At 69.8% G+C, this 56,241-nt stretch carries 57 protein-coding genes; 28 read left to right on the top strand and 29 right to left on the bottom strand.

Annotated elements, in window-relative coordinates:
- The first annotated feature begins 130 nt into the window (after positions 1-130).
- Together AB0H49_RS31710 and AB0H49_RS31705 are read left to right on the top strand one after the other, a co-directional pair.
- Positions 131-796, top strand: a complete 666-nt coding sequence (locus AB0H49_RS31710; RefSeq protein ID WP_354999603.1) for a TrkA family potassium uptake protein — start codon at positions 131-133, stop codon at positions 794-796.
- Positions 797-798: 2 nt separating this feature from the next.
- Positions 799-1,470 carry a TrkA family potassium uptake protein gene (locus AB0H49_RS31705; protein ID WP_354999602.1) on the top strand — a complete coding sequence of 224 codons (672 nt, stop codon included), beginning with the start codon at positions 799-801 and terminating at the stop codon, positions 1,468-1,470.
- A gap of 33 nt (positions 1,471-1,503) precedes the next feature.
- On the opposite strand, the gene AB0H49_RS31700 is transcribed toward AB0H49_RS31705, so the two are convergent.
- From AB0H49_RS31700 to AB0H49_RS31690, 3 genes are all read right to left on the bottom strand, one after another.
- Positions 1,504-2,136 (bottom strand): sigma-70 family RNA polymerase sigma factor, encoded by a 633-nt coding sequence (locus AB0H49_RS31700; protein ID WP_357256424.1) that lies wholly within the window; start codon positions 2,134-2,136, stop codon positions 1,504-1,506.
- 139 nt (positions 2,137-2,275) lie between these two features.
- Positions 2,276-3,016, bottom strand: coding sequence for a DUF3159 domain-containing protein (locus AB0H49_RS31695; RefSeq protein WP_354999600.1), 741 nt, complete (start codon positions 3,014-3,016; stop codon positions 2,276-2,278).
- A gap of 5 nt (positions 3,017-3,021) precedes the next feature.
- Positions 3,022-3,399 carry an OB-fold nucleic acid binding domain-containing protein gene (locus AB0H49_RS31690; RefSeq protein WP_354999863.1) on the bottom strand — a complete coding sequence of 126 codons (378 nt, stop codon included), beginning with the start codon at positions 3,397-3,399 and terminating at the stop codon, positions 3,022-3,024.
- A gap of 126 nt (positions 3,400-3,525) precedes the next feature.
- On the opposite strand from AB0H49_RS31690, the gene AB0H49_RS31685 reads away from it, so the two are divergent.
- Positions 3,526-4,245: an alpha/beta fold hydrolase gene (locus AB0H49_RS31685; protein ID WP_357256423.1), complete on the top strand. Its 720-nt coding sequence runs from the start codon at positions 3,526-3,528 to the stop codon at positions 4,243-4,245.
- A 150-nt stretch (positions 4,246-4,395) separates the two neighbouring features.
- Here the strand turns inward: AB0H49_RS31685 and AB0H49_RS31680 are convergent, their stop codons facing one another.
- Both AB0H49_RS31680 and dut read right to left on the bottom strand, forming a co-directional pair.
- Positions 4,396-5,250 carry a DUF3710 domain-containing protein gene (locus AB0H49_RS31680; protein ID WP_357256422.1) on the bottom strand — a complete coding sequence of 285 codons (855 nt, stop codon included), beginning with the start codon at positions 5,248-5,250 and terminating at the stop codon, positions 4,396-4,398.
- A 7-nt stretch (positions 5,251-5,257) separates the two neighbouring features.
- Positions 5,258-5,758, bottom strand: coding sequence for a dUTP diphosphatase (gene dut / locus AB0H49_RS31675; protein WP_357256421.1), 501 nt, complete (start codon positions 5,756-5,758; stop codon positions 5,258-5,260).
- A 62-nt stretch (positions 5,759-5,820) separates the two neighbouring features.
- On the opposite strand from dut, the gene AB0H49_RS31670 reads away from it, so the two are divergent.
- Entirely contained in the window at positions 5,821-6,333 is a 513-nt protein-coding gene (locus tag AB0H49_RS31670; protein WP_354999596.1) for a DUF3093 domain-containing protein, read from the top strand.
- Between the two features lie 54 nt (positions 6,334-6,387).
- On the opposite strand, the gene AB0H49_RS31665 is transcribed toward AB0H49_RS31670, so the two are convergent.
- Complete coding sequence (locus tag AB0H49_RS31665; protein ID WP_067779587.1) at positions 6,388-6,690, bottom strand: DUF4193 domain-containing protein; 303 nt, start codon at positions 6,688-6,690, stop codon at positions 6,388-6,390.
- Positions 6,691-7,067: 377 nt separating this feature from the next.
- Between AB0H49_RS31665 and cei the strand changes: the two genes are divergently transcribed.
- Positions 7,068-7,745: an envelope integrity protein Cei gene (gene cei, locus AB0H49_RS31660; protein WP_354999595.1), complete on the top strand. Its 678-nt coding sequence runs from the start codon at positions 7,068-7,070 to the stop codon at positions 7,743-7,745.
- Positions 7,746-7,810: 65 nt separating this feature from the next.
- Here cei and AB0H49_RS31655 read toward each other — a convergent pair whose 3' ends face one another.
- Positions 7,811-8,725 carry an inositol monophosphatase family protein gene (locus tag AB0H49_RS31655; protein ID WP_357256420.1) on the bottom strand — a complete coding sequence of 305 codons (915 nt, stop codon included), beginning with the start codon at positions 8,723-8,725 and terminating at the stop codon, positions 7,811-7,813.
- 172 nt (positions 8,726-8,897) lie between these two features.
- Here AB0H49_RS31655 and ppgK point away from each other — a divergent pair, with 172 nt between their 5' ends.
- From ppgK to AB0H49_RS31640, 3 genes are all read left to right on the top strand, one after another.
- Positions 8,898-9,656, top strand: coding sequence for a polyphosphate--glucose phosphotransferase (gene ppgK / locus AB0H49_RS31650; RefSeq protein WP_354999593.1), 759 nt, complete (start codon positions 8,898-8,900; stop codon positions 9,654-9,656).
- A gap of 234 nt (positions 9,657-9,890) precedes the next feature.
- Positions 9,891-11,264 carry an RNA polymerase sigma factor gene (locus AB0H49_RS31645; RefSeq protein WP_354999592.1) on the top strand — a complete coding sequence of 458 codons (1,374 nt, stop codon included), beginning with the start codon at positions 9,891-9,893 and terminating at the stop codon, positions 11,262-11,264.
- 245 nt (positions 11,265-11,509) lie between these two features.
- Positions 11,510-12,601, top strand: coding sequence for an MHYT domain-containing protein (locus tag AB0H49_RS31640; protein ID WP_357256419.1), 1,092 nt, complete (start codon positions 11,510-11,512; stop codon positions 12,599-12,601).
- A 107-nt stretch (positions 12,602-12,708) separates the two neighbouring features.
- On the opposite strand, the gene AB0H49_RS31635 is transcribed toward AB0H49_RS31640, so the two are convergent.
- Positions 12,709-13,890: a cation:proton antiporter gene (locus AB0H49_RS31635; protein ID WP_354999590.1), complete on the bottom strand. Its 1,182-nt coding sequence runs from the start codon at positions 13,888-13,890 to the stop codon at positions 12,709-12,711.
- A gap of 3 nt (positions 13,891-13,893) precedes the next feature.
- On the bottom strand, positions 13,894-14,376 hold the full coding sequence (locus AB0H49_RS31630) for a cation:proton antiporter regulatory subunit (protein WP_354999589.1): 483 nt from the start codon (positions 14,374-14,376) through the stop codon (positions 13,894-13,896).
- A gap of 212 nt (positions 14,377-14,588) precedes the next feature.
- Here AB0H49_RS31630 and AB0H49_RS31625 point away from each other — a divergent pair, with 212 nt between their 5' ends.
- On the top strand, positions 14,589-15,803 hold the full coding sequence (locus AB0H49_RS31625; protein ID WP_357256418.1) for a histidine kinase: 1,215 nt from the start codon (positions 14,589-14,591) through the stop codon (positions 15,801-15,803).
- Positions 15,804-15,837: 34 nt separating this feature from the next.
- Entirely contained in the window at positions 15,838-16,485 is a 648-nt protein-coding gene (locus tag AB0H49_RS31620) for a response regulator transcription factor (RefSeq protein WP_357256417.1), read from the top strand.
- A 10-nt stretch (positions 16,486-16,495) separates the two neighbouring features.
- On the opposite strand, the gene AB0H49_RS31615 is transcribed toward AB0H49_RS31620, so the two are convergent.
- Entirely contained in the window at positions 16,496-16,855 is a 360-nt protein-coding gene (locus tag AB0H49_RS31615; protein ID WP_357256416.1) for a DUF952 domain-containing protein, read from the bottom strand.
- Positions 16,856-17,129: 274 nt separating this feature from the next.
- Between AB0H49_RS31615 and AB0H49_RS31610 the strand changes: the two genes are divergently transcribed.
- Positions 17,130-17,324: a hypothetical protein gene (locus AB0H49_RS31610; protein ID WP_029903635.1), complete on the top strand. Its 195-nt coding sequence runs from the start codon at positions 17,130-17,132 to the stop codon at positions 17,322-17,324.
- A gap of 193 nt (positions 17,325-17,517) precedes the next feature.
- Here AB0H49_RS31610 and AB0H49_RS31605 read toward each other — a convergent pair whose 3' ends face one another.
- Positions 17,518-18,267: a TetR/AcrR family transcriptional regulator C-terminal domain-containing protein gene (locus tag AB0H49_RS31605; protein ID WP_357256415.1), complete on the bottom strand. Its 750-nt coding sequence runs from the start codon at positions 18,265-18,267 to the stop codon at positions 17,518-17,520.
- Positions 18,268-18,370: 103 nt separating this feature from the next.
- Between AB0H49_RS31605 and AB0H49_RS31600 the strand changes: the two genes are divergently transcribed.
- Entirely contained in the window at positions 18,371-20,221 is a 1,851-nt protein-coding gene (locus AB0H49_RS31600; protein ID WP_357256466.1) for a DEAD/DEAH box helicase, read from the top strand.
- Positions 20,221-20,769: a hypothetical protein gene (locus AB0H49_RS31595; RefSeq protein ID WP_357256414.1), complete on the top strand. Its 549-nt coding sequence runs from the start codon at positions 20,221-20,223 to the stop codon at positions 20,767-20,769. The genes AB0H49_RS31600 and AB0H49_RS31595 overlap by 1 nt, the downstream gene beginning before the upstream one ends.
- Before the next feature lie 70 nt (positions 20,770-20,839).
- Here the strand turns inward: AB0H49_RS31595 and AB0H49_RS31590 are convergent, their stop codons facing one another.
- Positions 20,840-21,580, bottom strand: coding sequence for an SDR family oxidoreductase (locus AB0H49_RS31590; protein WP_357256413.1), 741 nt, complete (start codon positions 21,578-21,580; stop codon positions 20,840-20,842).
- A gap of 105 nt (positions 21,581-21,685) precedes the next feature.
- On the opposite strand from AB0H49_RS31590, the gene AB0H49_RS31585 reads away from it, so the two are divergent.
- A complete protein-coding gene (locus tag AB0H49_RS31585) occupies positions 21,686-22,288 on the top strand; it encodes a TetR/AcrR family transcriptional regulator (RefSeq protein WP_357256412.1) in 603 nt (200 codons plus the stop codon).
- A gap of 100 nt (positions 22,289-22,388) precedes the next feature.
- Here AB0H49_RS31585 and AB0H49_RS31580 read toward each other — a convergent pair whose 3' ends face one another.
- Positions 22,389-24,038, bottom strand: a complete 1,650-nt coding sequence (locus AB0H49_RS31580; protein ID WP_357256464.1) for a DEAD/DEAH box helicase — start codon at positions 24,036-24,038, stop codon at positions 22,389-22,391.
- Positions 24,039-24,321: 283 nt separating this feature from the next.
- Between AB0H49_RS31580 and AB0H49_RS31575 the strand changes: the two genes are divergently transcribed.
- Positions 24,322-25,416: a YihY/virulence factor BrkB family protein gene (locus AB0H49_RS31575; protein ID WP_357256411.1), complete on the top strand. Its 1,095-nt coding sequence runs from the start codon at positions 24,322-24,324 to the stop codon at positions 25,414-25,416.
- A 24-nt stretch (positions 25,417-25,440) separates the two neighbouring features.
- Here AB0H49_RS31575 and AB0H49_RS31570 read toward each other — a convergent pair whose 3' ends face one another.
- Complete coding sequence (locus tag AB0H49_RS31570; RefSeq protein WP_357256410.1) at positions 25,441-25,677, bottom strand: DUF3039 domain-containing protein; 237 nt, start codon at positions 25,675-25,677, stop codon at positions 25,441-25,443.
- 107 nt (positions 25,678-25,784) lie between these two features.
- Between AB0H49_RS31570 and AB0H49_RS31565 the strand changes: the two genes are divergently transcribed.
- Positions 25,785-26,198 carry a DUF3099 domain-containing protein gene (locus AB0H49_RS31565; protein WP_357256409.1) on the top strand — a complete coding sequence of 138 codons (414 nt, stop codon included), beginning with the start codon at positions 25,785-25,787 and terminating at the stop codon, positions 26,196-26,198.
- Between the two features lie 6 nt (positions 26,199-26,204).
- Here AB0H49_RS31565 and AB0H49_RS31560 read toward each other — a convergent pair whose 3' ends face one another.
- Positions 26,205-27,491, bottom strand: coding sequence for an MFS transporter (locus AB0H49_RS31560; RefSeq protein WP_357256462.1), 1,287 nt, complete (start codon positions 27,489-27,491; stop codon positions 26,205-26,207).
- A gap of 251 nt (positions 27,492-27,742) precedes the next feature.
- On the opposite strand from AB0H49_RS31560, the gene AB0H49_RS31555 reads away from it, so the two are divergent.
- The 3 genes from AB0H49_RS31555 to AB0H49_RS31545 all read left to right on the top strand — a co-directional run bounded on the left by AB0H49_RS31555 (position 27,743) and on the right by AB0H49_RS31545 (position 31,227).
- Positions 27,743-28,483, top strand: coding sequence for a VOC family protein (locus AB0H49_RS31555; protein ID WP_354999577.1), 741 nt, complete (start codon positions 27,743-27,745; stop codon positions 28,481-28,483).
- Positions 28,484-28,544: 61 nt separating this feature from the next.
- The gene (locus AB0H49_RS31550; protein ID WP_357256408.1) at positions 28,545-30,062 is read left to right on the top strand and encodes a methyltransferase; all 1,518 of its coding nucleotides are present in this window, start codon (positions 28,545-28,547) and stop codon (positions 30,060-30,062) included.
- Between the two features lie 196 nt (positions 30,063-30,258).
- Positions 30,259-31,227 (top strand): sigma-70 family RNA polymerase sigma factor, encoded by a 969-nt coding sequence (locus tag AB0H49_RS31545; RefSeq protein ID WP_354999575.1) that lies wholly within the window; start codon positions 30,259-30,261, stop codon positions 31,225-31,227.
- A gap of 135 nt (positions 31,228-31,362) precedes the next feature.
- Here the strand turns inward: AB0H49_RS31545 and AB0H49_RS31540 are convergent, their stop codons facing one another.
- From AB0H49_RS31540 to AB0H49_RS31530, 3 genes are all read right to left on the bottom strand, one after another.
- Positions 31,363-31,671, bottom strand: coding sequence for a DUF4333 domain-containing protein (locus AB0H49_RS31540; protein ID WP_354999574.1), 309 nt, complete (start codon positions 31,669-31,671; stop codon positions 31,363-31,365).
- 86 nt (positions 31,672-31,757) lie between these two features.
- A complete protein-coding gene (locus tag AB0H49_RS31535; protein WP_357256407.1) occupies positions 31,758-34,445 on the bottom strand; it encodes a GNAT family N-acetyltransferase in 2,688 nt (895 codons plus the stop codon).
- Positions 34,438-35,691: an acetoin utilization protein AcuC gene (locus AB0H49_RS31530; protein WP_357256406.1), complete on the bottom strand. Its 1,254-nt coding sequence runs from the start codon at positions 35,689-35,691 to the stop codon at positions 34,438-34,440. Before AB0H49_RS31530 ends, AB0H49_RS31535 begins: the two co-directional genes overlap by 8 nt.
- A gap of 185 nt (positions 35,692-35,876) precedes the next feature.
- Between AB0H49_RS31530 and AB0H49_RS31525 the strand changes: the two genes are divergently transcribed.
- Both AB0H49_RS31525 and galE read left to right on the top strand, forming a co-directional pair.
- A complete protein-coding gene (locus AB0H49_RS31525; protein ID WP_354999571.1) occupies positions 35,877-36,566 on the top strand; it encodes an iron dependent repressor, metal binding and dimerization domain protein in 690 nt (229 codons plus the stop codon).
- A 3-nt stretch (positions 36,567-36,569) separates the two neighbouring features.
- Entirely contained in the window at positions 36,570-37,550 is a 981-nt protein-coding gene (gene galE, locus AB0H49_RS31520) for a UDP-glucose 4-epimerase GalE (RefSeq protein WP_357256405.1), read from the top strand.
- Between the two features lie 74 nt (positions 37,551-37,624).
- On the opposite strand, the gene AB0H49_RS31515 is transcribed toward galE, so the two are convergent.
- Together AB0H49_RS31515 and AB0H49_RS31510 are read right to left on the bottom strand one after the other, a co-directional pair.
- Positions 37,625-38,992 (bottom strand): DUF4192 domain-containing protein, encoded by a 1,368-nt coding sequence (locus AB0H49_RS31515; protein WP_357256404.1) that lies wholly within the window; start codon positions 38,990-38,992, stop codon positions 37,625-37,627.
- Between the two features lie 164 nt (positions 38,993-39,156).
- On the bottom strand, positions 39,157-39,864 hold the full coding sequence (locus AB0H49_RS31510) for a sensor domain-containing protein (protein WP_357256403.1): 708 nt from the start codon (positions 39,862-39,864) through the stop codon (positions 39,157-39,159).
- A 299-nt stretch (positions 39,865-40,163) separates the two neighbouring features.
- On the opposite strand from AB0H49_RS31510, the gene AB0H49_RS31505 reads away from it, so the two are divergent.
- The 4 genes from AB0H49_RS31505 (at position 40,164) to speD (ending at position 46,091) form a co-directional block, all read left to right on the top strand.
- Positions 40,164-41,096, top strand: a complete 933-nt coding sequence (locus AB0H49_RS31505; protein WP_357256402.1) for a PAC2 family protein — start codon at positions 40,164-40,166, stop codon at positions 41,094-41,096.
- Positions 41,097-41,162: 66 nt separating this feature from the next.
- Complete coding sequence (locus AB0H49_RS31500; RefSeq protein WP_357256401.1) at positions 41,163-43,661, top strand: DUF3516 domain-containing protein; 2,499 nt, start codon at positions 41,163-41,165, stop codon at positions 43,659-43,661.
- Positions 43,662-43,758: 97 nt separating this feature from the next.
- On the top strand, positions 43,759-44,874 hold the full coding sequence (locus tag AB0H49_RS31495; RefSeq protein ID WP_357256400.1) for a type III PLP-dependent enzyme: 1,116 nt from the start codon (positions 43,759-43,761) through the stop codon (positions 44,872-44,874).
- Positions 44,875-44,882: 8 nt separating this feature from the next.
- Positions 44,883-46,091: an adenosylmethionine decarboxylase gene (gene speD / locus AB0H49_RS31490; RefSeq protein ID WP_357256399.1), complete on the top strand. Its 1,209-nt coding sequence runs from the start codon at positions 44,883-44,885 to the stop codon at positions 46,089-46,091.
- A gap of 257 nt (positions 46,092-46,348) precedes the next feature.
- Here the strand turns inward: speD and AB0H49_RS31485 are convergent, their stop codons facing one another.
- From AB0H49_RS31485 to AB0H49_RS31455, 7 genes are all read right to left on the bottom strand, one after another.
- Complete coding sequence (locus AB0H49_RS31485; protein ID WP_357256398.1) at positions 46,349-47,743, bottom strand: cation:proton antiporter; 1,395 nt, start codon at positions 47,741-47,743, stop codon at positions 46,349-46,351.
- 219 nt (positions 47,744-47,962) lie between these two features.
- Positions 47,963-48,166 (bottom strand): 4-oxalocrotonate tautomerase family protein, encoded by a 204-nt coding sequence (locus AB0H49_RS31480; protein ID WP_357256397.1) that lies wholly within the window; start codon positions 48,164-48,166, stop codon positions 47,963-47,965.
- Positions 48,166-48,903, bottom strand: coding sequence for an SDR family NAD(P)-dependent oxidoreductase (locus tag AB0H49_RS31475; RefSeq protein WP_357256396.1), 738 nt, complete (start codon positions 48,901-48,903; stop codon positions 48,166-48,168). Before AB0H49_RS31475 ends, AB0H49_RS31480 begins: the two co-directional genes overlap by 1 nt.
- A 79-nt stretch (positions 48,904-48,982) precedes the next feature.
- Positions 48,983-49,573, bottom strand: a complete 591-nt coding sequence (locus AB0H49_RS31470; RefSeq protein WP_357256395.1) for a TetR family transcriptional regulator C-terminal domain-containing protein — start codon at positions 49,571-49,573, stop codon at positions 48,983-48,985.
- 24 nt (positions 49,574-49,597) lie between these two features.
- On the bottom strand, positions 49,598-50,125 hold the full coding sequence (locus AB0H49_RS31465) for a gamma-glutamylcyclotransferase family protein (protein WP_357256394.1): 528 nt from the start codon (positions 50,123-50,125) through the stop codon (positions 49,598-49,600).
- Between the two features lie 120 nt (positions 50,126-50,245).
- Positions 50,246-51,025 (bottom strand): MBL fold metallo-hydrolase, encoded by a 780-nt coding sequence (locus tag AB0H49_RS31460; RefSeq protein WP_357256393.1) that lies wholly within the window; start codon positions 51,023-51,025, stop codon positions 50,246-50,248.
- Between the two features lie 73 nt (positions 51,026-51,098).
- Positions 51,099-52,007 (bottom strand): hydrogen peroxide-inducible genes activator, encoded by a 909-nt coding sequence (locus AB0H49_RS31455; protein ID WP_354999559.1) that lies wholly within the window; start codon positions 52,005-52,007, stop codon positions 51,099-51,101.
- A 108-nt stretch (positions 52,008-52,115) separates the two neighbouring features.
- On the opposite strand from AB0H49_RS31455, the gene AB0H49_RS31450 reads away from it, so the two are divergent.
- The 3 genes from AB0H49_RS31450 to AB0H49_RS31440 all read left to right on the top strand — a co-directional run bounded on the left by AB0H49_RS31450 (position 52,116) and on the right by AB0H49_RS31440 (position 54,192).
- Positions 52,116-52,703 carry a peroxiredoxin gene (locus AB0H49_RS31450; protein WP_354999558.1) on the top strand — a complete coding sequence of 196 codons (588 nt, stop codon included), beginning with the start codon at positions 52,116-52,118 and terminating at the stop codon, positions 52,701-52,703.
- Between the two features lie 108 nt (positions 52,704-52,811).
- On the top strand, positions 52,812-53,351 hold the full coding sequence (locus AB0H49_RS31445; RefSeq protein ID WP_253808802.1) for a carboxymuconolactone decarboxylase family protein: 540 nt from the start codon (positions 52,812-52,814) through the stop codon (positions 53,349-53,351).
- Between the two features lie 166 nt (positions 53,352-53,517).
- Positions 53,518-54,192, top strand: coding sequence for a PhzF family phenazine biosynthesis protein (locus AB0H49_RS31440; RefSeq protein WP_354999859.1), 675 nt, complete (start codon positions 53,518-53,520; stop codon positions 54,190-54,192).
- 9 nt (positions 54,193-54,201) lie between these two features.
- Here the strand turns inward: AB0H49_RS31440 and AB0H49_RS31435 are convergent, their stop codons facing one another.
- The gene (locus tag AB0H49_RS31435; RefSeq protein WP_357256392.1) at positions 54,202-54,882 is read right to left on the bottom strand and encodes a DUF5134 domain-containing protein; all 681 of its coding nucleotides are present in this window, start codon (positions 54,880-54,882) and stop codon (positions 54,202-54,204) included.
- A 126-nt stretch (positions 54,883-55,008) separates the two neighbouring features.
- Positions 55,009-56,241, bottom strand: a 1,233-nt coding sequence (locus tag AB0H49_RS31430; protein ID WP_357256391.1) for a hypothetical protein, incomplete at its 5' end; no start/stop codon positions are given.

Genomic DNA, 56,241 nt, shown 5'->3' with positions numbered 1-56,241 from the left:
AGGCCCGCGGGTCACAAAGAGGTTTGCCCGCCCCCCGAAGGGGGAAAGTGGGCCATGGACACACAGGGCGGGTACGGTTCTGCGGACAGGTGAGTAGACCGAACGCCAGGTCCAGGAGCGAGGTTGCACGGTGTACGTAGTGATCATGGGATGCGGTCGCGTCGGCTCGTCGCTGGCCCGCGCCCTGGTCCGGGTTGGCCACGAGGTCACCGTGATCGACCGGGATCCGAGCGCGTTCCTGCGGCTGGGTGACGATTTCCCCGGCGAGCGCCTGGTCGGCGTCGGCTTCGACCGAGATGTGCTGACCCGCGCCGGAATCGAGCGGGCCGAGGCGTTCGCCGCGGTCTCCTCCGGCGACAACTCCAACATCATCTCCGCCAGGGTGGCCCGCGAGACCTTCGGCGTCGAGCGCGTTGTCGCCCGGATCTACGACGCCAAGCGCGCCGCGGTGTACGAGCGGCTCGGCATCCCGACCATCGCCACGGTGCCGTGGACCACCGACCGTTTCCTGCGCACCCTCGTCGGCGATTCCAGCACGACGACCTGGCGCGATCCCACCGGAACGGTCGCGGTGACCCAGCTGACGCTGCACGAGGACTGGTACGGGCGGACGGTGCGCGATCTGGAGCGCGCGATCTCCGTCCGGGTGGCGTTCATCATCCGGTTCGGCCAAGGCCTGTTGCCCGACAGCAAGACCATCGTCCAGGCCGACGACATCGTCTACGTGGCCGCGAACTCGGGCAGTGTCGGCGAGGTCGTCGCGCTGGCCGTCAAGCCCCCCGCTAGCGAGGACTGATCATGAAGGTGGCCATCGCCGGGGCAGGCGCCGTCGGCCGATCGATTGCCCGCGAACTGCTACGCAGCGGACACACGGTGATGCTGATCGAGCGTCAGCTCGACCACATCGACGCGGAAGCCATTCCGGACGCCGTCTGGGTGCACGCCGACGCGTGCGAACTCGCGCTGCTGGAGGAAGCCGGGCTGGAGACCTACGAGGTGGTCATCGCGGCCACCGGCGACGACAAGGCGAACCTGGTACACAGCCTGCTCGCCAAGACCGAGTTCGGCGTGCGCCGCGTGGTCGCCAGGGTCAACGACCCGCGCAACGAATGGCTCTTCGACGAGTCGTGGGGCGTCGACGTGGCGGTCTCCACGCCGCGCCTGCTCGCCTCGCTGGTCGAGGAGGCGGTCTCGGTGGGCGACCTGGTCCGCCTGATGACGCTGCGCCAAGGGCAGGCGAACCTGGTGGAGATCACCCTGCCCGCCGACACCGCGCTGGCGGGCAAGCCCGTCCGCACCCTGACCCTGCCCCGCGACGCCGCGCTGGTGACGATCCTGCGCGGCGGCCGGGTGATCGTCCCGCAGGCCGACGATCCCTTCGAGGGCGAGGACGAGCTGCTGTTCGTGACCTCGGTGGAAGCCGAGGAAGATCTGCGGGTGGCGCTGGCCGACCACGGCATCAAGCCATAACACCCCGATACGGTTTGCTGCCGCGGTTCGGGCTCAGGCCACCGGCTGCAGCTGCGCCCGCAGCTTGCTGAGGGCGCGGTGCTGCATCACCCGGACGACGCCGGGGCTGGTGCCGATGGCCTCCGCGGTCTGCGCGGCCGACCAGCCGAGCACGATCCGCATCACCAGCACCTCGCGGTGCGCGGGAGCCAGTATCTTCATCAATTCCCTGGTGGCCGAGCGGCGTTCGAGCGCGAGCGCCCATTCTTCCGGCCCAGCGGCCGCCGACGGGGAGTCGGGGACGTCCGCGACGGGATAGGTCGGGTGCATCTGCGAGCGCCGGAACGCGTCGGCGATCTTGTTGGCCGCGATGCCGTAGACGAAGGCCAGGAAGGACTTGCCCTGATCCCGGTAGCGCGGGATGGCGTTGACGGTGGCCAGCAGGATCTCCTGCACCACGTCGTCGGCGGTGACGTGCAGGTGGGCGGTGTTGCCGAGACGGGCGCCGGTATAGCGGCGGACCAGCGGGTGCACTACCCGCACGATCTCCGACACCGCGTGCTTGTCGCCCGCGGCGGCGGGGCCGATCAGCTTGTCCAATTCGGCCGCCACCCGGCGACTCTCCGACAGCGCGGGGCTGGGGTGGGCGTGGGTCTTGGTGGTCGAAACCTTGTGCTCGGTAGCCAATGTCCGAGTCCTTTCTAGCCGATCGTTGCGTTTCTCGTGTTGCAAACGATCGTCCGATGAACTCGGCGCACCAACCAGGTACCCCAGGGTGGAGAGTGCCCCACCTCGGCGGTGGGGCGGACCCCACCCCTGTTCCGTATCAGGCGGTTTCGGCCTTGGCGCGCGGCAGATGACCGGCCCGGCGCACGGCCCAGATGGTGACCGCGAAGGCGACGGCGGTCAGCGGCCAGCCCATGGCGATGCGGGCGACGGCGAGCCAACCGGTGCGGTCGGTGTCGTAGAGCTCGGACTGGACCAGATACCTGGCGGCGAAGACCACGACGAAGGTGGCGGTCGCCAGGTCGTAGAGGCGCAGCGCCCTGCGGTCGGCGCGCCAGCCGGAGCCGTGGCCGTTCAGCACGCCCCAGATCACGCCGACCAGCGGCCGACGCACCAGGATCGAGGCGAGGAACACGCCCGCGTAGATCAGGCTGGTGTAGATGCCGAACAGGAAGAAACCCTTGGCCTCGCCGACCCGGTAGGCGATCAGCGCGCAGACGCCGACGCCGAGGAAGCCGGAAATGGCGGGTTGCACCGGATCGCGTCGCACCAGCCGCCACACGAGCACGGCGGTCGCGACGCCCAGCGCCGCCCAGATCGCGGCGGTGAGCCCGGCGAGGGTGTTCACCGGGACGAAGACGAGCACCGGCAACGTCGAGTAGATCAGGCCGCTGAATCCGCCCAACTGCTCGAGCAGCGTCTGTTGGGCGGCTTCCTCACGCACGGCCTCTTCGGCCGAGGCGGGACGGTCGTCCGTACGCCTGCGAGCCGCGGCGTCGATCGGTCGCTCGATATCGGTCGGCGTGCCTAGATCGGCGCCGTGGTCGTTGCTCGATGGCATACGTGTCAGCTGTTCCCGCGCAATTCGTAGTAGGGGTTAAAGATCACCTTACGGCCGTCGCGGTCACCGACCCGGCCGCGGACCAGAATTCGCCGCCCCGGTTCGATGCCGGGGATGCGCCGACGGCCGATCCACACGAGTGTGATGGCGTCGGTGCCGTCGAAGAATTCTGCCTGAACACTGGCGCCCACCGACTTGGGGCAGGCCTCCACACTTCGTAGACGACCGAGCATCGTCGCTTCGTCACCGCGACGACACTCCGACGCCCGACACGCGCCCGACGCCTCTGCGGTCTCGGCCAGCTCCTCGGCATCGAGTCTGTCGATGTCCTCGGTAAGCCTGCGGCCCAGACGTCGAAAATACCCTGAGGCTGCGGATGGCATTACACGCTCTCCTGCTGCACAGATGGCGCGGGTCTCACGCCATCGTGGTTGTTCGGTGACGACCGGCTGTTGGCCGTACACCCGCCACTGTAGATGCCTACGGTCACCCCCGCTACGCTCGACCCGGTGTTCGACTCCACACATGTCACGACGGCCACACGACCTGCGGTTCCGCTTGTCGTCGCGCTGCCGGGCACCGGCTCCGACGCCGATTTCGCCCGGCGCGCCTTCGGCCCGGCGAGCGTCGCTCGCGGGTTCGAATCGATTGCCGTGGAGCCGGATCCGCGGGCGGTCGTGGCCAGCTGCCACGCCGCGCTGGACGCCGCCGCCGCGCGGGGCCCGGTACTGGCCGCGGGCATCTCGCTCGGCGCGGCGATCGCGCTGGAATGGGCGGGCGCGCACCCCGAATCCGTCGCGGGCGTCGTCGCCGCGCTGCCCGCATGGACGGGCTCGGACACCGCCCGTTGCCCTGCCGCGCTCAGCGCCGCCGTGACCGCCGAGCAACTGCGCGCCGACGGCTTGGAGACGGTCATCGCCCGGATGCGCGCGAGCAGCCCGCGCTGGCTGGCCGACGCCTTGACCCAGTCCTGGCGCTCCCAGTGGCCGCACTTGCCGCAAGCCCTCGAGGAAGCCGCCGACTACAAGTGGCCGAGCACCGACCGCCTCGCCACGCTGGACGTGCCGGTCGCGGTCGTCACCGCGACCGACGACCCGGTCCACCCGCTCGCCGTAGCCGAGGAGTGGGCCGATCTGATCCCCGGAGCCCGGCTGTTCCGCACCACGCTGGACGAATTGGGCGCCGACCCGGCGATCCTGGGCCGCCTCGGATTCACGGCATTCGACTGACGGGCCGGTCTTCCGCTGACGGGCCGGTCTTCCGCACCGCGGCCCGTGGGCGAACTCCTCGCCGAGACCGGACGGGCCACGCCGTTGCGGCAGGAGACCGTCCACCCGCCTCGCAGTGCGGACAACCTCCGCGAGGCGGGTGCGAAGCGATCAGTTCAGGCCGAGCTGCTGCATGGCGGAGCCGTCGGCGCCGCGGCGCGGCTGGGGCGGCAGCGTCTGCGGCTGGGCGGGCACCGGGTTCTGGGCCGCGGCGGCCTGGGCGGCCAGCTGCTGCTGTTGCGCCTCGATCTGCGCGTGGTGCGCGGCGGCCAGCTGCTCGGCGAGCTGCTGCGGCAGGACGACCGGCAGCGGATCGCGCACCGGCAGCGGATCGGTGCCGCGCCGGATGACCGTCTCGCTGAGGATCGCCCGCGCCGCGGACACCAGCGGCGTGCCGTCGTTCACAGCGCCCGAGGGGCCCGCCGCGACCAGGCGCACCATCCAGCGGTAGCCGTCCACGCCGATGAAGCGCAGGTCGGCGCCCTCCGTGATGGCCAGGACTTCCCGGCCCCACGGACCGGTCTCCACCGCGACCCGCGCGCCGTCCTTGCGCAGCGAGTCGGCGAGGTCGGCCGCCACCGCCCGCCACTGGCCCGGCGATTTGGGCGCGGCATAGGCGGCGACGGTGATGCGGCCGTGCTCGGTGGCCAGGTGCACCGCCTGCGGAGTGCCGTCCGGGGTCATCTCGACCTGTAGCTGGCCGCCCGGCGGCACCGGCAGGATGACCGAACCCAGGTCGAGGCGCTGATCGACGACTCCTTCGAGCAGCTCGGCCACTTCGTCGTAGTCGTAGGGGCCGGTCCGCTCGCCCTCCGGGCGTTCCGCGAAACCGGCGGTGTCCTCGGCGAATTCGTCGTAGGACAGCTCGTCGTACTCGGCGTCGTAGTCCACGTCGTCGTACTCGGCGCCGTAGTCGTCGTACTGGTCCTCGAACCGGTCCGACCGTTTCTTTCTCTTTCCGAACATCGTCGCCTCACGCCTCCCGGCCGGTCACCCGGCTCACCCCGTCGGTCTCCGCGCCCAAGCTGGCGTGACCGCCGCTGGACCCGTAGCCGCCCGCACCCCGCGGCGTGTCGTCGAGCTGATCGACCTCGACGAAGTCCACCAGCTCGACCCGCTGCACGAGCAGCTGCGCGATCCGGTCGCCACGGCGCAACTCGATGCGCGTGCGCGGATCGTGATTGATCAGACACACCTTGATCTCGCCCCGGTAGCCCGCGTCCACGGTCCCCGGCGTGTTCACCACCGACAGCCCGGTCTTGGCGGCGAGCCCGGACCGAGGATGGATCAGCCCGACCGTGCCGACCGGCAGCGCCACGGCGACGCCGGTGCCGACGAGCACCCGCTCCCCCGGCTCCAGGATGACGTCCTCGGTGGTGCACAAGTCCACGCCGGCGTCGCCCGCATGGGCGCGCGTCGGCACGGGAATGCCCGGATCCAGCCGCAGCAGGGGTATCGGTGAAAGTGCGCTCACGTTGGTCGAGCCTACGCGTACCTCGGCGTTCGCCTGGCGGGACGGTGGCCTACTGTTGAGTCGTGTCGGACAGGCCCAACCCTTCGGTGACGGACAACGAGAAACAGGCCCGCCGGCCATACGTCGAGCGGCTCTGGGTACCGCTGTGGTGGTGGCCGGTCGGGTTCGGCATCGCCGGGTTGCTCGCCGCCGAAATCCACATGGGCGCACCGGGAATCCGGGCCTGGCTGCCCTATGTTCTGCTGTTCCCGGTCGCGGCCTGGGTGCTGGTGTGGTTGAGTCGCCACAAGCTGGCGGTGAACGCCGACGCCTCGGGCACACCGGAATTGCGCGTCGACCGCGCGCACCTACCGGTGAATTTCGTGTCTCGCGCGGCGGTGGTCGCCCCCTCCGCGAAGAGCGCGGCCCTCGGCCGCCAGCTCGATCCCGCCGCGTATGTGCAACATCGTCCCTGGATCGGTCCGATGGTGTTGTTGGTCCTCGACGACCCCGATGATCCGACGCCGTACTGGTTGATCAGTACGCGCCGACCAGAGAAGGTCCTTGCCGCGCTCGGGCTGCCGAGCGCGGGCTGACAGTTACCTTCGGCCGAACCCGCGGTCCGGCCGGATTCCGCGTCCCGCGAACTATCAGGCGGCGCAATCCATGCAGATCATCTGGCCGCCTGCCTCGCTGGCCAGCCTGCTGCGGTGGTGAACAAGGAAGCAGCTGGAACAGGTGAACTCGTCGGCCTGCTTCGGAATCACCCGAACCGAGAGCACTTCCTCGGACAGATCCGCGCCGGGAAGCTCGAACGACTCCGCGGTATCGGATTCGTCGATATCCACGACGGCGGACTGCGCCTCGTTGCGACGAGCCTTCAGCTCCTCCAGCGAATCTTCCGACACATCGTCGGATTCGGTGCGCCGCGGTGCGTCATAGTCGGTTGCCATGTCGTCTTCCCCTCGTCCTTACTCCGTATATCCCGGACCGGCTGCCGCCACTCCGATTCCTCGCCGGAATCGAGCGCCCGCACCGCCCCGCCGGTGGTGCACATCACACGTGCACCGGTCACCTATCAGGGGGGATCACTAGGATCCATACCCGGTAGCGCTCGGTAAACGCAGGACATGCCCTACTTGTTCCCGCGACCGACCCACCGTTTTCGCCGCTGGTGATTCGATCTGGGCCGCCAGACAATAGCGGACCGCGCGACAAAAGTCGCAATCAAAACACAGCCGAGTCGAAACTGTCGGGGAATCGACACCAACGCTGGAACTCGCCGAGACCTTCCGCACCGGCTTCGCGACATTTTCGTAGAGTGTGGCTCGTGGTTTCACTGATCACCGAAGGCAGCGCTTCGGATTCGCAGGGACGACCCTACGCTCGGCGCCGCCCCCAACCCTGGCTCATCATGCTCGGCGTCATGGCGCTGATCTGCGCGATCGTGTGGATCAAGGCGCTGACGACGCAGGACACCGACACCACCGCGATGGCCTGCAACTCGCCGAGTCCCGCCAGCGATCCGGGCGCGGCCCCGGCGCCCAAGCTGGGTCAGCGGGTCGGCGCGTCGCGGCTGGAGGACGTGGAACCCGCACCGCTCGCGGCGAGCAAGGTGCGCGTGCTGAACGCGAACAACCAGCGTGGCCAGGCCGCGCACGTCGCGGCGCAGCTCGGTGATCTCGGCTTCGCGAGCGCACCCGGCACGCAGTACGGCAACGATTCGATATACGTCAACGGCGACCTGGAATGCACTGGGCAGATCCGCTTCGGCGTGAACGGCAGGCCCGCCGCGGCGTCGGTGCAACTCGTCGCGCCGTGCGCCGAGCTGATCGAGGATCAGCGTGAGGACGACAGCGTGGACCTGGTGCTCGGTTCGCTGTTCCGGGATCTGCGGCCGAGCAACGACGCCGAGGAGGTGCTGCGTTCGCTGAAGAACCCGGCGCCAGGCGCCAGCACGGCGATCGACTCCGAACTGCTCGACGCCGCACGCTCCGCGCACTGCTGACGCCGCGCTAGCCGCGCATTTCCGACCCGGCGCCGAGCCGACACTCCCGGCGCCGCGATCCCGGATCACCGATCCGGAATCGGCTCCGTCGCGCCCACTTCGGCGAGCAGTTCGCCGAGTTCCCGTGCGATGCCCGGCGCCGCGGCGACGACGAGATCGCCCGCCGCGCCGGACGCGGTCGCGGGCGGAAGCGTCAGACGCGCGCCCGCTTCCGCGGCGATCAGCGCGCCCGCGCCCCAGTCCCAGGCGTGCAGCCCGTGCTCGTAGTACGCGTCGACGCGCCCGGCGGCCACGTTGCACAGGTCGAGCGAGGCCGCGCCGAAGCGGCGGATGTCGCGGATCCTCGGCAGTACCCGCCCGACCATTTCGGCCTGCCGTGCGCGCCGGTGCGCGCCGTAGGCGAACCCGGTGGCCACCAACGACATCGAGAGATCCGCGACCGGGTTGCACCGCAACTGTTCGACCGTGCCGTCGGCGGCCGTCGCCGTGGCGCCCAAGCCGAGCCCGGCGCTGTAGGTCACCGCCCGCGCGACGTCCACCACCGCGCCCGCGACGGACCTTCCGTGGCGCATCGCCGCCACCGAGACCGCGTAGCCGGGGACGCCGTAGAGGAAGTTGACGGTCCCGTCGATCGGGTCGACGACCCAGTGCACCGCGTCGTCGTCGACGGTCATGCTGCCGCCGCCTTCCTCGCCCACGATCGGGTCGCCCGGCCGCCGCTCGGCGAGCAGCGCGCGGATCAGTTCCTCGCTCTCGGTGTCCACCACGGTCACCGGATCGGTCGCGTGGCCCTTGGCCCGCACGGCGCCGTCGGTCACGGCTCCGGCCGGGCCGAACACCTCGGGGCGGCGGGCGCGGACATGGGCCGCGGCTCGTTCGGCGAGCTCGACCGCCACGCGGCGGAGTTCGGACGCGGTCCCCCCGGTCTCGGCGGCGGACTCTTCGGCTACTCGGGTACTGGATTCCGGCACGCCGTCCATCGCATCACAGATGCTTCCACGTGCGCAGCCTCGATCGCGCATTACTCTTGTCGTGCACGACACAGCGCCGTCGTCGGGCACCCCACCGCACCCGCCCGCAGGCGGCCGCGTGGACCCGGTGCGGCGGGCGCTGTGATCACAACCGGCCAGCTAAGGGAACGAGGGGTTAGCCATGTCCGCTCGGGGGCACGCATTCGGTATCGATATCGGCGGCAGCGGCGTCAAGGGCGCCGCGGTGGATCTGGCCACCGGCGAGCTGTTGCACGAGCGGATCAAGATCGCGACCCCGCATCCGTCGACACCGCACGCCGTCGCCGACGCGGTGGCCAAGCTGGTCGCCGAGGCCGACTGGCCCGGCCCGGTGGGCATCACGCTGCCCTCCGTCGTCCTGGAAGGCGTGGCGCGCACCGCCGCCAACATCGACAAGACCTGGATCGGCACCGACACGCGCACCCTGTTCTCGGCGGCCCTCGGCGGTAGATCGGTCACGGTGCTCAACGACGCGGACGCGGCCGGGCTCGCGGAGGACCGCTACGGCGCGGCAAGGGATTTCGACGGGCTGGTGCTGCTGCTGACCTTCGGCACCGGCATCGGGTCGGCGCTGCTCTACAACGGCACGCTGGTGCCCAACACCGAACTCGGCCACCTCGAGGTCGGCGGCATGGAGACCGAGCACCGCGCCGCGGCCTCGATCAAGGATCGCGAGGGTCTCAGCTACGAGCAGTGGGCCGCGGAGGTCAGCACCGTACTGATCGGTCTGGAGAACCTCTTCTGGCCGAAGGTGATCGTCGCGGGCGGGGGCATCAGCCGCGATTCGGACCAGTGGATTCCTTTGCTGACCAATCGGACTCCGGTGGTTCCCGCCCGGCTGCGCAACACCGCGGGTATCGTCGGCGCCGCCATGGCGATCGCCTCGGGCGTAGTCCCGTGACCTGCTCGGCGGCGCGCGGGCGACGGGTCGGCGACGACGCGGAACACGCTCGAGGCGGGCGTGCGACAACTGGCATCGTGCCGTGAGTACCCTGGTTGGATCGTTACAATGGAACATGCCCGGCGGTGAGCCGGAGAAACCCGACCGGCCCTCCGCCGGTGAAACCCGACAGACCGCTCCGCCGGAACACCACTCTGGCGTGACGCCGCACGAGACCGTCACGAAAGGGCGTACGTGGTAGCCACGACCCGTCAGACCGCCGAATCGGCCGACGCCGACTCCACAGATGTAACCGCAGCACGGCCGGTCCGCAAGGCTGCCGCCAAGAAGGCACCGGCCAAGAAGGCCGCTGCCAAGAAGGCGCCCGCGAAGAAGGCCGCCGCGAAGAAGGCGCCCGCGAAGAAGGCCGCCACCAAGAAGGCGGGCCCCGACGGCGAGCCCGGCGCCGAAGAGGCGTTGGAGGACGAGGCTCTCGATCTCGAGGATCTGGACGATCTGGAGGTCGACGAAGGCGATCTCGCCGAAGACGCGGACTTGGCGGACGACACGGCCGAGGACGTCGCCGAGGACGAGGAAGCCGAGGGCGCCGAGGAGCCGTCGGAGAAGGACAAGGCCTCCGGCGATTTCGTCTGGGACGAGGAGGAGTCCGAGGCGCTGCGGCAGGCCCGCAAGGACGCCGAACTCACCGCCTCCGCCGACTCGGTGCGCGCCTACCTCAAGCAGATCGGCAAGGTCGCGCTGCTCAACGCCGAGGAGGAGGTCGAACTCGCCAAGCGGATCGAGGCCGGCCTCTACGCGGCGGAGAAGGTGCGCGAGTTCGCCGAGGCGGGCGAGAAGCTGCCCGTCGCGATGCGCCGCGATTTCAACTGGATCGTGCGCGATGGCAACCGGGCCAAGAATCATCTGCTCGAGGCCAACCTGCGACTCGTCGTGTCGCTGGCCAAGCGCTACACCGGCCGCGGCATGGCGTTCCTGGACCTGATCCAGGAGGGCAACCTCGGTCTGATCCGCGCGGTGGAGAAGTTCGACTACACCAAGGGCTACAAGTTCTCCACGTACGCCACCTGGTGGATCCGGCAGGCCATCACCCGCGCCATGGCCGACCAGGCCCGCACCATCCGCATCCCGGTGCACATGGTGGAGGTCATCAACAAGCTCGGCCGCATCCAGCGCGAGCTGCTCCAGGACCTGGGCCGCGAGCCCACCCCGGAGGAGCTGGCCAAGGAAATGGACATCACGCCGGAGAAGGTCCTCGAGATCCAGCAGTACGCGCGCGAGCCGATCTCGCTGGACCAGACCATCGGCGACGAGGGCGACAGCCAGCTCGGCGACTTCATCGAGGACTCCGAAGCCGTGGTCGCGGTCGACGCGGTGAGCTTCACCTTGCTGCAGGACCAGCTGCAGTCGGTGCTGGAGACGCTGTCCGAGCGCGAGGCGGGCGTGGTCCGGCTGCGCTTCGGCCTCACCGACGGCCAGCCGCGCACGCTCGACGAGATCGGCCAGGTGTACGGCGTCACGCGTGAGCGTATCCGCCAGATCGAGTCCAAGACCATGAGCAAGCTGCGCCATCCCAGCCGCTCCCAGGTGCTGCGCGACTACCTGGACTGATACGCACGGACATACGGGCCCGCATTCCTTGTGCCACTTGCCATTTCGGCGGCGTGGCGGGGATGCGGGCCCGTTGTCGTTCGCCGTGGAGTATTGCGCTGTCCCATACCACTTTCCAGATGGAACAAAACTGAAAAGTGATTCAAAACACTTCGGGGAACTCGGTTTTGCGCGGTCCGCTGCCGTACTGTCTGACGCACACGTTTTCAATCGCCGGGCGGTCTCGGCCCGGCCATGGGGTTCATGTGCTCGACATTCACCACTTCACGTACGGGTCGTTGACACCGCTGCTGGCCTACATCATGTCCTTCACCGGATCGCTGCTCGGATTGCAGTGCGCCGCGCGGGCCAGGGCTGGTCGAGGTAGGGCCGGTTGGCTGGTGCTCGCCGCGTTCGCGATCGGCGGAACCGGCATCTGGGTCATGCATTTCATTGCGATGCTCGGCTTTTCGATCGCCGGAGCGGAGATCCGCTACGACGTCCCGCTCACCCTGCTCAGTGCGGCGACCGCGATCGTGGTGGTCGGCATCGGGCTGTTCGTGGTGGTCACCCCGCAGCCGACGCTGGTCGCCCTGCTCGCGGGCGGCGCCGTCATGGGTCTCGGCGTGGCGGCCATGCACTACATCGGCATGTTCGCGATGAAGTCCAACGCGACCATCGGCTACAAGCTTCCGATGGTGGCGCTCTCGGTGGCCATCGCGGTGGTCGCGGCGACGGTGGCGCTGTGGTTCACGTTGCGGGTCAACGGTTTTCTCGCCACCACCGGCGCGGCGGGGATCATGGGCCTTGCCGTGTGCGGCATGCACTACACGGGCATGGCGTCGATGCACGCGCACGCGCACGGCTCGGGCCATGGCGGGCCGGTCGCTGGGACGGGAGCGATGCAGTTGCTCGCGCCGCTGATCGTCGGCATCAGCATCGTGACCATGCTGCTGCTGATCGCCGTCAGCCTCACCGCGATCGAGCGCGATATCGAGCTGCCGCCGCTGCGCGCGGCCACCGTCCGTCCCGCCGCCGAGGACCTCGCCCCGCTGCCCAAGCCCCGCGTGGCCCCCGCGCGTTCCGCCGCCGACGATCTCGCACCGCCACCACCACCTCGCCCCGCCGCGGTGCACGTCACCCCGGAGCATCTCGCGGCGCTGTCCCCGTCCACCGCACGACCGACCGCCGAAGATCTCGTGCCCTCGCTCCCACCGCACGTGGCTCCCGTGCACCATGCCGCCGAGCACCCCGCGCCCGATCTCGAGCCCGGTCCGCAGTCGGCCGTGATCTCCGCCGCGCCGGTCACGGGGACACCGTATTGGCCGACGACGCACGACGTTCCGCGTCGGAGGTAGCGCGCGAATCGCCGTACGGAGTCGCCCCGCGTCGAACGGGAACGTGCCGCGACGCAGGACCACGAACCCTGACTTCGCTCCGGCCGTGCGCTGGACTTCCGTCCCCCTCAGGAGGTGACCGCGGGACCCGGCTCGGGTTTCACGAAGGCCACCAGTGGCTCCACCACTCGTGCCGCGATGGGGCCGAACACCGCCATCAGCAGTACGTAGGCCGAGGCGAGCGCGGCCAGTTCGCCGGCGACCGCGCCGCCGGTCACCGCCAAACCCGCGATGACGATCGAGAACTCGCCGTGCGCCACCAACGCGGCGCCCGCCCTCGCCCGGCCCATCCGCCGAATGCCCTGCCGCTGGGCGGCCCACCAGCCGGTCGCGACCTTGGTCACCGTGGTCACCACGGCGAGCAGCACCGCCCAGCCGAGTACCGGCGGGATCGCGCGCGGGTCGGTACTCAGCCCGAAGGCGACGAAGAAGATGGCCGCGAACAGATCCCGCAGCGGCTCCAGCAGTTTCGCGGCCTGGTGCGCGGTCGACCCGGAGATCGCGATGCCGAGCAGGAACGCCCCGACCACCGCCGAGACGTTCAGCGCCGAGGCGGCTCCGGCCACCAGCAGCGCCGCTCCGAGCAATTTGAGCAGGAACACCTCGTTGTCCGAGCTGTCCACGATGGCCGAGACGTAGCGGCCGTAGCGCAGCGCCACCACCAGCACGATGGTGATCGTCGCGAGTGCGATGCCGAGCCCCCGCAGTCCGCTGATGAAGCTCAGGCCGGCCAGCAGGGTGGTGAGGATCGGCAGGTAGACCGCCATGGCCAAGTCCTCGAACACCAGAATCGAGAGCACGACCGGGGTTTCCCGATTACCGAGCCGACCGAGATCGTTGAGCACCTTGGCGACGATGCCCGAGGACGAGATGTAGGTGATCCCGCCCATGGTGAGCGCGCCGACGAGGCCCCAGCCGAGCAGCAGCGCCACCACCACGCCAGGAATCGAGTTGACAACGATGTCGACCACGCCCGCGGGCCACGACCGTCGCAGACCGGTCACCAGTTCGGCGGCGGTGTATTCCAGTCCGAGCAGTAGAAGCAGCAGCACCACGCCGATCTCGCCCGCGACATGACCGAACTCGTCGGCCTCGGCGAGATCGATGAACCCGCCCGACCCGAACGCCAATCCGCCGAGCAGATAGAGCGGGATCGGCGACATGCCGACCCGTCCCGCCACCCGGCCCAGCATGCCGAGAGCGAAAAACACCGCTCCGAGCTCGAGCAGGGCGAGCGCGGTCGTGTTCACGGGTCAACCGTGCGAGAGGATCTTCGCGGCGGCGTCCAGGCCGTCGGGAGTACCGACGACCACGAGCAGATCGTCTGCGGCGAAGGTGAAATCGGGTCCGGGCGACGGGTGCAGCTGACCCGCCCGCATCACCGCGACGATCGAGACCTTGGTGCGGGTGCGCATCGCCGTCTCGCCGAGCGTGCGGCCCTCGTACGGCGATTCCTCGGCGATCGGCAGCTGCCGGGTGGTGATACCGGGCAGGTCGCGGTGGTCCTCGCGGAGCTTGGCCACCAGTTGCGGTGCGCCGAGCAGATTGGCGAGCACGGCCGCCTCGTCGCTCGTCAGCGGCACCTGCGCGGCGCAGGCGTCGGGGTCGTCGAGCTTGGAGACGATCAGATCGATGCTTCCGTCCCGATGGTCGACCACGCCGATCCGGCGGCCCGACCGGGCCTCGAAGTCCTTGCGTACCCCGATGCCGGGTAGTGCGGTGACGTCGACGTTCACTCGTTCAGCGTAGCCCCAGCCGAACGAAATCGGCCTGAAGCCCCGCGCAGGTTCGGGCGCAGACCACGGAAACTCGATCAGCGCGTCACCGGCGAGCAACGCTATGGGCGAGTCTCGTGCCCGCCAGGGTGCGCCATGTCGGCCGTCGGATCGTTCGCGCGTCATCACTCCGGCGGACCCGCACCCCTCGACGGGTGTGCTGTGATGGGTCGGTGAAGCAGTGGCGCGCGTTGTCGGCGACCGCGCAGGACGCGTTGGTCGCGCTCTTCGCGTTCACCTTCGGCGCGTTCCTGTATCTGTCCGGGTTGTATCCGACGACCCAGGCGAGCCTCGCCTCGTCCCTGGGCACCCAGTTCGGTGTGCTCGCGCTGCTGTGCGCCGGGACGCTGCTGCGGCGGCGCGCGCCGCTGGTGGCGCTGGCGGCGGGCGCGGTGCCGGTCGGCATCGATCTGGCGCTGGGCCCGACGGTGCCGGTGTGGATCGTCTACTCGGATCTGATCTACGCGGCCGTCCTCTACGGCACGCGCGCCGTCTCGCGCTGGGTGACGATCGGCTGCGCCGGGCTGACGACGGTGATCACGATCGGGGTCTTCGTCGGCACCGGTGACTGGCGGGCGCTGGTGCTCTCGGTCGCCGCGGCGGCTGCGTTCGTCGGCACGCCGATCTGGTGGGCGCTGTCGGTGCGCACGCACAAGGAGATCGCAGAAGCCGAACGCGCGCGGGGGCAGGCGATGGCCTTGGTGGCCGAGCTGGATCGGCGCGCCGCCATCGCCGACGAGCGCAAGACGATGGCGCGCGATCTGCACGACGTCATCGCGGGGCACCTCTCGGCCATCGCGCTCCAGTCCGAGGCGGCGCTCGGTGTGCTGACCCGCGAGAACTCCGACACCGCGATGGCCGGGATCCTCGGCTCGATCCGGGCCAACAGCGTCAACGCGCTCCAGGAGATGCGGACCATGATCGGTCTGCTGCGCCGCGACGACGGGAGCGAGGACGAGCCCGCCGCGCCGCGCACCCTGGCCCAGTTGCCGATCCTGGTGGACGCCGCCCGGTCGGCGGGAACGACGGTGCGCGTTGCCGATTCGCTCGACGGGGCCGTGCTGCCCAGCGCGGTGGACCAGGCCGCCTACCGAATCGTCCAGGAGGCCTTGACGAACGCGATGAAGCACGCACCCGGCCGACCGGTCGACATCGCTGTCCGCGCCGATCCGTCGACACTCGACGTGTCGGTGCGCAATCCGGCACCGGCGAACTCGGCCGAATCCCCGAATTCCGAAGGGGCGCACCGCGGCCTGGTGAACATGCGCGAGCGGGCCGCCGCGCTGGGCGGCAGCTTCACCGCAGGACCGGAAGCCGGAGGATGGTCGGTGCGCGCCAGACTGCCGCTCGGCATGCCGCAGCCGCGCGTCGGCGAGGCGGAGGCATGAGCGAACCGTCTGGCAGCCGAACAGCGGAGGTGGCATGACGATTCGCGTGCTGATCGCCGACGACCACGGCGCGATCCGCGCGGGGTTGCGGATGATCCTGGACAGCGCCGAGGGCGTCGAGGTGATCGGCGAGGCCGCCGACGGCGACATCGCGGTGGCGCAGGCCAAGGCGTTGCGTCCCGACGTGGTGCTGATGGACGTGCGGATGCCCGGCGTGGACGGCATCACCGCCACCGAGCGCATCACCGCCGACGCGCTGGCGCGGGTGCTCATCCTCACCACATTCGACTTGGACGAGTACGTCTTTCGCGCCTTGCGGGCCGGCGCGTCGGGGTTCGTGCTGAAATCCACGTCGGGACAAGCACTCCTCGACGCGGTGCGCGCGGTCGCCGTGGGCGACGGCGTGCTGGCGCCGGAGGTCACCCGGGCGGTGATCGCCGCGTTCGCGTCCTCCGGCGCCGACGCCGCACCCGCCGCACCGGACGGACTCGCCGATCTCACCGAACGCGAACGCGAGGTGCTGGACTGCCTCGGGGAGGGCTTGTCCAACGCGCAGATCGCGGCGCGGCTGTTCATCGGGGAGACCACGGTGAAGACGCACGTCTCGCGGGTGCTCACGAAACTCGGTGTGCGGTCCCGTGTTCAGGCGGCCATCCTGGCGCGGCAGGCGCGCGAGCGCTGAGCGGCGGCGCTCACTCCGCCAGCGGCGCGAAAGTGCCGTCCGGGCCGGGCTGATACTCGCCCACGGATGTGACGGTGCTCACAGGAAGCGGACCGTACAGGTGCGGGAAGAGCATCGACGCCGGATCCGTCGGCACGCCCGGCTCCCATTTCACCGGATCCACGAGCAGTTTCGCGTCGATGCGCAAGAGCACCAGGTCACGTCGTCCCACGTACAGGCGGTTGGCGGGCAGGTGCACCTGCCGCGGCGTGGACAGGTGAACGAATCCGACCTCGGCCAACGAGGGCGGCCGGTGCGCACCGGTTTGCCGTGCGTTGCGCCACTCGTGCAAAGTACAAAGGTGAACCAGCGTGTGAGTGTCGTACGTCACGGGTAATCTCCCAACAGACCAACTGGATAGACGTGTTCGTGGGTGATCGAGTGCGGTTCGATCCCTGAGCTGGAGTGTTCGCCATCAGCGAAATCCCAGGTCGTGTTAGAGAAAACACACAGAATCACTTGCGGGAACAATGCCCCCGTCCCGAACGTCTGACAGAGTAGTCATACCACTGCTGGGAAGTAGCGGTAGCGAGCTCGTGGTGAGTGACCACGGGCCCCACACCAGGTGAACGGACTGTAGTGCCGGGAGCCAGGACGGAGGAGTCATGCCAGGAACCCTGACAAGCACCCCACTGACCGCGGTCGATCGTTGCGACCGTTGCGGGGCGGCTGCCCGAGTGCGTGCCGTTCTGCCCGCAGGTGGAGAGTTGCTCTTCTGCCAGCATCACGCGAACGAACACATGGATCGGCTGCGTGAGCTCGAGGCCGTGATCGACACGGAGTCGGCTCCCGCCCTCTGACCGGAATTCGCGTCCCGACACAACAGCATCGAACAACAGAACACAGCTTTCCCCGCAGCGGGCGACGAAACGTCGCCCGCTGCGGGCATGTTCGGACTTCACTGTGGTGGAGGTCACAGCGGCGTACTTCCGCCTTCGCTCCGGCCACGCGCGAGATATCGGCGGACCGTGTCCGACTGTGCGCCAGGTCACATCATTCGAGTTCGGCGAGGATCCCATCCAGCAACCGGGCCAGCCCGAACTCGAACGCGCCATCCGGATCCGCGGGCGCCTGATACCGCTCCCCCACCGCCGCGCCGACCCGTCCGGCGAGCGGGAACTCGCCGAGCGGCATGACCCGCGCCAGCTCGGGCCCGTACCGCTCCCACCACTGCGCGTCGGTCAGCTCTGCCGCGCCGCGGGCCGCCGCCACCGCCATCCGCGCGTTCCCGGTCGCGAACTCGGTCAGCACCGCGATGGCCCGATCCATCGCGAGATCGGTGAGCCCGATTCCCTCGATGGCCGCCAGCTGACGCTCGTAGCGCCGCATCCGCCCCGGCCCGAGCACCGCCCGCCAAGGCGACACCTCCAGCAGCCACGGGTGCGCCAGCACCTCGGCGCGGACCTGTCGCGCGATCGCGGCCATCCGCTCGCGCACCGGCAGCGCCGCGGGGATGGGCACGTCCTCCGCGGCGACGGCGTCGACCATCAGCACGGTCAGCGCCTCCTTGCTCGGCACGTAGGTGTACAGGCTCATCGGCCGCAGTCCCAGCTCCGCCGCGACCGCGCGAATCGACACCTTCTCGTACCCCTCGCGGTCGGCCAGTGCCACGGCCGCCGCGACCACGGCGTCGACGCTCACCGTCTGCTTCGGACCGCGCCCGCCCGTGCGCGGCGGCATCGATTGCCGCCACAGCAGATGCAGCAGTTGCCTGGCCTGATCGTCGTCGCTCTGCTCGGGCAAGGGACTCCTCGGAACAAACCCGGTACGGTGTACGTTGTCACGATACTCCGTACGCCATACGAGGATCTAGGGGTTCGCTCTGCCCAGCACACAGGCCACCTACCTGCCCGACCGTCACCTCTTCGCACTGTGGACATGGACCGGTCGCGGCGCCGGACGCGCGCCCGCCGAACTCGGTGATCGAGAGACCCTCGAGCTGGCGCTGCCGATCGGGCCGCGCGGGGCCATCGAGATCGCCGAGGTCGACTGCGCGCTGATCTCGCCCGCCGAACTCGCGGCGCTGGATCTGGGCACCGGATCGCCCGGCGAGGACGGTCACTCGAATCGGGCGCACTCGACCGACTCGACCCCGACGGCGGCCGCCGACCACTTGGCGACACCGCGGCTGCCCGACGCGGGTTCCGCACTACGGGTATGGCAGACAATCCTGCGCGAAGGCGAGCCCGTCGGCGCACTGCCCACCGCCGCGCACGCCGTACCGGACGCCGCGGGCACCGCGATCGTGTCCGCCGACCGCGCACTGCGCACCCTGCTCGGCACCGAGGCGGTGGCCGCCGAGCTGGCGACGGCTCTGCACGCTGACCTGCGCCCCTACCAGGCACGCGGGGTCGGCTGGCTGACCGAGACCATCGCAGCGTACGGCGGCGCGGTGCTCGCCGACGAGATGGGCCTCGGAAAAACGGTGCAGGCCATCGGTTTTCTGCTCGGACGCGCCACGGCGGGCGCTCAGCTCGTGGTCTGCCCCACGTCGCTGGTCGGCAACTGGGCGCACGAGATCACCCGTTTCGCACCGGAACTGCGCCCGGTCACCTGGCGCGGCGGCGAACTCGCGGCAGCCGCGGGCGACATCGTGGTGGTCGGCTATCCGACGCTGCGGCTGCACGGCCACCTCCTCGCCGGACAAGACTGGGCGACGGCGGTGTTCGACGAGGCGCAAGCGTTGAAGAACCCGCGCACGCAGCTCGCCAAGGCCGCGAGGGACGTCACCAGCCCCGCCAAAGTCGCGCTGACCGGCACGCCGGTGGAGAACCACCTCGAGGAGCTGTGGGCGTTGCTGCACTTGGTCGCGCCGCGCCTGTTCGCCCATCGCGGCCAGTTCCGCCGCCGTTTCGTCCGGCCGATCCAGGAGGGTTCGGCCGCGGCCGCCGCCCGCCTTCGCGACACCATCGAACCGGTCGTGCTGGCGCGCAAGAAGTTCCAGGTCGCCGCCGCGCTGCCCGCGAAGATCCACACCGATCTGCTCTGCGACCTGACCGCCGAACAGGAGAAGCTCTACGACCAGCTACTGGAGCGGGCCATCGACGACGGCTTCGGTTCCGGCGCGCAACGCCAGAGCCGGGTGCTGGCCGCGCTCACCGCGCTCAAGCAGGTGTGCAACCACCCGGGCCTGATCACCGGCGATCTCGCCGAGCTGCCCGGCCGTTCGGGCAAGCTCGACCTGTGCACCGACATCGTCGCCACCAACCTCGAAACCGATTCGCCGACCCTGATTTTCACCCAGTACCGGCAGACCGGTGAGTTGCTGGTCCGGCACCTCGCCGAGCAGTTCGGCGTCACCGCGCCGTTCTTCCACGGCGGACTGAACCAGGCCCAGCGCGCGGCGATCGTGCGCGACTTCCAGTCCGCTGACGGACCGCCCGTGCTCGTACTGAGCCTGCGGGCGGCGGGCACCGGCCTCACCCTGACCCGCGCCGCCGACGTGGTGCACTTCGACCGCTGGTGGAACCCTGCCGTGGAAGCGCAGGCCTCGGACCGTGCGCACCGGATCGGGCAGACCCGCACGGTCACCATCACCACCCTCACCTCCGGCACCACCGTCGAGGAGCACATCGCGGGCATGCACGATCGTAAGTCCGCGCTGACCGACCTGTCGGACTCCGCGGGCATCGCCGCGCTGGCCCGCCTCGACGACGACCAGCTCGTCGAGATCCTGCGCCGGAAGCGAGAGAACTGATGGCGGACAACGAATTCGGCTACACGGCATGGGGCATGGACTGGGTGCGGCTCGCCGAGCCGCTGCGCCAGACCCGGCCCGATTCGCTGCTGCCCCGCGCCCGCAGCATCGCCCGCAACCACGGCGTCCAGGCCACCGTCGAAGGCCGCGTCGTGCGCGCGCACATCCACCGCGGCGGGCAGGCGTCGGTGACACACCTGGAGGTCGCGCCGCTGTCCCGGCAGGCGGTGGCCGCGATCGCCGAGGTGATCCCGGACCCGACGGTGCTGACCGACGAGACGCACCGCGCGCTCGCCGCGGCAGAGGTGCGGCCCGCCCCGGTGCTCGCCGCCGTCGACTGCTCGTGCTCGGCGCGCACGGAACGCTGCGTCCACGTGCTGGCGACGCTCTACGACATGGCGCGGCGGGTCGACGAGAACCCGCGGCTCGCCCTGGAGATCCAGGGGTATTTCGAAGCGGCGCACAGCGATTCGGAGATCGTCGTCGAACAGCCGCGCTGGACGCCGATCAACACCCTGGACCCCGATCGCTTCTTCGAACCGGCCTGAGCCCGGCCGTCAGACCGCGGGCCGGCGGACCCTCGGCGTCTCACCGGGCCGGTATTTCACCGGGTGAGCGTCAGGCGTTGGTGCCGCTGTCCACGGTGAGGATCGCGCCGGTGATGCTGCGGGCGGCCGGGCCCGCCAGGAACGCCACGGTGGCGGCGACATCGTCGGCGGTGCCGAAGCGCCCGAGCGCGGTGAGGCCGACTTGGGTCGCGGCGTGTGCGCCGTCGGCCGGATTCATGTCGGTGTCGGTCGAGCCGGGCTGCACCAGATTCACTGTGATCGACCGCGGGCCGAGTTCGCGCGCCAGCGCCTTGGTGAATCCGTTGAGCGCCGACTTGCTCAGGTTGTAGAGCGCGAGACCACCGAACGGGGCGTGCTCGGTGAGATTGGTGCCGATGCCGATGATCCGACCGCCCTCGCTCATGTGCGCGACCGCCGCTTGAGCGCCGACGAACGCGGCGCGGGCGTGCACGTGCAGCGCCCGGTCGATCTCCTCGACGGTGAACTCCTCGAACGGCTTGCTCGGGAAGATGCCCGCGTTGTTCACCAGGATGTCGAGCCCACCCAGTTCGGCGGCGGCGCGGTGCACCGAGTACGCCACCTCGCCCGCGTCGGCGCTGTCGGCGCGCAGCGCGATCGCGCGCCTGCCAAGCGCTTCGATCTCGGCGACAACGGTTTTCGCGGCGGTCTCGGCGCTCCGGTAGGTCAGCGCGACGTCCGCGCCCGCGACGGCCAGCTGCCGGGCGATGGCCGCCCCGATCCCCCTGCTGCCGCCGGTCACCAGTGCCACCTTGCCGGTCAGGTCGGACATCAGTACTCCCTCAATTTTTGTGTCGATCAGTACATAAATAGCTAAGCCCACGGCGACCTGCCCGTCAAGGGGTATATTTAACGATCGACACAGAAAGGAGCAGCCGTGGCCGAACGAGGTCGTCCCCGCGCCTTCGACCGCTCGGTCGCGCTGCGCCGGGCCATGGAGGTGTTCTGGGAGCACGGCTACGAGGGCGCGTCGATGAGCGACCTCACCGCCGCGATGGGCATCAACTCGCCCAGCCTCTACGCCGCGTTCGGCGGCAAAGAGGCGCTCTTTCGCGAGGCCATCGAGCTCTACGGCCGCACCGACGGCGGCTACACCGAGCGCGCACTGCGCGAAGAGCCCACCGCACGGGCAGCCATCGAGGCCATGCTGCGCGACAACGCCGCCGCCTACACCGTCGAGGACAAGCCACACGGCTGCATGGTGGTGCTCGCGGGCGCTACGTACACGACCCGCAATACCGGGGTGCGCGATTTCCTCGTCGAAAAGCGCAGGGAGACCACTGATCACATCCACGCGCGCCTGTGGCGCGGGGTCACCGAGGGCGATCTGCCCGCGCAGACCGACACGGCGTCGCTGGCGGCCTTCTACACGACAGTGCTCTACGGGCTGTCCATCCAGGCCCGCGACGGCGCGGCGCTGGAGGACCTCACCCGATCCATCGACTGTGCGATGGCGGCGTGGCCCGCGAGTTCTCCCTGAGCGCTGACCTCCGCCGACGCGACCACTTGGCACGCGACTTCGGCCAGCGCGCGACTCGGCCGTCCCGCGACGCGGGGCAGCACGCGGCCGGATACCCGCGCTATCGACGACGCAGCGCGGCGATCCGCTCGTGCAGCTGGTCGGCCGTGGCCAGCGCGGTCGGCGGACCGCCGCACTCGCGCCGCAGCTCGCCGTGGATCACCCCGTGCGGCTTGCCGGTGCGGTGATGGTGCATGGCCACCAGACTGTTGAGTTCCTTGCGCAGTTCCCCGAGCCGGTCCGCAGTGGCGACCCGCTCGGCGGCGGTCGCGACCTGCGGCGCGGGTTCCACGATCTTCGGCTCACCACGGTCGGCCAGCTGACGCGCTTGGCGCTCGCGCAGCAGCGCGCGCATCTGATCGGCGTCGAGCAGACCGGGAATGCCCAGGTAGTCGGCCTCCTCGTCGCTGCCCGCGAAGGTGGCGGTGCCGAACGAGGAGCCGTCGTAGATCACCTGGTCGAGTTCGGCGTCCGCGGCGAGCGCCACGAACTTCTTCTCTTCCTCGCCCGGCTCGTCCTTCTGCTTGGCCGCGTCGGTCAACAGCTCGTCGTCGAGGCCGTTCTTCTCCCGGTGCGGCTTGCCGATGACGTGGTCGCGCTGCAATTCCAGCTGCGCGGCCAGATCCAGCAGCACGGGCACCGAGGGCAGGAACACGCTCGCCGTCTCGCCGGGGCGGCGCGCGCGCACGAATCGGCCGATGGCCTGGGCGAAGTAGAGCGGCGTCGAGGCGCTGGTCGCGTAGACGCCGACGGCCAGGCGCGGCACGTCGACGCCCTCGGACACCATGCGCACCGCGACCATCCACGGCTGGGTGTTGTTGCTGAACTCGGCGATCCGGTTCGAAGACGCGGGATCGTCGGAGAGCACCAGCGCCGGCCGCTCGCCGGAAATGTGTTCGAGCAGTTCGGCGTAGTCGCGGGCCCGGTCCTGGTCGGTGGAGATCACCAGGCCGCCCGCGTCGGGCATGCCCGAGGCGCGCTTCTGGCGCAGCCGGATGTCGGCGGCGCGCAGCACCGCGGAGATCCAGTCGCCCGCCGGGTCCAGCGCGGTCCGCCAGGCACGCGCGGTCTGTTCGGCGTTGAGCGGCTCACCGAGGCGGGCGGAGTGCTCCTCGCCCGCGCTGTCGCGCCAGTGCGCGTCGCCGGAGTAGGCCAGGAAGACCACCGGCCGGACGACGCCGTCGGCCAGCGCCTCGGCGTAGCCGTAGGTGTGGTCCGCGCGCGACTTGGGGAAGCCGGATTCGTCGGGCTCGTAGACGACGAACGGGATCTGGCTGTCGTCGGAGCGGAACGGCGTACCGGTCAGCGCCAGCCTGCGGGTCGCGTCGCCGAACGCCTCCGCGGTCGCGTCGCCCCAGGTCTTGGCGTCGCCCGCGTGGTGGATCTCGTCGAGGATCACCAGCGTCCTGCGGTTCTCGGTCCGCACCCGGTGCCGGGACGGATGCGAAGCGACCTGCGCGTAGGTGACGACCACGCCGTGGTAGTCGCCGGAGGTGCCGCCGGTGGCGTTGGAGAAACGAGAATCCAGCTGGATGCCGCTGCGCGCGGCCGATGCCGCCCACTGGTGCTTGAGGTGTTCGGTCGGCGCGACCACCGTGATCTGGTCCACCGTCCGATCGGCGAGCAGCTCGGCCGCCACCCGCAGCGCGAAGGTCGTCTTACCCGCGCCCGGCGTCGCCACGGCGAGGAAGTCGCGCGGCTTCGTGGCCAGGTATTTCGTGAGCGCGCGCCGCTGCCACGCGCGTAGCGAACTGCCCCCGGCTGCCGACTTTCCCGAATCGCCGGGCGTCGCTCCATCTCCCGCCGCAGCGCCATCCGACCCAGTCACGCAGAAGACAGTAGCGGCCGGGGACGGCGTGTCGCCAAACCGACGCGGCGGTCGCGATCCGCGTCACACATTCCCTCCGCGCCGCCCCGTGTTCACCTGTTGCCCGCCGACACGATGCGGGGACGAGCCGGTGCGCGAGCGTCCGGTGCGCGATGCTGTAGGCACCATGAACGAAGCCAGTCCCCTACCCGCGCACGGGCCCGAGCCGATCCACAGCGGCGGCGCGGGCACGCCGCCGCGGGGTCCGGACGTCGTCGTCCGGCGGGTCCGGCATGCCGGACGGCAGGCTCGCAGGCTGGTGGTCCGGGTCTCGGGGAAAGCGTGGGACGATTCGATCTTCGCCAAGTCCGCGTCCGCCGCGTTCTGGCAGACCCTGTCGTTGGCCCCGCTGCTGCTCGGGGTGCTCGGCAGCCTCGGTTACGTCGGCGGCTGGTTCGGGCCCGACACCGTCGAGATCGTGGAATCCAAGATCATCACGTTCAGCCGGGAGCTGTTCAGCGAGGCCGTCGTCACCGACCTGATCGAACCGACCGTCGGCGACGTGCTCGGCCGCGGGCGCGGTGCAGTGGTGTCGTTCGGCTTCGTGCTCTCGCTGTGGGCCGGATCCTCGGCGATGGCGACCTTCGTCGACGCGATCGTGGAGGCGCACGACCAGCAGGACGCGCGGCATCCGGTGTGGCAGCGCATCTTCGCGCTGCTGCTCTACGTGCTGTTCCTGGTGGCGGCGGTGTTCATCCTGCCGCTCGTCGCGCTCGGTCCCAGCCTGATCGGCCGGGTGCTGCCGGACGGCTGGCGGGAGCCAGGCTTACGGCTGATCGACAGCTTCTACTACCCCGGCGTCGGCCTGTTGCTCATCGTCGGCCTGACCACGCTCTACAAGCTGGCGCTGCACCGCACGCTGCCCTGGCATCGGCTGTTCGGCGGGGCGCTCGTCGCGGGCGTGTTCTTCATGGCGGCCAGCGAGGGACTGCGCCGGTACCTGTCCTGGATCACCGCGACCGGCGTGAGTTACGGCGCGCTGGCGACGCCGATCGCGTTCCTGCTCTTCACGTTCTTCCTCGGCTTCGCGGTGATTCTCGGCGCCGAGTTCAACGCCGCGGTCCAGGAGTTCTGGCCCGCTCGCGCCACCCGCATCGAGCAGATGCGGGAATGGATCTCCAACCAGGTGCGCGGCGAGACGCCGGACGAGGAGACCGACGCCGACGCGCCGGACCGCGCGGACTCGGCACGCGCGATCACCCCGCTGCGTGGCTCGGGGTAACCGCGCGGTCGAAGGTCGCGGGACTCAGTCGCCCTTGCGCAGGCCCTCGTAGACCTTCTTGCACTCCGGGCAGACCGGCGAGCCGGGCTTCGGCGAGCGGGTCACCGGGAACACCTCGCCGCACAGGGCCACGACCACGGTGCCCATGACGGCGCTCTCGGCGATCTTGTCCTTCTTCACGTAGTGGAAGAACTTCGGGATGTCGTCGCCCGTCGTCTCGTCGGTGGTCGTATCCGGGCGAACCAGGGTGTCGGTACTCACGGATTCCATGATGCCGTATGACGGTCCCGCGGGTCGCCCGCGCCCGAAGCCGGTGGCGAATCGACCTGGTGTGTGCGCCGGGAACACGGGAGTGGAAGACTCGGGGTATGCAGCAGAACGGCGACTCCTCCGACGCCGACGACATCGGCCGCGGTGTTCGCCCGGACGTCTCATCCACACCTTCCCCGTCGCGCGGGTACTTCCCCGGAAACGACGACAAGCACCCGGTGCTCATCACCGAGGCCGCCCCTTCGCTCGAGGACCAGCACCGCGCGCGGGTGCGCAGGTACACGATCCTGATGGCGTTCCGCATTCCCGCGCTGGTGCTGGCCGCCGTCGCCTACAGCGCGTGGGGCAGCGCCCTGCTCTCGCTGCTGATCATCGGCGCGTCGATCCCGCTGCCGTGGATCGCGGTGCTCATCGCCAACGACCGCCCGCCGCGGCGCAAGGACGAACCCAGCCGGTGGGACCGTCCCCACAAGGCGATCGAATCCCGTCCGCACAACGCCATCGACGGGTGAGTTCGCTCATGCGCCGACCCGCCTGCGGATGACGATCGACATCGACGCCGCGAGTCCGCACAGCGCGCCAGCCACGTACCAGGCCGTGTCGTAGCTGCCCTGCACGTCGCGGATCACGCCCGCGCCGGTGGCCGCGATCGCCGAGCCGATCTGGTGCGAGGCGAAAACCCAGCCGAAGGCCACCGGCCCGTCCTCGCCGAACAGCTCGCGGCACAGCGCGACCGTCGGCGGGACGGTCGCGATCCAGTCCAGGCCGTAGAAGATCACGAAGACCCACATGCTCGGCTCGGTGTGCGGCGCGAACAGCGAGGGCAGGATCAGCAGCGAGAGCCCGCGCAGGCTGTAGTAGGCCAGGAGCAGATAGCGCGGGTCGACCCGGTCGGTGAGCCACCCCGAGGCGATGGTGCCCGCGACGTCGAACACGCCGACCAGCGCGAGCAGTCCGGCCGCGGTGGTCGGCGGCATCCCGTGGTCGTGCGCCGCGCTGACGAAATGGGTGCCGACCAGACCGTTGGTCGAGGCGCCGCACACCGCGAAACCGCCCGCCAGCAACCAGAATCCGCGCGTCCGCGCGATCCGCGCCAGCACGGTGAGCGCCCGCGTCGCGCCGCCTCGCGCGGTGGTGCGCATCCCCGCCGCCGAGCCCGGTTCCGCGCCGTACGCGGAAACGCCCACGTCGCTGGGGAAGTCGCGGATGAACAGCAGCACCAGCGGCACCACCGACAGCGCCGCCCCCGCCACCACCAGCGCGGGCAGCCGCCACCCGTGCTCGTGCGCCAGCGCCGAGACCAACGGGAGGAAGACCAGCTGCCCGGTCGCGCCCGCGGCCGTCAGGATGCCGGTGACCAGGCCGCGGTGGCGCACGAACCAGCGCCCGGTGATCGTCGCCACGAACGGCATCGACATCGAGCCGACACCGACGCCGACCAGTAGTCCCCAGGTCGCGACGAGTTGCCAGGCCTGGGTCATGAAGACGGTCAGTCCGCTGCCCGCCGCGACGAGCACCAGCGCGCAGGCCACCACCCTGCGGATGCCGAACTTGTCCATCAGCGCGGCGGCGAACGGCGAGATGAGGCCGTACAGCAGCAGATTCAGCGACACCGCGAGCCCGATGGTCCCGTGCGACCACCCGAATTCCGCGTGCAGCGGGTCCATCAGCACGCTCGGCACGGAACGGAACGCGGCCGCGCCGAGCAGCGCGACGAAGCCGACCCCGGCCACGATCCAGGCGGGATGCAGCCGTCGCGCCACCGGGTCGAACGGTTCGCCGGGCTGGGCTGGTGAGGTGCGCAGTTCGGTCACCGGCCGAGCTTGCCGGAAAACCGCGCACCGAACGAGTGGCACGAATGCCATAGAACACCGAGATTCGGCCAAACCGGTTCGACAGTCTCCCGGCCGCCCCCTACTGTGTCCCCGGGGCACGGCGGCCGTGTGGCCTGCGCCGCACTCGTCACTTGTCGTGTCCCGCAACACCTTGCTCGGCGCACTCGCCGGGCCACCACGTCTGCGGTCGCGGGTACCTCCCGCACGGCACAGGAGAGAACATGATTCGCTGGGTCTGGGCGTTCATCGACCGTCCCGCACAACGTTTCGACGCCTGCGCGACCTTCTGGTCGACCATCACCGGCACCCAACTCTCCCCGCGCCGCGGCGACGACAACCAATTCCTCACGCTGCTGCCGGATCCCGCGCTGTTCGCCGCGGCCGGGGTCAAGATGCAGTCGGTGAACGGCCTCGGCGGCGTGCACTTCGACTTCGACGTCGACCACATCCCCGCCGCCGTACGCACCGCGCTGGACCTGAACGCCGAATTGGTCGCCAATCACCCCGACTACGCGGTGCTTCGCTCGCCATCCGGGCAGATCTTCTGCTTCACGCCGAGCGGACGCGCCAAGGGCCGCCCCGCGCCCGCGTTCCGCGCGCCCGACGGCACGCTGAGCCGCCTCGACCAGGTCTGCCTGGACATCGGCGCGGCCGATCACGACGTGGAGACGCGCTTCTGGGCCGACCTCACCGGATGGAAGCACACGCCTGGCCGACTCGACGAGTTCTCCCGGCTGCGCCCGGTGGAGCCGATGCCGGTCCAGTTTCTGTTGCAGCGCCTCGGCGAGAACCGGCCGACCAGCGCCCACATCGACCTGTCCTCGTCCGATATCGAGGCCACCGCGGCGTGGCACGAGTCGCTCGGCGCGACCGTGGTGCAGCGCTACGAGCACTGGATCGTGATGACCGATCCGGGCGACGCCGTGTACTGCGTCACCGGACGCGACCCGAACGGGGTGTGAGCCGCGACCCCGGTGGCAACGGGCTACGGATGCTCACGGGTAGCGGTGGCAGAGTACGTGTGTGCCTACGAACCAGACGACCACCGGATCCCTGCTCACCGCCTTGTGCCCGGAGCTGCGGACGGCGCTGACCCGCGTCGGCTACGACGCCGACACCCTCGTGTCGGCGCTGGGGCCGGACACGCACGCGGCGCTGGGTCGGTCCGAGCCGGTGCCGGTGCGGCGGGCCGCGCGGGCGGCGGGTGAACTCGGCACGCTGATCCGGCTGTTGCTGCTCGGCGACGCCCTGCCCGAGCGCGAGGTGGCGGCCGCGCTGGCGCCGGTGGACATCGACCGGGCCGTCGCGGCCGGTCTGCTGGAGCGCGACGGCGACGAGGTCCGCGCGGCACTGGACCTGCGCCCGCTCGACGCCGGCGAGGGCAACCGCTGGATCCTGTCCGATCTGGACGACTCGATGCGCAGGCGCACCCTCACCGAGAATCACGTGCTCGGCGTCGGCCACGCCTCGCTGTCGCTGCTGCGTGCCACGCCGACCCGGCCCGTCGGATCGGTTCTCGATCTCGGCACCGGCTGCGGCGTGCAGGCGGTGCACGCCGCCTCCTACGCGCACACCGTCACCGCGACCGACGTGAACCCGCGCGCGCTGTGGCTGGCCGAGGCGACGGCCGCCCTCAACGGCCTCGACATCGAACTGCTGGAAGGTTCCTGGTTCGAGCCGGTGGCCGGGCGACGGTTCGATCAGGTGGTGGCGAACCCGCCGTTCGTCGTCGGCCCCGCGCGCATCGAGCACACCTACCGCGATTCGGGCCTGGCCTTGGACGGCGCCAGCCAACTGGTCGTCTCGCGCGCGCCCGATCTGCTCGCGCCGGGCGGCACCGCGGCCATGCTGGCGGCCTGGGTGCACGTGGACGGCGAGGACTGGCGCCAGCGCGTCTCCTCCTGGCTGCCCGCCGACGGCGTCGACGCCTGGGTGGTGCAGCGCGATGTCGCCGATCCGGCGCTGTACGTCGGCACCTGGCTGCGTGACGCGGGCCTCGATCCGCGCGATCCGGCGGCGCAAGCCCGCGCCGAGCAGTGGCTGGACGCGTTCGCCGCGGCCGACGTCGAGGGCATCGGCTTCGGCTTCGTCTACCTGCGCGCCATCGACGGGCCCACCGAATTGCTCGCCGAGGACCTCGCGCACGGCTTCGACGACCCGCTCGGCGCCGAAGCGAGCGCGTATTTCGAGCGGTCGGCCTGGCTGCGCGCCGTGGCGAGTGACGAAAACCACGCCTGGACCGCGCGTTTCGCGGTCGAGCCCACGACGGCGCTGGAACGGGTGTCGCTGCCCGGCCCCGACGGCTGGGCCGAGCGCGTCGCGCGGCTGCACCGCGGCGACGGTCCGCGCTGGCAGCACGAGGTGGATGAGACGACGATCGCGCTGGTCGCGGGAATGCGGCCGGACGGACTTCCGTTGTACGAGCTGGTCGAACTGCTGGCGCTCGCCCACGGAGCCGACGAGGTGACGCCGGAGTTCGCGGCCGACGCGCTGACCGTCGTCGCCGGATTGGTCCGGCACGGGCTCATCGCTCCCGTGTAAGCACGGGGCAACCGGGTATGCGTCGGCGGAGGCATCGGACAGGGAGTCGTTCCCGCCCGCGGGGGTTCTCAGGAACTTCTCAGACGTAAGTGACCGAAACCGCAGTTCAGATGCGGTTTATCGGCGCGGGAGCGGGGAACTTTCTCTCTGTCGGGTCCGTTGATCGGAGTGAGACACCACCGACAGGAGGCAAGTCATGACCAGCCCCGCCACCACTCGAGTGCGCACCAGCGAATCGGACCTCGACGCCCAGAGCCCTGCCGCCGACTTGGTACGTGTGTACCTGAACGGAATCGGCCGCACCGCGCTGCTCTCGGCCGCAGACGAGGTCGAGCTGGCCAAGCGCATCGAGGCGGGCCTCTACGCCCAGCATCTGCTGGAAACGGGCAAGCGGCTTTCCGCCAGCCGGAAGAAGGATCTCGCCATCATCGTGCGCGACGGCCAAGCCGCACGGGCGCACCTTCTCGAAGCCAACCTTCGCCTCGTGGTCTCGCTCGCCAAGCGCTACACCGGCCGCGGCATGCCGCTGCTGGACCTCATCCAAGAGGGCAATCTGGGCCTGATCCGGGCGATGGAGAAGTTCGACTACGCCAAGGGATTCAAGTTCTCCACCTACGCGACGTGGTGGATCCGCCAGGCCATCACTCGCGGCATGGCCGATCAGAGCCGCACCATCCGGCTGCCCGTCCACCTCGTCGAGCAGGTGAACAAGCTGGCCAGGATCAAGCGTGAACTGCACCAGCAGCTCGGCCGCGAAGCCACCGACGAAGAGCTGGCCAACGAGTCGGGCATCCCGGTCGACAAGATCTCCGATCTGCTCGATCACAGCCGCGACCCGGTGAGCCTGGACATGCCGGTCGGCAACGACGAAGAGGCGCCGCTCGGCGATTTCATCGAGGACTCCGAGGCCACCTCGGCCGAGTCCGCGGTGATCGCGGGCCTGCTGCACCACGACGTGCGCAGCGTTCTCGCGACCTTGGACGAGCGCGAACAGCAGGTCATCCGCCTGCGCTTCGGCTTGGACGACGGCCAGCCGCGCACCCTCGACCAGATCGGCAAGCTCTTCGGACTGTCCCGCGAGCGGGTGCGTCAGATCGAGCGTGAGGTCATGGCGAAGCTGCGCAAAGGCGAGCGGGCCGACCGTCTGCGGGCCTACGCCAGCTGACCCATCGACGCCGGGTGTTTTCCGAGGCGCCCGGTCTCCGACTTGGTGGCCTAGCGGTCACCGCACAGACGCCGACCGGTGCCCGCGCGACCCGTCCCCTCCGGGTTCCGCGCGAACCGGTCGGCGAACTCGTTGTCAGGCCGGATCGACGGCGACGTCGTAGTTGACCGTGTCGTCTTCGACCGAGGTCACCGTGACGGTGAGACCGAGCGTTTCGCCGCCCGCGGTCAAGGTGCAGCGCATGGTGGTGCCGACCTTGCCCTCCAGGTCATCGGGGCAGTCGATGCTGTCGGGTTTCTTCCCGACCTCCTCGGTCAAGGTCTGCTGAACCGACTTCTCCAGCTCGCTTTCCTTCACCTGGGGCGTGGAGGAACCGACCTCCACCGAACATCCCGCTGCCAGGAACGCAAGGGCGAAAAGCCCGGCGAGTGCAGTGGTTTTCATGTCGACACCTCTCTGGTCGAATCTCTCGGATCTTCACCAGATCGGGTGCCGCCCGAGCGGCGTTAACGCCGCTCGACAGCAGTACCTCATGCCAGCCGCCGCGGGCCGACGTCGAACCGGCTCGGCTCGGGACCGACTCGGCCGCGCGCGTAAAGGATTTCCGCCGAGGTCGGCGAGGCGAGCACGGGATCGAAGGACAGCTCGCGCATTTCGGGGAGGTCGTCGAACAGCGCCGAAATGCGTTGGGCCAGTTCGGCGAGCGCGGCCTTGTCCACGCGCGGGCTCGCCGGCGTGCCGGAGAGCAGCGGGGCCGCGCGCGGAGCGTCGATCAGCGCCGCCGCCTCGTCGCGGGTCAGCGGGAGCGCGCGATAGGCGCGGTCGCCGAGCATTTCGATGATCGTGCCGGACAGGCCGAACTCGATCACCGACCCGAAGGACGGGTCGTCCTGCACGCGCAGGATGCAGCCGACGCCCTTGGTCGCCATCTTCTGGATGTGCAGCACCGGATCGCCGCAGATCTCCACCAGGTCGGTGTAGGCCTGACGCACCGCCTCCGGCCGCCACAGGTCGAGCCGCACACCGATCAAATCGGGCCTGCGCCGCCACATCTCGCCGGTGGCCTTCGCCGCCACCGGATAGCCCAGCTCCTCGGCCGCAGCCACCGCCTCCTCGGCGTCGCGCACCTCACGGAACTCGACGACCTGGATGCCGTAGCAGGTGAGCAGTTCGGCGGCCTCCAGATCGGTCAGCCAGCGACCGCCGGAATCGCCCATCCACTTCGCCACCAGTCCCCTGGCTCGCTCGGTGTCGATGCCGTCCGGGCGTACCACCGCCGACACGGGTTTGTCCCGCCACTCCGCGTAGCGGCGGACGCGGGCCAGCGCCCGCGCCGCCCGTTCGGGATCCGGATACGACGGAATCGATCCGTGCACCGCCATCCCGCCCTGACCGCGCACCGCGAGCAGATTCGGAATGCCCTGCTCGGCGATGAACGTGGTGAGAATCGGTTTGTCCGCCTCGGGCACCGCGGCCGCGGCGGCCCGGATGGCGTCGGCGAATCCTGCCATCGGCAGCGGTACCGGCGGCGCGAAAACCACGATGACGGAATCGGTCTCGTCGGACCGCAGGGCGGCGACGACCGCGTCGAGGTACGCGCCCGGCGTCGCCTGCGGCCCCAGATTCACCGGTTCGGCCGCGTCGAGGCCTTCGCCGCGGGCCGCGTCGACGGCCAGCCAGCTCAGCGCGGTGCTGTTGCTGATCACCGCGAGGCGCGACCCACGGGGCAGCGGTTGATAGCCGAGCAGCGCGGCGCAGTCGAACAACTCCGAGATCGAGTCCACCTGCACGATGCCCGCCTGTGCGAACAGGTCACGCACGATCGAGCGATCCATATCGCGCGGGGGCTGGCTGTGCCCGGCCTGTCGCCCGCTGCTCACCGCGACGATCGGCTTGGTGCGCGCCACCCGTCGCGCGATCCGGGAGAACTTGCGCGGGTTACCGAAGCTCTCCAGGTACAGCAGGATCACGTCGGTGTCGGGCGCGGTGTCCCAGTACTGGAGCAGGTCGTTGCCGGACACGTCGGCGCGGTTGCCCGCCGAGACGAACGTCGACAGACCCAGGTTCCGCGCGGCCGCCTCGCCGAGGATGGCCGCGCCCAACGGCCCGGACTGGCAGAAGAACCCGATTCGCCCGCGCGCGGGCAGCACCGGCGCCAGCGTCGCGTTCAGCGACACCGCCGGATCGGTGTTGGCGATGCCCAACGCGCTCGGACCGACCACCCGCATACCGTGCACCCGGGCGGCCGCGACCAGGTCGCGCTCGGCGGCGAGCCCCTCCGGGCCGGTCTCGCCGAACCCGGCCGTCAAGACCACCAAACCCTTGACGCCCTTGGCCATACAGTCGTCGAGAACCGAGTCGATCGCGGCGGCGGGCACCGCGACCACCGCCAAGTCCACCTCGTCGGGAATCTCGCGCACGGTGGCGTAGGCGCGCACGCCGCGCACGAACTTCCTGGTGGGATTGACCGGATACACCGGCCCCTGGAACACGCCCGACAGCAGGTTGGCCAGCACCACGCCGCCGACCCGGCCCGCGGCGGGCGTGGCGCCGATCACCGCGACCGAACCGGGCGCGAGCAGATTCCCGACGCTGCGCGCCTCCGAGGCGCGTTCCCGCGAATCCCGCACCGACACCAGCGCTTCGGTGGGGTCGATGGCGAACTCCAGGTGCAGGACCGAACCGTCCCTGCTGCGCTCGACCTGATACCCGGCCTCGCGGAAGACGGTGACCATCACGGTGTTCTCGGCGAGCACCTCCGCGACGAAGGTCTCGATCTTGTTCTCCGCCGCGGCGCCCGCCAGGTGCTCGAGCAGGATGGAGCCGAGTCCGCGGCCCTGGTGCCCGTCGGCCACCACGAAGGCGACCTCGGCGGCGCGAGGACCGGTGCGGTCCAGCAGTTCGTAGCGGCCCACCGCGATGATCTGCTCGCCGAGTTCGACCACCAGACCGACCCGGTCGTGATAGTCGAGATGGATCGTCCGGTACAGATCCTTCGGCGAGATGCGTGGATAGGGACCGAAATACCGCAGGTACCTGGTGCGCTCGGAGAGCGCGGCGTGGAACTCCTGCAACCGGTCGCCGTCCTCGGGAGTGACCGGACGCAGCCGCACCACCCCGCCATCGGAAGCGAGCACGTCGGCGAACCAATGCTGCGGCGGCGGGGGCGGCGTCGCCGGTGTGGACGGAGAGTCCGGGACGGGAATCTGCTCAGTCACGGGGGTCCTCCGGATCCAAGCCGAGCAACCCGAAGCATGCTCGGCGCGTGGCCAATACGGCCGTGTCGACGGCCCGCTGCGCCCGATCGGCGCGCGCGTCCCCAGTCTCCCCCGTTCCCCCCGGCCCGTCCCACCGACGGAATGTGATGTCGCCCCCTTCGCCCATGGTGCGCGGCGGCTCGGTGTTCGGCGCCATCGTGCGCACCAGATCGGTCCAGTCCTGCGGCACCGGCGTTTCCGGCGCGATGTCACGGTCGAGAGCGGTGGCCAACAGGTGCGTCCAGGCTCGCGGGACCACCCGGACCAAACCGTAACCACCGCCGCCGACGGCGAGCCAGCGTCCCTCGGCGTACTGATCGGCGAGATCGCGCATGGCGCGGAACGCCGCGCGCTGTCCGTCCACCGTGAGCTCCAGATCGGCGAGCGGATCCTCGCGGTGGGTGTCCACACCGCACTGGCTCACCACGATCTGCGGGCGGAACGCGGCGACCGCACCGGGCACCACCGCGTGAAAACCGCGCAGCCACTGGGCATCCCGGGTTCCGGGCAACATCGGCAGGTTGATCGCGGTGCCTTCGGCCGCGCCCGTGCCGATCTCCTCGGCCCAGCCGGTGTTGGGCCACAGCGTCGCCGGGTGCTGATGGATGGAGACGGTGAGCACCCTCGGGTCCGCGTAGAACGCGCGCTGCACGCCGTCGCCGTGGTGCACGTCGACGTCGAGATAGGCGATGCGGTCGAAACCGTGGTCGAGCAGCCAGGAGATCGCCACGGCCGCATCGTTGTAGACGCAGAAGCCCGAGGCGGACGAGGGCATCGCGTGATGCATGCCACCGCCGATGCTGACGGCTCGCCGGGTCCGGCCCTCGGCGATCTCGCGCGCCGCGGCCAGCGTGCCGCCGACGATGATCGAGGCCGCCTGGTGCATGCGCGGGAACACCGGGTTGTCCGGCGATCCCAGACCGTAGGGCGGGGCGAGCGGCTCCCCCGCGTGCTCGACCGCCTCGATGTAGTCCGCGGTGTGCACGCGCAACAGTTCGTCGCGGCCCGCGGGCTCCGGCTTCAACGGCTCGACACCGTCGAGCAATCCCAGACTTTCGGCCAGCGCCATGGTGAACTTCAGTCGCGCCGGTTTCATGGGGTGCTCCGGTGTCCAGCTGTAGTCGAGGAAGCGTTCGCTCCACACGACGGTGCCCGAACTCCGGTGCGCCCCTGGTTCGCGGGACGACGCCGAGGGTGCAGTGGCCATGCTCGCAACGGTACGCGGGAAGCTACCAGCCCCGTCGGGCGTTTGTATGCAGTAGAAATGACGCAAGTGCGAACACGGCGACAGGCCGTGCGCCGACACGGTTCCGGCGGTGGGACGCGAACCGACATGGCACACGGTGCTGTCGCCGTGCGTGGGTAGAATTCGTGCCGACGAAGGGGTAACAGGTGAAGGATCTGGTCGACACCACGGAGATGTACCTCCGTACCATCTACGACCTCGAGGAGGAGGGCGTGGTGCCCCTGCGCGCGCGGATCGCCGAGCGCCTCGAGCAGAGCGGCCCGACCGTGAGCCAGACGGTCGCGCGCATGGAGCGCGACGGGCTGCTGCTGGTCGCGGGCGATCGCCATCTCGAGCTCACCGAGAAGGGCCGCAGCATGGCCGTCGCGGTGATGCGCAAGCACCGGCTCGCCGAACGTCTCCTGGTCGACATCATCGGCCTGGACTGGCAGAACGTGCACGCCGAGGCGTGCCGCTGGGAGCACGTGATGAGCGAGGACGTCGAGCGGCGTCTGGTCGAGGTGCTCAACCACCCCACCACCTCGCCGTACGGCAACCCGATTCCCGGCCTCGACGAGCTGGGCATCACCGCGCCGGTCACGGTCGAGGAGACCCTGGTCCGGCTCTCGGATCTGCCGCACGGCCAGTTGCACGCCGTCGTCGTGCGCCGCCTGGCCGAGCACATCCAGACCGACCCCGAGGTCATCGGCCAGCTGCGCGAGGCCGGTGTGGTACCCGACGCGCGAGTGACCGTCGAGACCAAGCCCGGTTCCGTGGTCATCAGCGTGCCCGGCCACGACAGCGGCTTCGAGCTGTCGGACGAAATGGCCCACGCCGTCCAGGTGAAGCTGGTCTGATCCGTGAAACTTCTGGTCACGGGTGGCGCGGGCTACGTCGGGGGCGTTTGCGCGCAGGTGCTGCTGGAGGACGGCCACGAGGTGGTCGTCGTCGACGATCTGTCCACCGGTAACGCCGACGGCGTCCCGTCCGGTGCGCGGTTCGTCGAGGGCGATGTCGCCGAGGCCGCGCCCGCGCTGCTGCGCGGCGAAACCTTCGACGGCGTCCTGCATTTCGCGGCGCAGTCGCTGGTCGGAGAATCGGTGCAGCAGCCGGAGAAGTACTGGCAAGGCAACGTCGTGAAGACGCTGGAGCTGCTCGAGGCCATGCGGCTGACGGGCACGCCGCGCCTGGTGTTCTCTTCGACCGCCGCGGTGTACGGCGAACCCGAGCAGGTACCGATCACCGAGGACGCGCCGACCCGGCCGACCAACCCCTATGGCGCGTCGAAGCTCGCCATCGATCACGCGATCACCTCCTACTCGATCGCGCACGGCTTGGCCGCGACCAGCCTGCGGTACTTCAACGTCGCGGGCGCCTACGGCGGGCTCGGCGAGAACCGCGTGGTCGAAACGCATCTCATTCCGCTCGTGCTGCAGGTCGCGCTCGGGCACCGCAAGGCGATCTCCGTCTTCGGCACCGACTGGCCGACTCCCGACGGCACCGCGGTGCGCGATTACATCCATATCCGTGATCTCGCCGAGGCCCACCTGCTGGCCCTGCGCTCGGCCGAGGCAGGCGCGCACCGTGTCTACAACCTCGGCAGCGGCGCGGGTTTCTCGGTGCGCGAGGTGATTTCGGCGTGCGAGCGCGTCACAGGCCTGCCCATCGCCGCGCAGGACGCGCCGCGCCGTCCCGGCGACCCCGCCACACTGATCGCCTCCAGCGAACGGGCGATCGGCGAACTCGGTTGGCGGCCCGAGCACAACGATCTCGACAAGATCGTGGCCGACGCCTGGGAGTTCCTGCGCTCGCTGGGTGAACGCGCGCACAGCGCGAAGTAGCCACTCGACGTATCGAAGACGCAGCCGCCGCGGCAAGGCATCGGCGCGCCTCATCGAGACACAGGCGCGCCGCCTCATCGGACAACAGGTCCGAGGTCGACGCCCAGCCAAGCCGCGGCGTCACGGCCGCTGCTGGCGAGCCTGCGCAACTGTTCGGGGCGCATGCCCGCGCGCAGCGAGGTTTCCAGCAGGATCGCCATCGCGTTGCCCGAATCGGCCGCCAACGCCGCCTCGAGGGCGATGCCCGCGAACGGTCCGTCGCCACGGAAATAGGCGCTGTAGCCGAGCAGAGCCGCGATCTCGGCGCGGTCCCGCCCGGGCGGCAGACCGCGGACGAGGGTCAGCCACAGCCGTTCCGCGGCCGCCGCGTGATCGGAGGCGGCCAACGCGAACATCGCGTCGCGCACCACCCGATCACGCAGCGCGGCAACGACTTCCGCGATCTCCGGCGCGGCGAGCACGGCGCCGGATTCGATATTGGCCACCTGCCACAGCACGTGTTCCAAAGCACGCCTGCGATAGCCGGTGACGTCGTCGTGCCGCACCGCCCTGGCGAACCGGTCTCTGGCCGCCGCGACGGCGCTGTCCAGTTGCGCGCCGACCTCCGCGCACAGCGCCGAGTCCGCGGCCACCCGCTCGGTGAGTTCCGAGCGGGAGCTCAGGATCGGCCGTCCGTCCAGCACGTGCGCCAGCGCCACCGTGGACGCGCTCGGGTCGGGTACCGTGCCGCGGTCGGACCCGCCCCGCAGACTCCACCACGGTCGCCCCTCCTCGATCGCCGTCACCGCCCACGCGCCGCCGACCCGGATGCCGTCGGCGCCGAGCCGACCGGCCAGCGCGGCGATCAACGCCCCCGGCGGCGAACCACGCCGCCCGCGCCCCGCCTTCCCGAGCGGTCCGCCGAGCCGGTCGTCGACGACCACCGCGAGCGTCTCCGTCGCCCGCTCGGCGGCGCAGATCTGCCCGATGAGGTCCGCGAACGACCCGACGAGACCGCGGCGCGCGCCGACCGGCTCGAGATCGAATCGCAGCACCGCCGCGATTCCGTGACTCGCGCCCGGTTCGGCGGGCCCGAGCACCGCGACGACCAGCGAGCGATGCGGGTAGAACCCCACCATGGCGGGCAGCGCGGCGATGAGTTCTCCGGGATCGTCCACCCGGAGTGGTCGCGCCGAATACCCGGCGCGGTACAGCGGTGACGGCTGCGCGAACACCGCGCTCGGCCCCGAGTCGTCGCCGTTCCCCGTCCGGCGGATTCGCGAACCGGCGGCGGATGGCCGTAGACACAATCGCTGGTGCGGCGGCCGCCAGTGCACCCGCCCCGGCGGAAGCTCGGAACGCATCGGGTCGCCCGGGTAGCGGCCGGGCGGATCGACGGATTCGCTGCCCTCGCCGCCGCGCCGGGCGCCCGCGCCGAGTGGCGGATTCGCTGAAGTCGTCATGTCGCCATAGTGCGCATCGCCCCTCCGGCCGCCGATCGCCCGACCTGCGCGAACAGCTCCCCTGTGGACAACCCGCAGCCTGTGTACGAAGCACCGCGACAGCCCCACCCGGTGGCACTGATTGTCGGACCGGGCGAGTACACGGCCCCGTTCGACCGGGCCGCCTACGCCTCGCGCACCTTCCGCACCGCCGTCGTGAACAACTCGTCCAGCGCCGCGGTGTCCGGCGGCGCGTCGCTGAATGTCATGTAGGTCACCGCGATTCGCACATCGCCCACCTGCCCGACCAGCGTCCGCATGGTCTGCGTCAGGCCGGGCCCCCCGACGTCGGGGGCGACGGTGCGGCGCAGCGCCAGCGTGTCGTCGGCGTCGAGCGGCGGCGGCGGATCCAGCTCGGTCGACACCGTTGTGGTCGCCCCGGCCCTGGCCACCCGCATCTCGCCGCAGCGAAGCACCTGTTCGCGCAGCGTAGACAGCGGCTGTCTGGTCCGGGTGAGCTCGACGGTGAGCGTGGCGCGCGACGTCTCGTCGCTGCCGACCGCGATGGCGGTGTGGTCGGGGCCGAACTGCTGTTCGTCGGGGGCGCAGCCCTCCGGCCGCACGGTCGCGCCGCGGATCACGCCGTTCAGGTCTCCCGCCGCCTGGGCCGCCGCCTCCGGGGGTAGCACCACCGCGGGATAGCGCGCCGGGAACTGCGCGGGCTCGGGCAGTAGCGTGGTCAGTCCGGCGGCGATATGCCGCACGGTCGATGGCCGCGCCGCGACGGGCTGCCCGGTCACGGTGGATCCGCACCCGGTGAGCAGCAGCGCGCACACGGCCGCCGCGCAGGCGCCGAGCGCGCGCGTGCGTCCCGTCGAATCCGGCACAGTCACACCGCCCACTGTGCCAAAAGCGGGTTCGGCGCTTCCCGCGCCACGCCGACCCGCACACACGACCTGCGCGCACCCGACCCGATTTCGCCGTAACCGGTGTCACCCGTCGCGACGAGGGAATACAGGTATCTACCCGGTGGGGAATGCCGGGCGTTCGGGCGCTGTTGGCTCGTTCTATGGGTCGGTGTCCGCACCGTGCGCGGTGCGCGACATCGCCATGGGGGACAATGGACATGGGTTCCCCGCGGTGCTGCCCTCGATCGGCCGCCGCGGTGGACCGCGCAGGAAGGAGTGACGCGATGGACTACGAGTCGCGAATGTACGAGCTGGAGTTCCCCGCTCCGCAGTTGTCGTCCGCCGACGGCGCGGGTCCGGTCCTCGTGCACGGGCTGGAAGGCTTTACCGACGCCGGGCACGCCGTCCGCCTGGCCACGGCGCACCTGCGCGAAAGCCTGGAAAGCGAACTGGTCGCCTCGTTCGACGTCGACGAACTGCTGGATTACCGCTCCCGCCGTCCGCTGATGACGTTCAAAACCGATCATTTCGCCGATTACGCCGAACCCGAGCTGAACCTGTGGGCGCTGCGCGACACCGCGGGCACCCCGTTCCTGCTGCTCTCCGGTCTGGAGCCGGATCTGCGGTGGGAGAAGTTCACCACCGCGGTACGACTGCTCGCCGAACAGCTCGGCGTGCGCCGCAGCATCGGCCTGAGCGCGATTCCGATGGCGATTCCGCACACCCGCCCGTTGGGTGTCACCGCGCATTCCTCGGATCGCGACCTGATCTCCGATCACCAGCGGTGGCCGGGAGAGTTGCAGGTACCGGGTAGCGCGTCGTCGCTGCTGGAGTTCCGGATGGCCCAGCACGGGCACGAGTCCGTCGGCTTCTCGGTGCACGTGCCGCACTATCTCGCCCAGACCGCCTACCCGGAGGCCGCCCAGACGCTGCTGGAGAACGTCGCCGAGAACGCGGGCCTGGAGCTGCCGCTCGCCGCGCTGGGCGAGGCCGCGGCGCGCGTCCGTGAGCAGGTCAACGAGCACATCTCGGGCAACTCCGAGGTCGAGACGGTGGTGCACGCGCTGGAGCGCCAGTACGACAGCTTCGTCACCTCCCAGGAGCGCCAGTCCAGCCTGCTGGCCGGTGACGGCGAGCTGCCCAGCGGTGACGAACTGGGCGCCGAGTTCGAGCGTTTCCTCGCCGAGCAGGGCGGCTACGACGGCGACAACACCTAGACGCCGGCGCCGCGGCGCGCCGATCGCGGTGACGGCCGTGGCGAGGCCTGCCCTAAGCTGGTCGGAGTGGATCTGACCGAACTGCTCGACATTCCAGGAACCGACGCCGACGCGCTCTACGAGTCGTTCGGCATGTGGGCCGCCGAGCAGGGCACGCCGCTGTATCCCGCGCAGGACGAGGCGCTGCTGGAGCTGGCGTCCGGATCGCACGTCATCCTGGCCACGCCCACCGGTTCCGGCAAGTCGCTGGTGGCGGTCGGCGCGCATCTGTTCGCACTGACCCGCGGGCAGCGCACCTACTACACCGCCCCGATCAAGGCCCTGGTCAGCGAGAAGTTCTTCGCGCTGTGCGAGGTGTTCGGCGCCGACAAGGTGGGCATGGTCACCGGCGACGCGTCGGTGAACGCCGACGCGCCGATCATCTGCGCCACCGCCGAGATCCTGGCCAATCTCGCGCTGCGCGAGGGCGCGGACGCCGAGGTCGGCCAGGTGGTCATGGACGAGTTCCACTTCTACGCCGACCCGGACCGCGGCTGGGCCTGGCAGGTGCCGCTGCTCGAGCTGCCGCGCGCGCAGTTCCTGCTGATGTCGGCGACCCTGGGCGAGGTCGACTTCTTCGCCCGCGACCTGGAGCGCCGCACCGGTCGCGGCACCGCGATCGTCGCGGGCACCGAACGCCCGGTGCCGCTGAGCTTTTCGTATGTGCGGACGCCCATCACCGAGACCTTGGAGGAGCTGGTCACCACCCACCAGGCGCCGGTCTACGTGGTGCACTTCACCCAGGCCGCGGCGCTGGAGCGAGCGCAGGCGCTGACCAGCGTGAACTTCGCCACCCGCGCGGAGAAGGACGCCATCGCCGCGGCGATCGGCGACTTCCGCTTCGCCGCGGGCTTCGGCAAGACCCTGTCGCGGTTGATCCGGCACGGCATCGGCGTGCACCACGCGGGCATGCTGCCGAAATACCGTCGGCTGGTGGAGCGGCTGGCCCAGGACGGTCTGCTGAAGGTGGTGTGTGGCACCGACACGCTCGGCGTCGGCATCAACGTCCCGATCCGCACCGTGCTGCTGACCGGACTGACCAAGTTCGACGGCGTGCGCACCCGCAGGCTCAAGGCCCGTGAGTTCCATCAGATCGCGGGACGGGCCGGACGCGCCGGCTTCGACACCATGGGCACCGTGGTGGTGCAGGCGCCCGAGCACGAAGTGGAGAACGCCAGGCTGCTCGCCAAGGCGGGCGACGATCCCAAGAAGCAGCGCAAGGTGCAGCGCCGCAAGCCGCCGGAGGGTTTCGTCTCCTGGAGCGAGGAGACCTTCGACCGCTTGGTGGCGGCCCAGCCGGAGCCGATGGTGTCGCGGTTCAACGTCACCAACGCGATGCTGCTCAACGTGATCGCCCGGCCGGGCAACTGTTTTCATGCCATGCGCCATCTGCTCGAGGACAACCACGAGCCGCGCCCCGCGCAACGCAGGCACATCCTGCGCGCGATCCGCCTTTATCGCGCGCTGCGCGACGCCGGGGTGGTGCAGCAGCTGCCCGAACCCGACGCCACCGGCCGCTACGCCCGCCTCACCGTCGACCTGCAACGCGATTTCGCCCTCGACCAGCCGCTCTCGCCCTTCGCGCTGGCCGCGCTCGACCTGCTGGACCGCGACTCCCCCGGCTACACCCTCGACGTGGTCTCGCTCATCGAGTCGACCCTGGAAGACCCCCGCCAGCTGCTGATGGCCCAGCAGCACAAGGCACGCGGCGAGGCCGTCGCCGAGATGAAGGCCGACGGCATCGAGTACGACGAGCGCATGGAGCTGCTCGAGGAAGTCACCTGGCCCAAGCCGCTGGCCGAGTTGATCGAGCCCGCCTACGAGACCTACCGCGCGGGACATCCGTGGGTCTCGGAGTTCGCGCCCTCCCCCAAGTCGGTGGTGCGCGACATGATCGAGCGCTCGATGACCTTCGCCGAGCTCATCTCGCACTACGAGCTGGCCCGCTCGGAGGGCGTGGTGCTGCGCTACCTGGCCGACGCCTACCGCGCGCTGCGCCGCACCGTGCCCGACGCGGCGCGCACCGAGGATTTCGAGGACCTCACCGAGTGGCTGGGTGAGCTTGTCCGGCAAGTGGATTCGAGCCTGCTCGACGAATGGGAGCAGCTGACCAGCCCCGGTGCGGAAACCGACGCCGAGCAACTGGCCTTCGGCGCGGAGACCATCCGCCCCATCTCCGCCAACGAGCGCGCCTTCCGCGTGATGGTGCGCAACGCCATGTTCCGCCGCGTCGAGCTGGCCGCGCTGCGGCGCTGGGACGATCTGGCCGAGCTCGGCACCGGCCCGGACTGGGCGGACGAGCTGGCCCCCTACTTCGAGGAGTACGAGCGCATCGGCACCGGCCCCGACGCGCGCGGTCCCCAGCTGTTCCAGATCGAGCAGCGACCCGGCTTCTGGCATGTGCGGCAAGTTCTCGACGACCCCGCGGGCGACCACGGCTGGTCGATCGAGGCGGTGGTCGATCTCGCCGCGTCCGACGCCGCGGGCGAGGTGGTGTTCGACGAGGTCACGGTGTCCGAAGGGTAGGCGGGCAGCCCCTGCTCGAATACGGGTTTCGACGGATTCGTATCTGGGTAGGGGCCGCTGATACTCTCTCCGCTGCTGCCCACGCGAAAGATCAACTATGCCCGAATCTCCGTACCTTGTCATCCACTCCGAGCGAGTTCGCGAAAATTACCGCGCGCTCGATGCCGCCGTCACCGTCCGCGGGGACGACAAGGCACGCATTCGCTTCGCGGTGAAGGCGAGCCCGGTGCCGGAGTTGATCACTCTGCTCGATGCCGAGGGCGCGGAATTCGACGTGGCGAGCATCGGCGAGATCGAGCTGTGCCTGGACCTCGGGGTGGCGCCGGACAAACTCTGCTACGGCAACCCGATCAAGAAGGCCGCCGACATCGCCCGCGCCTACGCCAAGGGCGTGCGCCGCTACGCCTTCGACACCGAGGACGATCTGCTGCGCATCGTGGAGCACGCACCGGGTTCGGAAGTCGAATGCCGCTTCCTCGCCGCCACTCCCGCCTCGCAGACGCCGTTCGGCACCAAGTTCGGCTGCTCGCCCGCCGAGGCGCTGCGCCTGCTGGTGCGCGCCCGCGATCTGGGGCTGGTCGTGGCCGGACCCTACTTCCACGTCGGCTCCCAGCAGCTGGATCCCGCGGCATGGCGGATCGGCATCCAGCAGGCCGGTGAGATCGCGGAAGCGTTGGCCGCCAAAGACATTCACATCACCTCGGTGAACATCGGCGGTGGGCTGCCGATCTCCTACGCCGAGGCCGCCCCCGCGCTCGGCGAGATCGCCGCGGTCGTGAACGCCGCCGCCGCCGAATTCCTGCCCGAAACCGCCGGACTGGTCGTCGAACCCGGTCGCGCGCTGGTCGGCAACGCGGGCACCATTCACGCCGAGGTCGTCGGCGTCCGTATCGCGCCGGACGGACGGCGCTGGGTGTATCTCGACATCGGCCGCTACAACGGAATGGCCGAGACCGAGAACGAGTACATCGCCTACCGGTTCGTCACCGAACGCGACGGAGACCCCGTCGACGAGGCGGTGGTCGCCGGTCCGACCTGCGACGGCGACGATGTACTGTATCAACGCACACGGGTCCTTCTGCCGACCACGTTGCGAGCCGGTGATCGCATCACGATCCTCGACACCGGCGCCTATACCGCGAGCTATTCGTCGGTGTCCTTCAATGGTTTTCCGCCCTTGACCGTTCATGTCTCGGGCGCTGAGCGAGAGTGAGTTTGCCTATGACGGCGGAATTCACCGGCTGGCATGTGCTGGCCGAGTTCGGTGGTGTCGACGCAGATCTCTGCGACGATCTCGAACGACTCGAATCGGCGTTGCGTGAGTCTCTGATCGCGGCGGGCGTCACCATCTGCGATGTCGTTCACAAGAAGTTCGATCCGCAGGGGGTGACCGTCCTCGCGCTGTTGTCGGAGTCCCACGCCTCGATTCACACTTATCCGGAGTCCGGCGACATCTTCGTCGACGTCTTCACCTGCGGCAGCATCGGCGCGGGCGCGACGAAGGCCGTCGAGATGTTGCGGGACAAGCTGTCTCCCAAAGACGTTCGCATGAAGGTCATCCAGCGGGGGCACGGCGCGCAGAAGATCGAGGAGCCGGTGGGCGCGGGCCTGACCCGGATCTGGGATCTGCACGATGTGATCGTCGACACCAATACTCCGTTCCAGCACATGGTCATCGCGCGCACCGAACAGGGCATCAGCCTGTTCTCCGACGACGACCGCCAGTCCACCGAGTTCTCCCAGCTGACCTACCACGAGGCGATGATGGTGCCCGCCTTCGTGCTGGCCGAGAAGCTGGACAGCGTGCTGATCATCGGCTCCGGCGAGGGCGTCGCGAGCCAGATGTCGGTGGCCGCGGGCGCGACCCTGGTCGACCACGTCGACATCGACCAGCTCGAGGTCGAGCTGTGCGCCGAACACCTGCCCTACGGCTACACGACCGAGGAGCTCGCCGCGGCGGTCGCGGGCGAGGGCCCGATCAAGGTGCACTACGCCGACGGCTGGGATTTCCTGGCCAACGCGCAGCAGGCGGGCACCCGCTACGACGTCATCGTGATCGATCTGCCCGACGAGCGGGTCGAGGACGCGCAGCACAACCGGCTCTACGAGTCGGAGTTCCTGTCCCGATGTCGAGCCCTGCTCGCGCCGGGCGGCGTGCTCAGCGCGCAGGCGGGTTGCGCGACGATGTGGCGCAACGAGACCCTGAAGCGGTCCTGGCAGCGTTTCCACGAGCAGTTCGGCACGGTCGTGCACTACGGCAGCGACGAGCACGAGTGGTCGTTCCTGTTCGGTCTCGTCGACGCGATCGAGGACCCGGTGCCCGGCATGGTCGACCGCCTGGCCACCCTGCCCTACCGCGCGGAGACCATCGACGGTCGCGCGCTGGTGCGCGGCGCCATCGAACCGCACGCGCTGCGCGCGGCCGAATAGGTCCCCACCGACGAACGCCGAATCGCATCGGCGCCAAGGAGTTTCGACATCCTCGGCGCCGGTGCGATTCGTCTTTTCCGGCGCCCCGCGGCGAGCCGAGGCCTGACCGGCGCGGTTCATGCGCGCCCGCGCCGATCGCCCCAGCGCCCCGCGCCGGTCGACCCAGCAGCCGCGCGAATCGACCCAGCGCCCGCACCGATCGACCCAACGGCGGCGCGAATCGACCCAGCGGCCGCGCTGGTCGGCCTAGCGCCCGCTCACGTGGCGACGGGCGCCGGTTCGCCGGAACGCTCCGGCTCGCCGCCCGGCTCCTTCCCCGGCGTCTCCGGCTTGGGCTGTTCGCCGTCCGGGCCGAAGACCAGACCGGCCTTCCACGCGCTGCGTTCGAAGATCCGCTGCACCGGCGTCGCCATGAACGTGGTGATGATCGTCATCAGCGCCAGGATCGTGTACAGCTCACCGGTGATGAGCCCGGCCCCGAGACCGATGTTCAACAGGATCAGCTCCATCAGGCCGCGGGCGTTGGCCAGCGCGCCCATCGACGCGGCCTCCCGCTTGCTCATGCCCTGCCAGCGCGCCGCGAGTCCGACGGCGCCGAACTTGCCGACGAACGAGACGATCAGCACGATCGCCGTCACCAGCAGGACCTCCGGTTCGAAGATCAGGCTGAGTTCGGTGTTCAGGCCGGAGTAGATGAAGAACGCGGGCAGCAGCAAGTAGGCCACCAGCGGCTCGAAGCGCGCACGGATGGTGTCGAGCAGGTGGCCGCGCGGCATCACCGCGCCCGCGACGAACGCGCCGAACACCGAGTAGATCCCGCACCAGTCGGTGAACCAGCTGGCGAGCAGCACCACCAGCAGCACAACGGACAGCTGTGCGATGGGCAATCCGCCCGCGCGCTCGGTGTCGCCGCGCTTGGGCTGCCAGGTCTCGAGCCTGGCCAGCCAGCGCCGCGCGACGAACATCATGAACAGCAGGTAGGCCAGTCCGCCGCCGACAGCGAGGAACGCGCCGTTCATACTGTCCTTGGTGGTGGCGACCACGGTGGCCAGCAGGATCCAGGCGCACGCGTCGTCCACCGCGGCGCACGCCAGCGACATGGTGCCGAGCCGTGTGTTCAGCAGCCCGGAGTCGTAGATGATCCAGGCCAGCATCGGGAACGCCGTGATGGCGACGGCCGCGGCCACGAAAAGCCCGCCCTGCCACTGCTCCACCTTGTCGGTGAAATATCCACCGCTGCCGACCATCCACCAGCCGAGCGCGCCGCCGAGCACCAGCGGCACGGCCACGCCCGCGGTCGAGGTCGCGCCCGCCTTGCGCAGGTGCGAGGACAGGATGTCCACCTTGAACGATGCGCCGACCAGGAACATGTACAGCACCAGACCGAGCTGGCCCACGACGTAGATCGCGGTCAGGTTCGGGTGCGTGATGCTCGCGCCTCCCACCGCGAGCGTGGTCGGGAACAGCCATTCCTGGGCCTCGGGCCAGACCAGGCCCAGAATCGAAGGCCCCAAAACGAATCCGGCGACCATGATGGCCACGACCTGTACCTGACCCAACCGGCGGAACACCGGCCAGAGCAGGCGATAGGTCACCAGGATGACGGCGACCTGTAAGAAGAAATGAGTGGTGATTTCCAAAAGCGATGGCATCGCAGCTCCCCTCCGTCGAGCTGGATCGTGCACTGACACTGTGAGATCGCGGGCACTCTCCGTAACGCAACGCCGTGCCGAATACGGTACCCGAATCCCTTGCCGTGCGACCGCTTTCCCGCCGCGCCGCCCTGCGGCGAACCACCCGGAAACGCCGACGCCCGGCGGCGCGAGGCCGGAACCGCGTTCCGGGCCGATCGCGTCCGCCGGGCGTCCCGCTCAGGAATTGCGCGCGCGCCAATCCGCCACGTTCATCCCGCCGACACCCCAATCGGTCAGCGGCACTTCGTCGATCACCACGAACGTGCTCGCCGGATCCTTGCCGAGCACCTCCCGAAGCAGGTCGGTGACGCCCTTGATGAGCTGGATCTTCTGCTCGGCGGTCACGCCTTCGTCGGTGACCTTGATGTTGACGTACGGCATTACGCTGCCCTCCCGGAGATGAACCCGCCGTCGACGGGGAAGATATGGCCTGTGGTGAATTCCGCGTCCGCCAGATAGAGGACGGCTGCGGTGGTCTCGGCGACCTCGCCGATACGGTTGAGCAAAGCCAAACGGCCCGAGGCTTTTTCGTCGCCGTCACCGAAGAGCGGGGTGCGGACGATGCCCGGCGCGACCAGGTTGACCCGGATGCCGTCGACCGCGAGTTCGGCCGCGAGACTGGTGGTGAGCGCGTGTACGCCACCCTTGCTGACCAGCGCGGCGGAGGCGGGCAGCCCGGCGAGCGCGTGGTTGATCAGCACGGTGCCGATGTTCACGATGCTGCCGCCGCCACCCTGCTCGCGCAGCCTGCGCACCACCGCCTGGGTGGTGAAGTAGGTGCCCTTGAGGTTGCCGTTCAGGTAGCTGTCCAGTTCCGCCTCGGTGACGTCGACGAACGGCTTGGCTCCGAAGATGCCCGCGTTGTTCACCAGCACGTCCACCCGGCCGAACCGCTCGACCGCGGTCCGCACGAGCGCGGAACCCGTTGCGGCCGAGCCGATGTCGCCGATCACCTCGGCCACCCGTTCGGGCGCGCCCAGCTCGGCGGCGACCGCGGCGAGCTTGTCCGGGTCGCGCCCGTTGATCACCACGTTGTCGCCGCGGGCCACCAGCGCCCGTGCGACATCGCGACCGATCCCGCTGGAGGATCCGGTCACGATGACCGTTTTGGCTGTCATGTTGATTCCCTTCTCATATGATACGACCGGTCGTCTTGGAATAGACAAAGTAGTCAGCTGCCCTGCTGGGCAAGCGAATTCAGGGGCGGAAGTAGTCGTCCAGGAGACGCCGCAGGCACTTGTGCAGCGGTTCCAGCGAGCGGTCGATCTTCATCCGGATCACCGCCCCCTCCCAGGACTCGATGAGCAGGTCGGCGAGTTCCTCGGCCGGGATGTCGCCGCGCACCAGATCGCGCTCCTGCGCCTCGAGCAACGCCTTGGCGACGCCGTCGCGCCAGCCGCGGAACGCACCGGACAGCGACTCGCGCAGCGTCTCGCTGCCCTCCAGCTCGCCGCCCAGGTTGGCGATCAAACACCCACCGGTGAAATCGGTTTCGACGAACTCGTCCATCTGCTTGGCGAAGAAAGTCCGCAACCCGGTCACCGGATCGGGGGCGGGCCCGAGCGCCTCGGCGAGGTTTCGCTGGATGCAGCGGGAGTGGTAGTCGATGACCGCCTGCCCGAAGCTCTCCTTGCTGTCGAAGTAGTTGTAGAACGAGCCTTTCGGCACGCCGACCGCGTCGAGCACCTGCTTGATGCCGGTGCCGTGGTAGCCGTTCGCCAGAAAACCGGCGGCGCCCTCCTCCACCAGGAGCTGGCGGGTGTCGTCACTGCGTCGCGGTCGTGCCATGCGAAGAAATATACGACCGGTCGTCTAGGAATTGCAATCGGTGGGTTCGATAGTCCGGCGCCAGCCCGCGCACCGGGTAGCGAATACGGTCAGATGTTCGGCGGCGAATTCCTCGGCGCGCCAGTCGTGCGGGGTGACATCGGCGGTCCACACGTAGGTCCACACCACGCCTGGTGCAGAGCGCGCGGTTCCCGCGAGATCGGGATTCTCCGGCCGACGCCCCCAGCGCGCGCCAGGATCGTCGCCGAAATCCACCGGGCGCAAGTCGTATTCGTCGTCCTCGAAGGCATCCAGTACCGCCCACTCCCCCGCGCTCAAACCCGAGAGCACGACGCCACGCACCGTCGCTCGCACCGAGGAGACCAGCCCTGGATACACCCGGCCGGGCAGCGCGGCCGCCCGCCATCCGGTCAGTTCGACGGGCGCTAGATCGGGGCAGCGTCCGAGCAACGGGAGCAGCACCTCGGGGAATTGCAGGGTGCCGTAGACGAAGAGCGCGTGCTCGGTTGTGGACACCCGCGCGAGGCGTCCACCGGGGCGATTGCCGATCACCTCCACACCTCACTCCTCTCCGGCCTTGTCACCACTGTGCCCGATTCGAGTTTGCCCCATTCGACGCCGCGCCTGATCCCCACCGCCACCGACCGTTCCACCAGGCGAACCGGAACGGCGTCAGCCCCGCCCCGTCAGCCGGGCGAACGCGTCGGGGTCGTGGGACGAGAACACGGTGATCTCCGCACCGTGCGCCCGATTGAGTTCGAGGAGACGTTCGCGGTTCTGCCGGAAGTCGTTCGAGCCGAGCGAACGCAACTCCATGAACTGCCAGATCAGCGGGGTTCGCGGGTGCACCGGGTCGATCTCGCTGCCGACGTAGAAGGCGTCGCCCGCGTGCAGCAGCCAGCCGTCGCCGGTGTCGACCGCCACGCCCACGTGTCCCTCGGTGTGGCCGTACAGCGGGACGACGAGAATCTCCGCGGGCAGGCCGGGCAGGTCGCGGACCGCGCGGAAACCGAACCAGTCCGCGCCGCCGTCGATCTCGTTGGTCAGCCACTTCGGCCGGTGCGCCCACTGCGCCGGTTGGTAGCGCAGCCGGTCGAACAACCCCTTCGACGAATTCGCCGCGCGCAGTTCCGGGCCGTGCACGTGCACGGTCGCGTCCGGGAAATCGACCAACCCTCCCGCGTGGTCCAGATCCAGATGGGTGAGCACGATGTCGCGGACGTCGGCCGGGTCGTAGCCGAGCGCTTGGATCTGCCGAATCGCCGTCTCCCGTTCGAGCAGCTTGGCGCCCAGCGAGAATCGCGCTGGCCCCATCATCCGTCCCGGATCTCGCACGCACTCCAGGCCGTAGCCGGTATCGACCAGGACGAGCCCGGTATCGGTCTCGATCAACAGGCAGTGGTCGACCATGCCCAACGTCATCGACCCGCAGTTCAGGTGGTGAATCCGCACCAGCCGAGCGTCCCAGCCGCCGAACCCGCGGTCAATGCCACGAAGAGCTCGTTACGGGGGACCGCTCGATGCCTCACATCGGCCGATGCGCGCGGATGATGGCGGCGAGGTATTCGTAGTCGTCGCTGCGGGCGCTCGAGGCGCGGAACGCGAGACCGATGGTGCGGCCGGGCGCCGGATCGGCGAAGCGCGCGGTCTCCAGTGTGCCCCTGGCGGTTTCGGCGGGCACGGCCATTTCCGGGATCAACGTGACGCCGAGGCCGCCCGCGACGCATTGGACGACGGTGGCGAGCGAGGCGGCGCGGGTGTCGCCGACCGCGCCGGGGTGGACGTCGACCGAACGGCACAGGTCGAGCGTCTGGTCGCGCAGACAGTGCCCCTCGTCGAGCAGCAGCAGCGGCAGCGTGCCGAGCACCGCGGGCGCGATGTCCTTGCGCCCGGCCAGCGCGTGGCCGCGCGGGGTCACCAGCACGAATTCCTCGGTGTAGAGCGGAATCTCCACCAACCCCGGGTTCTCGGTGGGCAGTGCGAGCAGCGCGACGTCGAGCACGCCGGTGCGCAATCCCTCCAGCAGACGCGCGGTCTGGTCCTCGACGACCTGCGGCACCAGCGCGGGCAGTCGCTTGCGCAGCTCGGGCAGCAGAGCGGGCAGCACGTAGGGCGCCACCGTCGGAATGATCCCCATCCGCAGCGTGCCGCCGAGCCCGTCGCCGGTGGCCGAGGCGACGAAGCGGTCGGCGGCCTCCAGCGTCGCCATCGCCTGTGGCAGCAACCGCATTCCGGCCGCGGTGACGAGGACGCGGCGCGTGCTGCGCTCGATCAGCTGGAGTCCCAGTCCGTTTTCGAGCGCGGCCAATGCTTGCGATAACGTGGGCTGGCTCACACTGAGCCGGGCGGCCGCGGTGCCGAAATGCCGGTATTCCGCGATCGCCACGAACGCACGCAGCTGCGAAAGTGTCGGCTGATAAGTCTGATCAGTCACGCCTATCAGTGTAGTGCGACTGATCACCTTTACCTTTCACTGCCCTTTGTGCAAGATCACAGAGAACTTCGCACGCCCAAAACCCCACGAAGGACGAGGAGACAAAGCATGGCCCTGCTGACCATCGGCGACCAGTTCCCGGCATACAACCTCACCGCGGTCATCGGCGGTGATCTGTCGAAGGTCGACGCTCAGCAGCCTGACGACTACTTCACCCAGGTCACCAGCGACGATCACGCGGGCAAGTGGCGGATCGTCTTCTTCTGGCCGAAGGACTTCACCTTCGTCTGCCCGACCGAGATCGCCGCGTTCGGCAAGCTGAACGAGGAGTTCGCCGACCGCGACGCGCAGGTGCTCGGCGCCTCGGTGGACAACGAGTTCGTCCACTTCCAGTGGCGCGCGCAGCACGAGGACCTGAAGACCCTGCCGTTCCCGATCCTGTCGGACCTGAAGCGCGAGCTGGCCACCGCCACCGGCGTGCTCAACGCCGACGGTGTTGCCGACCGCGCGACCTTCATCGTCGACCCGAACAACGAGATCCAGTTCGTCTCGGTCACCGCCGGTTCCGTGGGCCGCAACGTCGACGAGGTGCTGCGCGTGCTCGATGCCCTGCAGTCCGACGAGCTGTGCGCCTGCAACTGGAAGAAGGGCGACCCGACCATCAACGCCGGTGAGCTCCTCGCCGCCAGCGTCTGATCCGGAACACCCACTCCCCGAACAGATCCCGCTCCCCGCTCCGGCGGGGAGCGTCTTCGAGAACATCCCCGCGCTCGCCGGGCCTGACACACACAGAGGAAACGTCGAATGAGCATTGAGAACCTGAAGAACTCCCTTCCCGAGTACGCCAAGGACCTCAAGCTCAACTTGTCATCGATCGCGCGCACCACCGTGCTGAACGAACAGCAGCTGTGGGGCACCCTGCTCGCGTCGGCGGCCGCGACCCGGTCGGCGACCACGCTACGTGAGATCGCCGAGGAAGCCGCCGACATCCTGTCGGCGGAGGCGTACAACGCCGCGCTCGGCGCCGCCTCGATCATGGGCATGAACAACGTGTTCTACCGGGGCAAGGCGTTCCTCGGCGGCCGCTACGACGACCTGCGGGCCGGTCTGCGCATGCAGATCATCGGCACTCCCGGCGTCGACAAGGCCGATTTCGAGCTGTGGTCCTTCGCCGTCTCCTCGATCAACGGCTGCGCCCACTGCCTGGAGGCGCACGAGCACACCCTGCGCGAGGCCGGTGTCTCCCGCGAGGTGATCTTCGAGTCGCTGCGCGCCGCCGCCATCGTGGCCGGTGTCGGCCAGGCCGTCCAGTCCACCGAGACGCTCGCCGCCGCGTCGGTCTGACGCCGCGACGACCCGGAAGCCCCGTCTTTTCTCGGACGGGGCTTCCGGCATTTTCCACCTCGACCGGCCCCGCCCGGGAGTGATCGGCGCCACGTTTGCTCTGCGGTAGCCGATGGTACGAGCCGGTAGGCTCGCGTGCATGGGCACACAGGATGAACCGGAAGCCATGGGCACGCGGGTCGAGGTGGTGCGCGTATTCACGGATGCGACCGGACGCCTCGGCAATCCACTGGGCATCGCCCGTGCGAAGGACGTCGGCGAGACCGATCCGCAGGCTCTCGCGGCGCGGGCCGGCTACAGCGAGACGGTCGTCGTCGAGGACCCGGTCGCCGAGATCGCCCGCATGCGGATCTACACCCCGGCCGTCGAACTCCCGTTCGCCGGACATCCGTCGGTCGGCACCGCGTGGTGGCTCGCCGAACAGGGCATCCCCGTGCGAGTGCTCGACATGCCCGCCGGACCGGTGCCCGTCGAGGTGGCCGACGGCCTGACCTGGATCAAGGCGCGCGGCGAGTGGGCGCCGGACTTCACCTTCCATCAGCTCGACAGCCTCGACGAGCTGGCCGCGGCGCGGCCCGAGGAGTTTCCCGGTGGACCGCACTACCTGTGGTGCTGGACCGAGGAGCACCGTGCCACGCTGCGTTCGCGAATGTTCGCTCCCACCATGGGCATCGAAGAGGACGAGGCCACCGGCGCGGCAGCGGTCGCGCTCACCGCTCGGCTGCGCCGCAGCCTGATCATCACGCAGGGCCAGGGCTCGCAGTTGTTCACCGAGTGGGACTCCGACGGCTGGGTGCGTCTCGGCGGTCGCGTCGTCGCCGACACCGTCGTAGAAATCTGATTCCCGGTCTCATCCGAGCGCCGCGGCGACGAGCATGTACGCCATACCGAGATCCATCACCACGTGCGGCACGACGGCCGCCGACCGGATCGCGCCGACCGAGTGCGCGATCCGGTGCCATCCGCCGCCGCGCAGGAACAGCACCGCGAGCGCGTCGGCGAGGAAAAGCGCGGCGAGCGCAGAGGCCGCGACGGGCGGCGGTCCCGCATGGCCGGCGGCCGAATGCCCGGACATCGCGTAGAGCATGGCCGCGGCGGCGAACGCGTGATACCCGATCGCGAAGATCTGTCCCGCCGAGGCGTTCTCGCGCGTCGCGCGCCATTCCACGATCCGGCCGACGAGCAGCGCGCCGAACGCGACCGTCATGGCGATCAGCACGCCACGCACGGCGTGCGGGCTGGCTCCGGTCGGGAAGAGCAGCATCGCCAGCATGATCAGGCACATGACCAGATGGGCGGCGTCCGACTCTTGGTGTGCGGCCTGCGGGTGAGATGAGATGCGCTGGGAAGCAACCCGGTTCGAACCCGCGGGCGATTCGAGGATTCTCGCACCACCTATCCCCTCATCGACCGAGCCCGCGTTCCCGCGAACGGGTCCCGCCAACCGCAACGTCACGATCGCGGAGGCCACCAGGAACGCCGCCACCACCGACCACCGCAACGCGGCGTATTCCTGCACGAACTCGGCCACACCCCACCACCTTTCGCCGCGGCGATCGTGAGACAGCCCTTCCATGCTCGCATTCCGGACGGGGTTAGGGTGCCCTTTCTCGATACTCCGAGCGAGAGCTACCGACGCCGTCCTCGGACACCCGGCTCACCGCATCCGGAAGACCGGACCATTCGGCCGAAACGGCAGCGACGCGCCCGCGGGCACGAGGTAGGCGTGCTCACGGCGCACCCGCAGCACATCGCAGGCGCCGTCGGTGATGATCAGAATCGGTCCGTCGGCGGGAAAGTCGTCGGCGCGTTCGAGCAGCCGAACTCCGGGCTGCAAGACCGTGCCGCCGCGGCCGCGCACGCGCACGCCGCGCGCGATCTCCTCGACCGGCAGGTATCCGGCGTCGTAGGCCGCGGCGTCGCAGTACACCACCCTGGCGCGCGGCACGTCTCTGGCCAGCGCGTAGGAAGCGATGGCGCCCAAGCCTTTTCCGAGCAGCGCCGCGTCCATCGAGCCCGAGGTGTCGAGGACGACGCCGAAGGTCGGCAGCCGCGCGCTCTCCTCCGGCCGCACCCAGGCGGGGCGGGGGATGTCGGGCGTCGACGCCTGCCTGCGGGAGGCGCGGGCATAGCTGCGGCGCTTGTCGACCGAGGGGACGTGCTCGTCGAACCAGTGCGCCAGCTGCGCGTCCCACGGCAGCGGCGGCTGGTCCATGGCGCGGATCGCCTCTTCCAGCGCGGCGGGGAGGTAACCGCGCCCACTGTTCAGGTGATAGGCCAGGCCGGTGGTCAGCGCGTTGCGGTAGTAGTCGTCCAGGTCGACGTAGCGTCCCGCGCCGCCGGAGTGCGGCAGCGGTTCGCCGAGCACGTCGCCGCGGCCGCGCCCGCGCAACGTGGCGAGCTTGCGCAATCGCCGCAGATCCGTCGCGATGCGGTCGTACACCTCTTCCGCCGAGCAGCCTTTCAGCGCGGGGTCGTAGAGCAGGCCCTCGGGCATGACCCCGACTCCCAGCTCCACCAGCCAGCCGTTCACCACGTAGTCGCACGCGATGTTGAACAGGTACGGGTCGCGCCAGGCGGTGCGTTCGCCGTGTCGCAGTGCGGCGTGCAGCATTTCGTGCGCGAGCACGAAGCGCCACTCCTCATGGGTCAGCCCGGCCAGCGGGTTGACGTAGATCTCCGCCGCCTCCGCGTTGACCGCCGCGATGGCGATATCCCAGCCGCGCGCCAGATCGGCGTCGGCGACCAGCGTCATCCCGGCCGCCAACGCGCCGAGCAGCGGGTACGAGGAGACGAACCAGCTGAGCGCCGCGTCCCAGGCCTGCTGCGGCCGACGCCCGTCCGGTGTCGAATCGCCGCCCGCGACGGTCAACGCGTCGCGGGCGGCGGC

The sequence above is a fragment of the Nocardia sp. NPDC050713 genome (assembly GCF_040654315.1).
Taxonomy (GTDB): domain Bacteria; phylum Actinomycetota; class Actinomycetes; order Mycobacteriales; family Mycobacteriaceae; genus Nocardia.
This window is presented reverse-complemented; position numbering and strand designations above follow the sequence as displayed.

Excerpts from the sequence above, each read along its gene's own strand:
- AB0H49_RS31705 (WP_354999602.1), top strand. The coding sequence starts at position 799 with ATGAAGGTGGCCATCGCCGGGGCAGGCGCCGTCGGCCGATCGATTGCC.
- AB0H49_RS31695 (WP_354999600.1), bottom strand. The coding sequence starts at position 3,016 with ATGCCATCGAGCAACGACCACGGCGCCGATCTAGGCACGCCGACCGAT.
- AB0H49_RS31690 (WP_354999863.1), bottom strand. The coding sequence starts at position 3,399 with ATGCCATCCGCAGCCTCAGGGTATTTTCGACGTCTGGGCCGCAGGCTT.
- AB0H49_RS31680 (WP_357256422.1), bottom strand. The coding sequence starts at position 5,250 with ATGTTCGGAAAGAGAAAGAAACGGTCGGACCGGTTCGAGGACCAGTAC.
- AB0H49_RS31665 (WP_067779587.1), bottom strand. The coding sequence starts at position 6,690 with ATGGCAACCGACTATGACGCACCGCGGCGCACCGAATCCGACGATGTG.
- AB0H49_RS31655 (WP_357256420.1), bottom strand. The coding sequence starts at position 8,725 with ATGGACGGCGTGCCGGAATCCAGTACCCGAGTAGCCGAAGAGTCCGCC.
- ppgK (WP_354999593.1), top strand. The coding sequence starts at position 8,898 with ATGTCCGCTCGGGGGCACGCATTCGGTATCGATATCGGCGGCAGCGGC.
- AB0H49_RS31620 (WP_357256417.1), top strand. The coding sequence starts at position 15,838 with ATGACGATTCGCGTGCTGATCGCCGACGACCACGGCGCGATCCGCGCG.
- AB0H49_RS31610 (WP_029903635.1), top strand. The coding sequence starts at position 17,130 with ATGCCAGGAACCCTGACAAGCACCCCACTGACCGCGGTCGATCGTTGC.
- AB0H49_RS31595 (WP_357256414.1), top strand. The coding sequence starts at position 20,221 with ATGGCGGACAACGAATTCGGCTACACGGCATGGGGCATGGACTGGGTG.
- AB0H49_RS31590 (WP_357256413.1), bottom strand. The coding sequence starts at position 21,580 with ATGTCCGACCTGACCGGCAAGGTGGCACTGGTGACCGGCGGCAGCAGG.
- AB0H49_RS31575 (WP_357256411.1), top strand. The coding sequence starts at position 24,322 with ATGAACGAAGCCAGTCCCCTACCCGCGCACGGGCCCGAGCCGATCCAC.
- AB0H49_RS31565 (WP_357256409.1), top strand. The coding sequence starts at position 25,785 with ATGCAGCAGAACGGCGACTCCTCCGACGCCGACGACATCGGCCGCGGT.
- AB0H49_RS31555 (WP_354999577.1), top strand. The coding sequence starts at position 27,743 with ATGATTCGCTGGGTCTGGGCGTTCATCGACCGTCCCGCACAACGTTTC.
- AB0H49_RS31545 (WP_354999575.1), top strand. The coding sequence starts at position 30,259 with ATGACCAGCCCCGCCACCACTCGAGTGCGCACCAGCGAATCGGACCTC.
- AB0H49_RS31540 (WP_354999574.1), bottom strand. The coding sequence starts at position 31,671 with ATGAAAACCACTGCACTCGCCGGGCTTTTCGCCCTTGCGTTCCTGGCA.
- AB0H49_RS31530 (WP_357256406.1), bottom strand. The coding sequence starts at position 35,691 with ATGGCCACTGCACCCTCGGCGTCGTCCCGCGAACCAGGGGCGCACCGG.
- AB0H49_RS31515 (WP_357256404.1), bottom strand. The coding sequence starts at position 38,992 with ATGACGACTTCAGCGAATCCGCCACTCGGCGCGGGCGCCCGGCGCGGC.
- AB0H49_RS31505 (WP_357256402.1), top strand. The coding sequence starts at position 40,164 with ATGGACTACGAGTCGCGAATGTACGAGCTGGAGTTCCCCGCTCCGCAG.
- AB0H49_RS31495 (WP_357256400.1), top strand. The coding sequence starts at position 43,759 with ATGCCCGAATCTCCGTACCTTGTCATCCACTCCGAGCGAGTTCGCGAA.
- speD (WP_357256399.1), top strand. The coding sequence starts at position 44,883 with ATGACGGCGGAATTCACCGGCTGGCATGTGCTGGCCGAGTTCGGTGGT.
- AB0H49_RS31485 (WP_357256398.1), bottom strand. The coding sequence starts at position 47,743 with ATGCCATCGCTTTTGGAAATCACCACTCATTTCTTCTTACAGGTCGCC.
- AB0H49_RS31480 (WP_357256397.1), bottom strand. The coding sequence starts at position 48,166 with ATGCCGTACGTCAACATCAAGGTCACCGACGAAGGCGTGACCGCCGAG.
- AB0H49_RS31475 (WP_357256396.1), bottom strand. The coding sequence starts at position 48,903 with ATGACAGCCAAAACGGTCATCGTGACCGGATCCTCCAGCGGGATCGGT.
- AB0H49_RS31470 (WP_357256395.1), bottom strand. The coding sequence starts at position 49,573 with ATGGCACGACCGCGACGCAGTGACGACACCCGCCAGCTCCTGGTGGAG.
- AB0H49_RS31450 (WP_354999558.1), top strand. The coding sequence starts at position 52,116 with ATGGCCCTGCTGACCATCGGCGACCAGTTCCCGGCATACAACCTCACC.
- AB0H49_RS31445 (WP_253808802.1), top strand. The coding sequence starts at position 52,812 with ATGAGCATTGAGAACCTGAAGAACTCCCTTCCCGAGTACGCCAAGGAC.
- AB0H49_RS31440 (WP_354999859.1), top strand. The coding sequence starts at position 53,518 with ATGGGCACGCGGGTCGAGGTGGTGCGCGTATTCACGGATGCGACCGGA.